We start from the raw sequence: 54,695 nt of genomic DNA, 5'->3' as shown, positions 1-54,695 counted from the left end.
TTTTTTTTGTGCGCGCCCCATCCACGCATGGCGTGGATCTACGACGGACCCCGCTTCTGGTAGCTGCCAACCTTGGTTGGCGCCCGGTAGCGCCGGGCCATGCCCGCCGGCATTCATCACCGCGCCCGCGGCGGCGCGCTGGTGTTGTCCATGTCCGAGAAGATCAACCACGGCCCATCGCCCACGCGCTTCAACGTGAGCGTGAACTTGCCGGTATCGACCACGTTGTTGCCGTAGCTGTAGGCACCAATGATGTAGCCCGTGTTGCCCTCCATCGAATACGCAAGGGCACGCAACCGCAACGGGCTGCTGCCCTGGCCGGCATACGCAGCCTCGATCGCACTGCGGCCGCGCACCGGCGGCTGGTTGCTCTGCAGCACAAAGCCATCCTCGGCGAACAGCGCAGCCAGTGCCTTGGCATCACCGTTGCGCCACGCCTGCTCATAGTCGCGCAGTACACGGTCCAGCGGCGCGGGCAGGGCGGCATCGGGCAGGCGCGCAGGCGTCGTGCCTTCAGCTCCGAATGCCATTGCCGGCGATGCCAGCAGCAGGGCACTGCAGAAGATCATGGCGAGTGGTGTACGGCGCATGCGTCCGGCTCCAGGCGATGACGGGAAGCTGTCAACGCATCCTAGCGCGGTGCTGGTTAGAATCACGCGGCCGTCGACGCGGACGATGCAGCGCAGATCAGACAAGGACACGCGATGAAGATGCGAATCACAGGGATGGCGATGATGGTCGCGCTGCTGGCGGCCTGCGGGCAGGCACCGGCGCCGGATGCAGCACCGGCCGCCGCAGCAACAGTGGTCGAAAAGGAACCGTCCATCGAAGACGGTGTGGATCCCGCGGTATGGGACAACGAAGGCGAACCGGAAGACCCGAGCGCCGGCGGCGAACTGACCTGCGCGGACAATCCGCTGGCGACGCATTTCTTCACCCTGGTGGGTGGCAACGCCGTGGACGACTGCGGTCGCAAGGATCCGAAGGTTCTTGCCGCGTTCAACGCCCTGATGAAGAACACGGCGGCGGCCGAATCCGCCGACAAGGAGATTCCCTCGCTGCGCGAACGCCTGTTGAGCGGACCCAGCGGGCCTGGCGAACTGGTAGTGCTGCAGGGCGAGCCGTGGTGGTTCTACACCGCTTGCCAGGCCCACGACTGTCCCGGCACCGCGTTGGCAATGCTGTACTCGCCCGATCAGTCGAAGATGGTCGGCCGTCTTACCGCGCGCTGCCGTGTGTGGTGGCTGGGTGAGCCGACGGCGGAACAACGTGCGCAGATCGAACAGCGCCAGCCACTGCAGGATGCCGCGTTGAAGGAAGACGGCGCGCCCTGCGAGTGATGTGGCGCGCGCCGCAGCGCCGGGCCGTGCCCGGCGTTGCAGTGAGCGTTGTTCCCCGTGTCACCCTTCCGGGCGCATGCGTGCGCTGACCTGTGCGGTCAGCGACAGACTGGCCATCATCAGGCCCTCCATCACGCGGTCGCCCACGTACTCCTCGTCGGGACCGTTCTGGCGCACGCGCTCGGCAGCCAGCAGCATTTCCAGCGCCACGCGCAGGCCGGTCAATGCGCAATCCGCGTCGGCCAGCGCCATGCGGCGGCCCGGCATCTGATGACGTTCGGGCCAGGGCTGGCCGTCGGCGGCGGCGCCCTTGCCGATGCGGTCGAGCGTGGCGATGAAACCGAGAGGATCGTGCGCGTGCGCCGCTTCCGAAGGCACGTCCGCGTTGGCGGGTACGTACTGCGTGCGTAGTCGGGAGGATTCGGGTGTGCTCATGGCAAAGGCTCCGTGCAGGACAGACGGCAGCCGCCACGCAAAGGTGGCGGGCGGAGACGTGGCTCGAAAACCGGGCGCTTGTTGAAACCGGCAGGCACAAGGCCTCCACGCTCCGCCCGCCATGACCGGCAGACGGATTGCCCGCCGGCGCCACGAGGGGTGACGCCGGCGGGCAAGCGTTGTTAAACAAGCGCACGGGTTTTCGAAGCCCGGCCATCCTTTTTCGATGGCACGTCATCTGTACGCGTGCTGCTGCGCGGTGCCAATCAGAACAGTTGCATTCAACGCTTGATCAAAGACGCTTTTGGCATTCTTGCATGCTGTTAAGTAGCCGCAGACCGAGGCGCCGCAATGGCCGCAGCGGCTTGGGCAATATGCGACACGGATCGAAGTTGATGACGTGGCGTATGGGTACCCGACCAAGCCGATGACGACAGTGCGGAGCGAAGAACGTAAATCGAAATCGATGCACTCTGATCTGTCAGCGCTCTTCGCGTCTCTCGTACCAGTCTTGAGTACGGTTCACGATCCGCACCACAGACAGCATGACCGGCACCTCGATCAGCACGCCCACCACGGTGGCCAGCGCCGCTCCCGACTGCACACCGAACAGCCCCACCGCTGTTGCCACCGCCAGCTCAAAGAAGTTACTGGCGCCAATCAGCGCTGAAGGGCCGGCCACGCAGTGCGCCACGCCCAAACGACGATTGAGCAGGTAGGCCAGGCCTGAAGTGAAGTAGACCTGGATCAGGATCGGCACTGCAATCAATGCAATCACCAGCGGTTGCTTCACGATCTGCTGGCCCTGGAATCCGAACAGCACCACCAGCGTCAGCAGCAGTGCGGACAGGGACAGCGGCCCCAACCTTCGAAGCGCGAGTTGCAGCCCCGCCTCGCCGCTGCGCGAAAGGATCCAGTGCCGCAGCAGTGCAGCGACCAGTACTGGCGCCACAATGTAGAGACCCACCGACAACAGCAGCGTGTCCCACGGCACGGTGATCGCCGACAGGCCCAGCAACAGCGCAACCACCGGTGCGTATGCGACCACCATGATCGCGTCGTTCAACGCCACCTGGCTCAGAGTGAAGTTGGCATCACCGCGGCACAGGTTGCTCCACACGAACACCATGGCGGTGCAGGGCGCGGCCGCCAGCAGGATCAGTCCGGCGATGTAGCTGTCGATCTGTGCTACGGGCAGCCAGTCCGCGAAGGCATGGCGCAGGAACAGCCAGCCCAGCAGCGCCATCGAAAACGGCTTGACCGCCCAGTTGATGAACAGTGTCACCCCGATGCCCTTCCAGTGCTGCTGCAACTGGCGCATTGCGCTGAAGTCGACCTTCAGCAGCATCGGGATGATCATCAACCAGATCAGGGCGGCAACCGGCAGATTGACCTTGGCGATTTCGGCCGAGGCCAACTCCGCGAAAGCAGCGGGTAGGACGTGGCCCAGCAGCGTGCCGACCGCAATACAAAGCCCGACCCAGAGCGTCAGGTAGCGCTCGAACAGATTCATGGGGGCAGTCACGGCATGCGATCAGTTGGCGGCAGCTGTCCGATCCGATCCAGCGTGTGCTGCAGCGCCTCGCGGTCGGACCACAATGATTCGGGCAGGGCGAGCAATGCACGCAGGCGCGCTTTCACGATGGCATGCGCCAGCGCGAACGCCGTGGCTTTCTCGGCATCGCTGCCCGCCACGGCCGCTGGATCGGGCAGGCCCCAGTGGCTGCGGATGAAGTCACCGAACACCACCGGGCAGGCCTCCGCTGCGGCTGAGTCGCATACGGTGATGACCAGATTCATGGGCGCTGCATCCACGAACTCATCCCACGACTTGCTGCGCAGCCCTTCAATGGGCATTCCTTCGGCCTGCAACTGGGCCAGCGCGAATGGATTGACCTGACCGGTGGGCTGACTGCCCGCACTGAATGCCGTGAAGCGATCGCCGCCCCAGGCGCGCAGGGTGGCTTCAGCAAGCACGCTGCGGGCGCTGTTGCCGGTACAGAGGAACAGGATATTGCGGGTCATGGAGCAATTGCCTTGAGAGGAGAGGATCTGTGTGGGGTCAGCAGTTGCAGGCAGGCGCCGTGGGCACGCATTGCTCGGTTGGCGAGCCCGCGCAGCAGTTGTGCGTCAGGTACTCGATCAAGCCGTTCATCGCATCGAAGTTGGCGCGGTAGCAGACATGGCGGCCCCGGCTTTCGCTCTCCACCAGGCCGGCCTGCACCAGCTCCTTCAGGTGGAAGCTGAGCGTGGCTGGGGGCACCTGCAGGGCCGTGGCGATATCGCCTGCCATCCGACCTGCCGGGCCAGCCTCTACCAGCAGGCGGAAGGCAGCCAGGCGGGTGGCATGACCCAGCGCAGTCAGGGCGGCAATTGCATTCAACGTTTCCATATTTCTAGAATAGTCGAATGAACAAGCCCAACACAAGCTCCCACCTGCCCAATCTGGTGCACGCCTCGCTGCCCCAGCCCGATCACCACCAGCTCGCCGCGGCAGATCCGGGACCGCCACGCATCCTCCTGCTCTACGGTTCGCTTCGGCCGCAGTCGTTCAGCCGCAAGCTGGCGCTGGACGCCGAGCGATTGCTGCGTCACCTGGGGTGCGAGACCCGCGTGTTCGATCCGCATGCGCTGCCCATGCTGGACAGCGTGGACACAAGCCACCCCGAAGTGCAGCGGTTGCGTGCGTGGTCGCAGTGGTCGGAAGGCCAGGTCTGGGTCAGTCCGGAGCGGCACGGCACGGTCACCGGCGTGTTCAAGAACCAGATCGACTGGTTGCCATTGGAGGATGGCAGCTTGCGGCCCACGCAAGGCCGCACGTTGGCAGTGATGCAGGTGAGCGGCGGTTCGCAGTCGTTCAACACGGTCAACACGTTGCGCGTGCTGGGCCGGTGGATGCGCATGCTGACCATCCCCAACCAGTCGTCGGTGGCCAAAGCCTGGCAGGAATTCGATGACGAAGGGCGAATGAAGCCCTCGCCGTACTACGACCGGGTGGTGGACGTGATGGAGGAGCTGGTGAAGTTCACGCTGTTGACGCGTGGCAGGACGGGCTACCTGGTGGACCGTTACAGCGAGCGGAAGGGCGATGCGCATGCCGCTGCATTGGCACGGGCCGCGGGCGCCGCAGCTTCCTGACTTCCAGTACGCAAACGCGCTCCACTACCCACTTCTACTTGCTTGCGCGCCGCGCGCCTTTCTCGTCTTCGTCCTTTGCATCCCCGCGGCTCTGCGCGAACTCCGGGAACGTCTTCGCGATCGAATCCTTGTCCGGCAGGATGTAGAACACACCGCCCTTCTCGAACGTGGACTGCACGATCTGGTCGTAGAACGCGGGCGAGACGTTGATGCAGCCGTGGGTGACGCGGTTGTCGTCCGGCGTCGGCGTTGCCAGCCGTTGGGCGCGCTTCTCTTTCGGGGTGCCTGGCGGCAGCGGGTGCATCGAGACGGCGGAATCGTAGTCCACCCACAGCACGCGCCCGGCATCGTCGGAGGGGCCGTAGCCACCAATGAAGCGGCCCGCCGGGGTGGTGCGGTCATGGCCTGGAATCGCACTCAGTGCGAGCTTGGCAACGCCCGGGGCCGAGTGATCGCCGATGGCCGAACCGAACAGTGCCGGTGCTGCACCGCGCAGCTTGCCGTCGCCACCGAAGACCAGTACCTGTGCCGCCGCCTTGTCCATGATCGCGAACGGATAGCCCTGGTTGTCCTTGCTGGCGACGACCCAGCCAGCCAGTTCAATCACTGTCTCAGACACGTTCTGGTCGGTCGGAAGCTCATCAACGGCGGCCACAGGTGTTGCAGACGCGTCCTTGTCCTTGTCCTTGTCCTTGTCCCTGGCATTGGCTACGCCGCTGCACGCGACGACCAGTGCCATGGCCAGTGCGGCATGGAGGGCGCGGCGTGCAGGGGAGGAGGAAGTGCGAATGGGACGACTCCTTGCAATGCAATCTCGGTGGAAGGATGCCAGTGGCCGGCGAAGGCCACTGGGTCCCGATACACCCGATACAGAGGTGGATCAATTCAAACGGTGAGGGAGCGATTACCCGCGCGGCTTGCGGCCGGCAGGTGCCCTTTCAAGCTGCTGCACGCGGCCTTCGATCTGGTCCAGGCGCTGGTTGGCCTGCTGTGCGGACTGGTTGGCGGACTCCGCGCTCTGCGCGGCACCCTGCACCTTTACGTCGAGCTGATCGAGACGCGAGTTGATGGTTGCAAACTCGTTCTTGTAAGAGGCGCAGGCGCCAAGGCTGACGGTGGCGATGAGCGCTACAGCAAGTGCGCGGGCCGTCTTCATGTGTTGCGGGTTCAGGTTCATTGCACTCCCTCCTTCGTCTGGGGAAGCTGGAATATAGCGGCGTTTGTTCCCGGCGCTACCAAGCGCTTTCAGCTGGAATTTGAATACGTGGATGCACTGTGAAGTCCATTTCTGACTCAGCATTAACAAGCGGGATCAGGCGAGCTGATGTACGCCGGCCGATCGCCTTGTGCCTGTTCAGAACAGCCAATTCATCTGTATGAAGCCGATGTCACATCGATTGAACTTCTGTGCCGTTGTTGGCAGCACCCGCCATCAGGCATCGGCTCGCCTCACGCGCGATTGCGGGGCGCGCGCAGCACGGAATCGCTCAGTCCGCGAACGTCACGCTCTCCATGATTCCGTAATTCTCACTGTCCCCCACCTCCTCTGAGTACGAGTAGGCAGCCCAATCCGGCAGCGAGACGACCACGCTCGTATGGACGAGATTGATCACGACTTCCAGGTTCAACACTTCGAAGCGATGGTGGCCGCGGATGATAGGGACGGTGCCAGTGAGCCGCTATTGGAAAAGTTGCAATTCGCCCTGATGCGAAGGCAATTCGAAGTAGGCGTGCTCCACGCACTCCTGCGCAGCAAGTGCGGGGGAGATCGCACCTTGAAATTAGACGGGCAAGCATAGGTTTGACCGCCTCGGCAACCAAAGGTCATACCGTCTAGCCCCGTCTACTCGCTCAACTATGGTTGCTTGGCAAGCATACGTTCGCCCCCTCTCAGGGCAGAACATAGGTCCAGCAAAGACTTTGCGTCAGATGACGATCCTCGAGCAGAATCATGGTTGCCCCTACTCAGTTTAATCGGACGAAGCCTAGAGCCGCATTCATAAATCTCAATAAGGCTTGCAATCCCACAGCTCTTCACCTGCTCGGCTCGTCGCCTTAGCTGCAGTTTTGACCGCAGCATCCAAGCGCTGTTTAACTTGGACAGCGAGGATGTCTTTGGTTCGCTTCGCCAAGACGCTTTGCGCGTTCAGCTTCAGGAGCGAGCTTCGATCTGATCAGAGATTAGAACCAGAGCACGCTGTCTAGCCTCGCCATCCGGTCTCGCTCTGGATCGCAAACCATCCATCGCCCCTTATCGGCCAATCTTCCCAGCCCGCAAATGATCACCTACTACGACCCTAGCCTTACATACATGTCTACCAGGCTGCACCCTTACGATGCGGGAGCTCCAGGCCAAAGCGGCTACGTTGATTTCAAAAGTCATCCCGAGAAGATCGAAACGTTACTTGAGGACTTCGTGCCGCATGCTGAGCAGACCGGAGTTCGAGCGTTCTACAACCTTCTCAGGTACGTGAATTCTCCCCAATCCCATTTTGAAAGCTGCGATTGCGGAATGCTTTACCCCAGTCCAAACACTGATAGCAACTCCACCCACAGCATCCGCATCAATGGTCGACTCTTCCTCATGTATAGGGATGAGAGGCTGAACTGCTCGAGAGAGCATTATGAGTGGCTCTGCGGAAGGCTGATGGCCGTGCTCAACGATATAGATTCCGAGCTTGTGGCAAATGAAGCCGTGCTTGGCTTCACGCTTAACCCAGTCCTCCACCCCAGTCTATCGACAACCGGGCAGTGGCTTTCCGATGGAAGTTTTGAGTGCGATGACGAGGACCCGGCCTATGGCAAGCACACCATGATCACGTTCTGGTCATACGGCGAAAGCGCAGCGGATGCGTTCGAGAATCTAGCGCGAACCTTCTCCAACCTCCAGCAGGCTTGTGAAATGCTGGACACTGAAATCAACGCTGCTATTGCCGGCGTCTGAATGCATCCAAGCGGTGAAAGGTTGTCTCTGCTAATCGCTAAATGCAGACCGTTAGCCTTGGCGCGAGGTCGGGATCTTCCGTTGTTTTGCGCAATGCGCCTTCGTTACCTGTCTTGCTCGGCGGTTGCGATGAGCATGCTCACCCGCGAACTATCGGTGCAACCAAAGCCATAACTATCGCTCTATTCTGCTCAAAATAGTGTTCGGCAAACACCTCGAAAAGCTGGCGTGTAATGTGCTCACGTGACTGTGTAGCCTTGATAGCCCTGATATGTTCAACCACCCTTGAAACCGCTGCCTTGCAGGCTTCCCGCTGTGGACCACCTGGTTGCAAGGGAAGCGCACCAACCAGATCTTGCGATATGTGAATCCGATGGTCGCCGAACTTCTCTCGAATGGATTGCTGCGCTACAGCGGTTGAGTTTTTCAGGTACTCAGCGACTCCAACTTCAGGCGTCCAAGGGAGATAGTTAATTTCAGGCTCCACCTCCTGCAAAATTGCCAACATGTCGTGCCTTCCGCTTGCGCGCCACCCTACAACACTCTCATCCTTCACATCTCGATCCAAGAGCATTGTCACGCGGGTTGTATTCGGCAGCATTGAAGAGCCTCGACGTACCATCTTGATAACGCTCATGAACGGCCCGACGGGGACCACCTGCACAGTTGGGTAGAGGCGCTGTTCGTCTGCATATAAAGCGCTGATTGTCATCTGGACCAGCGCTTCGCTGATGTACATAGCCGCGTCGTCTTCAACGTAGACTAAGACATCAGGTGCAGCCTCCTCTGTGGACGCAATCCCTCCGAGGGCATAGGTAGGGAAGCATCCCACAACCGTCGTTACCTCCGACCCCGATGCTTCGAGGAACATGATCTGCCTGCGTTTCACCGCCTTCAGCAGGCTAACGGAATGAGTTGAGAAAATTACTGTCAGACCCCGCTCTCCGGCGATTGCTTCGAGATGTCGAAGCAGGGCGATCTGCACGCGAGGATGCAGCGCTAGCTCCAGCTCGTCGACCAAGAGAAGCGAACCGTGAGGAATCGCCTGAAGATCTCGAAGCATCTTCAACACACATAGTTCTCCAAGACTGAAGTTCCTCTCGGAGTAGTACTGTGCACGAAAGGGAGCGGCTGCGGTCTGAATCAGGAACGCCTTGCTTCCTGATCCCGGTCGAAGGTTGATGTTACGAAGGTGATCGAACTTCGATGTACCGAATATCCTGTTGGCCGCTTCGCGAATTTCTGGTGCCGCTGGGCGAACGCGACGAGGCGCGAAGTCCTCCGGATTAGGCGTGATTCGATCGGCAGTCGCACCGAAGTAGTAGCCAGCCGGGTAGCCCAGGTTTCGCAGGATTGAGCTGTTGCCACGGGGTGTCGGGACCCAGCGCTCGCCAGCATAGGCGTACGTCACGCCAACATTCCCGCTGTGATAGCTAATACGTGCTGAATCCACACGGTCAAGCTGATCACTTGCGCGGGACGTCGCGAAGTGGCGGCGGAAGGAGTTGCTGTCAAATATTCGCCTCAGGCATGCGAGCAATGTGGTTTTGCCAGCACCGTTTGATCCCGCCAGAACGTGGACCCCGGGACCGGGTATCTCGAACTTCAGCGACTCGATGTGTTTGAGCCCAGCAATCTCAATCCATGCCATTCCCTACCCCTTCGCTAGTGACCAGCTGGAGAAGTACTTCCGAATTGTCCTTGACGTCCAATACTGCTTGCCAGTGCCCCGGTCAGGCAGCCGAACACGCTCCTTTTACGGATGACGGGAGCTTCTACTGAGCACCAAGACGGTCAGATATCACCCCTCTTGGGCCGGTGTCAACGATGCCCAGATTCGTAGCCTCCGAAAGCGATGCGGTGCGCCCCGCGCAGTCCCGATCTAGTCGCGAAGACTCCGGCAACTTTGCCTATCACCCAAGGAGCCAGTCACAAGCCCAGCAAGCACGAAGGAGCTTCCCCCGCTTTCCGGTTGAGTGGTGGCTCTCATCCTATGAAAGTTCAGCAAGAGATCGGCTACTCCGCCAACCAGCTCGATCACTAGATCTTCCCATTGCATCATCCAGCAGCAGAAAGATGGAGGAATTCAGTGTGGTACACAGATGACTTAAAGATTGAGGGGTTCCGCCCGTTCGTTGAGTATGGCCGTCCGGTGTGGAAAGGGTCCGGGCGACTGCCGAGGACACCAGCCTGGCAGCGACTGCGCACTCATTTCCTCCTCAGGGAAAGTCTCGTCTTCTTCCCGCGGCACTCGGCAGGGTCACCAGCAGCTGAGAACGCTTGGGACAGTACAGCTTTCCTTATGACCATCGCCGTCCGGGCGCATTCTCTAGCTGTTTCAGCCGTAATAGCGAATCTCTCCAGAAGTTCACGCGCCACGCCCCTTTCGCGTACGCCGTTCCCCAGCAGGGTCATAGACAGATCCATGATTCTCCTGGCCGCGCGCCGACCCGCCAGAAGATCCTGGCCAGGTTGCATCTGAAGATCTATGTAGGCGCTGAATGATGGCGCACGGTGGATAGAACTTTTTCGCTTAGCGACCAACAGTAGGCTGAGGAACTGCTGACTAGGGAACACACGCGTATTGGCCCTGCAGAGCGCGTGGAGTACGACTTCGAATTTCCTCGCCTGTGCTCCCCAGTCTTCAAGATCAAAGGCGATCTCACCGTCCACCTCATGGCTTGGAAACAACGACGTCGATGAGGCCGGAACTGGTTCGGTCAAAATTCCAATGATGTCAACAGATTTGATGGCGGATAGGTTGAGTAGCGTTCTGAAAGTGGTGGTAGTTCGCCTAAAGCGATTTGCGTCCCTCCAGAATCTGTTGTGAACGATCTTCAGCCTATCCAATGTCCCATCTTGACGGAGCCCATCAAAGAAACGCTGATAGTTCTCTGCAGGAATAACCACGTCAGGATTGGTTGCGGTCCAGCGTACGACGTCCTCGATCGAAGCGTTGGCCCAAGATTGAAGTGCACTCGGTCTCTCGTGCGTGGCTGCGCGTGCCAGGCTGCAACCGCAATAAGCGCACAAGGCCGCCTTGCTCCTTCGCAACTGTTGACTGTTGCCGCAATCTTGGCAGCGATCAATGATTCTGACTGAGTGCAAGGAGCAATGCGAGTAGTGAAGGAAGTTCCAGATCAGCCTCTCACTCAGACCATCACTCTCGCCTGCGTCCAGTAGGCACTCAGGACACCAGCGGCGATTGATGCCAGCAAGGCCACCATCCCGCATCTGCAGAACATTAATGAAAGGCGAGAGCGTACAGCCGACCAGCCGTTGATTAGTCAACTGCTCTAGCGCCCGCGCCCGGTTGAGGCTCACCTGCCCTGGTCCAACGAAGCTGTTTCGCTCACGCAGTCCATTTATCGGCTGGCCGGCGACCGTGTCAAGCACTCCAGCGAGATGTGTCTTGGTAAACCCGGTTGTGTCGCACATCCTCTGGAAGTACCCTCCAAGCGATTCAGTCTGGGCAGTGCCGCCATCGATCGGCGCAATTGGCGGAAGTGCTGTCCAACGATACCCCGCGTGTGCCGTAGTCATCATCTCTCCACTCCCCCCGTACCGACTCGCTTCAGGAAGTCAGCAATTCTCTTCTCGCCATTCAAGGGCTTCTGATCCGCAAGCTTGTTGAAGGCCAACACGCTGCTCCACACTGTTCCAAGCTCCTTCTCGCTTGAGGAGCTGGCGTGCAAGTGCGCTTCAGTGATGCTGCTTGCCCCCTCATTCCTTCGCCGAAGCTCAGCTCGATGCACGACATCGATTGTGGGGCCAAATACGCCTGCACCATTGGCATACATCAGATCTGCATTCTTAACGAGGATCCTAGGATCCTGCAGGTTGAAGTTCTTCCCGATGCCCTTGAGAACCGCAACGAAATCGCGCTCGTCTTGCGGGTTCGTCAGGTTGTACGGCCGGATGTAGACGAACCGGGATCTATTCCATACGTCGGGGTGTCCCGCCCACAAGCTCTCTGCAGTATGGGTAGCAAGCATCACTATGACGCAGCCGATCTCTTCGATCAGTCGAACTAGGTTCGACATGTAGCCATAGCTGGTCTGATGAAGATGCACCATCGTCAAGGTGCCCGCCTCTTCCAAGAAGATGTACTTCAGCTGGCGCTGCTTCGCCACTGATTCGAAGCTGTGCTGCAGTCTCGGCTGCGATTGCGTTGCCCTCACTTTCTTCCACAGCTCATTATTCACCTCCGCCTCCGCATGGAGATGGTGCGCATCGGTGCTGATCGTTCGATCCTGGGCTTCAAGCCAGCTGAAGTCAGGTTCCACGACGGCGTGATGGAGACGCAGCGTGAGATCCTTGGAGTTGAATTTTCCGCGGTCATTGGCCATTGCGCGCACCGATATCAAAGGCAGTGTCCCGGCGGGCCAGTAGATTTGCTTCCCGGCGAGCGCAGGAAGAATTGCTTGTCTGATCTCGCTCTTACCCGAGCCAGAAGGTGCAATCGCCCAAACGAATGTGCCCCCGCGAGCACTCTGAATGGCGTTCAGGAGCTCGGAATAGGCAGTCTTCATGCGGCTATGATTCACAAAAGGAATTCCAGAGTTGCTGGTCACTGCTGCCTCCTGTGGGTTTGAATGATGGGCTCTGTCCTGCTTCAAACGGGCCCGATCACAGTGTTTCAATGGAGTCAAAGTCGTCCACGGCTCGTTTCTTGATCCCGCGAAGGTCGAGTTCAACAAGAGTGTCATCTGGTGGCGAAGGAGCGCTACTCGAGTCAGCCTCACTCGGTACGGGATGAGCCGGGGTGATGGGCTTCGCATTCGCGGCTGCCGTGCGCATCGCCTGAGCGTGCCTCGCGATCTGCTTTGCTTCGAGAAGCGATGGCGCGTAGAGCCGGTCATACATGCCCTTGAACGACCGCTCAAGTAGGGAGGTATGAGCTGTAGGACCAATCAAGTTGCAGAAGGCCTTGAATGTTCCAAGATTGGTCCTAACCCAGATGAAGCTCGGGTCTTCTGGGTCAACGCGAAGCTCTTCAACATCGAATGATGCGTCGAGTTCCCCTAGTTCGTTGGAGTTGAAGTAGCGACCGTACACCTCAAATCCGCGTCCAGGAACATACTTGTTGCTGCTGTGTGGGATCGCCGTTCTGAAGAGGAACTCCTCGTCAACCGATGCGTACAGGCCGGCACTCGGAAAGAGAAGATCTGCGTGGGCTCCACGTTCGGCCGGGCTCGCGAAGCCTTGTAAAGGCACAGTCGGGAAATGCTCATAGAGCGTCTCCTCGGCCACCCTTTGAACGGTTTCAAAGCGGTGCCTCGCAGTTTTGTAGCTCTTGAACTTCCCATCCACGCCCCGGCCCGCCTTGTCGGGATCGGTGCTGCCGTCAAGCTCGTGACTCACCTGCGAATTGAACCTAGAGAAGTATCGTTCAACGTTCGAGTTGAAGCTCGAACCCGCTGTTGGGCTGACAAAGACTGAGAACTGATATCGCATGGCCAGAGCTCTGAGAAAGTGGGACTCATTCTCGGTGGCGCGATCGACAAAGACGCTGTTGAACAGTCTTCCATTTCTGCGGACATAGTTGCGGATCAGGATGGCCAGGCCATCGCGCCGTGCTGGCCCGAAGACAAATGAATGCGCCATCGGCAAATCAGTCGCCTCATCCGTTCCTAGGTAAAGCAGGGCGGACTCTGCGCTGTCATCTATTCCATCGTCGCACACGACCCTGACGTCTGCTTTGGTGCTGTCCACGTGCAAGGTTCCATGTTTGGCTAAGGCTGCACCTGATCGGTCGCGGGCATCCGAGCGGGGCCGGTTCTTCTGATAGCCGCGCATTCCTTGCGTTGCAAGGATTTTCCGCAGTTCTATACCCCGGTCATCGAGCTTCCGCTGGAAGGCCTGGCGGCTCTGTGGCGACTCGCCGTCAGACTTACAGGCGTCCTTGAGTGCAGCGTACGCGTCCTTCTTCTGCCTGTATTTGCCTGCAGCGTATGCGCGAATTACCTCAGCCGTCCTCTTCTCCTGAACGGGGGTCAGCCGGCTGATTCGGTTGCCGCTTGCATGAAACCTGGTAAGGCACTGCTCGAGTTCGTTTTCACCTCTGCTTCGTGCCTCGACCACATTCCGTGCTATCTCACGCAGGTGCCTAGGGACGGCTGTGCCTTTGGCATGCGCAGATTGAATCAGTGCGAGCCGCTTCTCGGCGTTGGTGGCATCGACCAGCGTCGCCGTTGCAAACGCTGAGCTCAGTTGATTGCGAGATTGCCTGGCAACCGCGTAGAAGTTGCCACCTATCTCGATGGCCTGAGCCTGACTCATGGTCAGAAAGAAATTGCTCGTATCCGTGAGCGGAACATGCTCAACTGGGCCGAAGGCGCAACGGGTTCCAAGCAGAATTGCTGCTTGGCTCACACTGAATCCCTCGATAGTCTCGATCATCCAATCGAGGCTTCTGGGGCCGTCGGCGAGATGTGCTTGGATTCGCCTGCCCAAGGCTTTAGCCCCGTTGGCAGGTACGACGCGCATCTCGTTATAGATGACCTGCAGGTTCCGGAGCAGAGTGTCGACTGGGGAGGGACTCAACCACAGGACGTGCTCCATGCCGCGCTCCCTTGCCCAAGGACCATAGGCAAGGTTCTGAAGATCTCCATCGACATCGATCCATTCACCGGACTTTGCCGAAAGCAACCTGTCACGCGCGGAGCCGGCCTTGCATTCGACTAGCTCAACGCGACGAGTGCGGACGACAAGAAAATCCAGCGTCCCGCTCCTCACATGATTGCCAAATCTCACCCCCTTACAGGCGACCTGCGGAAAGTAGCCAAGCACATCCGGATCCAGCTCCAGAGTCAGCGCGAACAGATGTTCAACAGTATGACTCTCCAGCGTAATCAACTGGCCACATTTCACTGAATTGAAGTAAGTCACAACGTTGTGCAGCGCACCCTTTCCTGACTTCCGCGCTGGACTTGAGCTAGCCACCTCAAGGATGTGCCATCGCTGGTCGACAGTGAGGCCCTCCTGCTCCCGCAGACGCTGGGCCAGTTCTTCTTGATTCATGGATCCCTGCCTATCTACTGGGAGGCGGGCAGCCACCTCCCTCCCGGAATGCCTAGGGGTTGATTCCTATCGGGGTAAGGGGGTAGATTCGGCATAGCGGTAGTCATCGCTGCGCCTCAAACAGACCCCGGCCTGCCAGCCGGGGTTTGTCTTTTCTGCCCCAGAGAGTGTTCTTAGCTCACCTGGAGGTCCTCCGTGGGAAGAATGGGATCATTGAGCAGTCTGCCGATTGCTGACGGTTTCCGCGCCGCGTGCTGCGGTGAAAAGCCATTGCGCGAGATCTCTGGATCGGATCATGCGCCCCTTCCTGCCGGGAATGGTCGAGGTTGCTACTCCCAGGCGGTTGTCATACGCCGCGCGCCTGGCCGCGCTGATGCTGTTGTAGCCAAGCAGCATCCACACTTCTGAGAGTCGGACATAGAGCCCGTACTCTTCCGCCACCTGCTCGGCGAGTTGGTCAGGGGTTGTTGCACGAAGTGCGAGCGTTTGTATCGACAAGGGCACCATGTAGGCGAGCATCACTCACTCTCTTTCATATTGCAAACAGTGAGCACATCCTCACATTTGTGGTGCACGGATTATCTGATCACGTATCCGATCAACTGATATGCATACTGCTACAGCAGTTGCCATGTCAGGCGATTTAGCGCGGGATTGTAGTTCGTGGATTGCGATAGGATGGGCACGCTGCCGGCTGTTGAATGAGATGACGACGCACTTGTGGGCGCGGGGTTCTCGCACGCCACGACGTGCCTCTAAGGGAGGTCGATTGGAAGATCAGCACATGATGAGCATCCCTACAGATCAGTTCAGTCGCGAGGAGCTTTCAGGCTCGGCATTAAGAGCCTTCTTCAAACTCGCTGCGAGGTGGGATCTGTCGGGACTCCAGCAGAGAACGTTGCTTGGAGGTCCCCCTGATGCTTCTTACGAGGCATGGGTGCGAGGCGCATACGAGCATATCGATGACGACGTATTGATACGGATTAGCTATCTACTTGGCATCTACAAAGCTCTTCATATCCTTCTGCCGGACTCCATTCAGGCGGATAGTTGGTTAAGACGGCCGAACATGGCACCCATGTTTGCTGGGAACACCGTACTGGAGTTTCTTTGCCGCGGAGGCTTGAGCGAACTTAGAGATGTGCGATCTTACTTGGACGGGCAGGACGCCATCACCTAGATAAGGCGGTGCCATTCACCTCGGGCCGCGTAACAAGTCGATGAGGTTGACCGGGTTTATGCAGACCTGGACCCATCAGTCTCCGTCGTATGAGATCACGGGGAATGAATAAGAGTCGCTGTTCTTGCAATGGACCATGATTCAATTAAGGGGAAGCTTCGACATTCACCCTACGGTTGTCCTCGATGTACGCGTCGCAGAGACTTGGCTGAGCCTCTGTCTCGGCGGTTGGCGGCTGCTGCATCGTCACCAGGTGAGCATAGCCATGGATTGCTGGAGGCCTGCAGGCCGCCAGACTGCAGGCTTCCGCCTATTCGCTCTCAACTAGTTCCGCACTGCCAGACTCAGTTTCAATTGAAGGATGTCGGGTAAACACTAGCGTTGAGTCATCTGGGTAAGGCCCCTCTCAGACATCCTCTTCGAACTCGCACTGCACTGCATGCAACACGCGGGCTGGGTCTACACTCAGCATCGCGGCCGGTACCGCGCCCCAAAGCAACACGTGCGGCGACAAGAACCACTCCGCCTCGCCCCAACCGGTACTGCGACGCAGACCATATGGCTCACGCTGGAAAGGACCAAAGTCCCGCAACACTGCTAGGATCTTGGCTAATCGCTCAACGGGCTGGCCATCTGGGCGGAACTGCCAGGTCGGGTAGCGGTAGCTGCCGATGGGGTGCGTGACATACACGCCCAGCAGCTTCCCGTGACGTCGCAACTCACTTGCACTGTGGCAGCCTCTGCCGAACTTCAAGTTCAGCCCGGCATTGACCTGTGCTGCACTGAGCCACTGTGAGGCGAGACTTTCGCGCCGTGCTTCAGCTGCATCCAGGATCTCTCGTGGGGACGCGATGCGAGTCATGCGAGCCTGAGCTGAACCGAAGATCGATTGCGCATGGCTACGCGTCTCCGTTCCGGGCTAGGGGCGCAAGTCAGCGTCCGCATTACGGATGCGATCAAGCAAACGATGGAGTACCAGGTTGAGCCCATCATCGTCTGACGAATAGGGAGAACCGAACAACGGGGCTTGGACCCAAAGTTGCTCCTGCCCGGGATGGACATAGGGGCCGTGATCATCAAGTAGTAGTGCCTCACCCAGATTTGGCGAGGCGAGACGTAGGTCTTTCGTCTTTCCCGACCACCTGATGTAGGGCAGCTCCACGAACCAGGCCGGGGCACTGCCTTCGCGAGCCAACAGCGTGGCGATGCTGCGAAAGCGATCTTCGGGAACAGTTGTAAACATCGTCAGCTGATCAAACAGCGTCTGGATTTCCTCAAGAAACCAGTAGAGCCCGGGCCTGGGAATCTGGCTGATTGCGTTTGAGATGAGCGTTCCCTCAAGGTCAAGTGCCAAGATCGTCGGCTTCATATGCTGCCCTTATCGTTGGTGCGAACGCCCAACCTTGCTCTCCTGGCTCATCGCTGTCTATCGTGTGAGCCTACTGGTACGCACGGGAGTGCGTCTCCCGGCGCGAGCGTGGCGCGCACAGCCAACAGGTGTACCGCAGGAGCCACAAGTTTGCGGGCATCGTTGTTACTCTCATCCAGTCGTCGAGATTGCTAAGTTCCGCCCGCGACCGTGGCACAGTTCCGAGCGGTTCGCGCAACGTAGCTGCAGCCGACTGACGACGATCAGTTGCTCCAGAACGGCAACGCCGAACATCTTCGTTGGTCCGACCGCGGCAATGATATTTACCAGCAATTGAGCGTAGTCTGGTGCCAGTTGTGCGCATGACACCTGCAGGTATGTAGGATCTGTCTATCCAGGCTTCTATTCTGCGGGAGATTTCGCGTCATTACGATGAGTTATGGAAGTGCCAGAGTTGCGCGCTTTTCCGCGCACAACGGGAGAAGACACCACTAATGAGCACATTTGCGCGCAAATGAGTCACATGCCAATCCAGTCCCCTGAGGAAATTGCCGAGGCCCTAGGAAAGCGGATCAGGGCGCGCCGCCTCCTAGCCAACGTGTCGCAAGCAGCGTTGGCCGACAAAGCAGGGATCTCTCGCAGGGCATTGGTGCAACTGGAGAGCGGGCAAGGATCAACTGTCCACACGCTGATCTCAACCCTTAAAGCATTGGGCTTGGAGCAACAGCTGACTTTTCTCGTCCCTGTGCCGACCGTTAGCCCAATGGCCATGCTGAAGGCTAAACGGTTACGCAGCCGAGCGTCCTAGAGCCAGGAGAGGCGCCTAGTAGCCCCCCACGACGCAACCGTAGCCATCTCTTGCCGATTTCTAATCCGGCAGAGGCGCAACCTTCTCGCGAAGTGGTTTTGGGCTTTAGTGCATAGCTACTCGGCAACCTACCGTCGTTGGCGGTAGGGAACCACGTCGACCATTGCGACTTCCCGGTGACAAGAGTTTCCGTCCTGCGTGCGCAGCGGTGGTTTGCGTAGATTCCCTACCTCTCTTGGCATGAATCAGCCAAGACGCGTAATTTGTAAATTTTAGCATCGGGGAGGCGCTTCTATTTGACAACTACGCTCCTGGCGTGCACTCCAGCGCTTCTTGGCGACGGTCACCAAGAGTCTGCTGAACGAGCGAATCCTGGTCGACTAACTACGTAACGGCTGCGGTGCTACGGCGGTGGCGTCCTATTCGCTTCGCGGGAGGCGCTGAAGTCCAAATCGTATCGAGGTGATTCCTGGCGCTCCTGGGATCATCGGTGACGATCTCCATGCGGAAAGACTGAGCGCTGCCTTGTCAGGTTCGGCGTAGCTCATCTGAGCGTGAAGCGTACCAACGGATGCACTGCTCGGCAGCAATTCGTGCGCATGAGACCAAGCCCGAAAGCTGCTCAGGTGGGCACTCCTTCCCAGTGGTACGATAGTTGGCCTTGGCGTGAGCGAGCTGATTCCTAGACGCAGAGAGCACAGCAGCCAGGTCCACGAGCGCCTGTCTGCGCTGCTCCGCAGAACTGCCTGGTTCGATCTTGGAGAAGCTCCGAAGAATCCGTGGTGCATGTGGCTTCATAGGAAGCGGATCACAGCAGCGCTCAATCGACAAACGCAGCGCCTCTGCGTCGCGGGTGAAGATTCGATTCTCCTCGAAGAGAACGAGTAGCCCATCCATGAACTCTGCATTGGGGCTGAGCGCATCTCTGGACAATAGACGCTTACGAAGGTCCTCGTACTGCTTCTCCCTGACTACCGTGGCAGACACGTACTCAATGCACTTTGCGTAGACGAGTAGCGCGGCGTCGTCGACATGCAGGCCGTTTGCGCTATTGAACTCGGAAAGTACTTCTAAGAGGCCTGGCCCGGTAAGTAGTGGCCTCATGCTGGCTGCCCTTTGGACCAAGTCCCCGATCTCCTCGTCTTCGGGGTACTCGATGTCAAAATCGACTGGGCGGGGAGCCTCCGAGAATTCCAAGCCTAGGGTGACGTGCAGCTCAAAAAGATAGGCTTGTACTAGAGCATTGGCATCTTCTTTCGTTGCCCCTTGCGGATGGTGTACTTCGACAAAAACCTCATCCCAGCCCAGCGGTGGATTGTATTTGTCGTAGTAGTGATCCATTACCACAACCGCTGCACCGAAGTGTGTCGACAGCGACAACAGAGCAATTGATGCGGGACGCCCGGCTACCTCGGCGATGGTCCTGCCGGCACTGGATTCCAATGAGCTGATCTTTTCAACGAATCCCTCAGATCGAAGGTCCTGTGACTTCACTCTGACTACTGTTCGAAGACTCGAGTGATAGATGAGACCGTCGCAGGTTGTCGCCTGATCCGTAACCTCAAGCGCAAGGGCCACCAACTCTTTTACCGGCAAGTTAGCTGACTCTTCTGAACTGGGGAAATCCAGCCTGACCATTGTGTCTAAAGAAAGAACAGCGTCCTCGCGTAGATCCAGATCAAGGCTGGGATCCAGTTCACTTCCTTCCCAATCGATTCCGAAGGCGCTACCTAATCGAGTGATCGCGTCACGCAAACTCGCTTCAAGCGCTGGGGGATCAAAGGTAATCATTGCGATGCGGTCGCCTGGGCTGGGGGAGATTCGTGGACAGCGCAGCAACACTGGGCGGATCAAGTGGCCGATCGCAAGTTGCTTGTCTGGCCAGCAAGCGCTGTGCTGAGGTCCCTTGGAAGAGTCAGTTTGGAGAAAATTGGAACTGCAATATGCTTAATGGTTTTGGGGCGGCATGCGGCATATGGCACCCTATCTAACTACCCTGTGGACCATCGCTTCGCAACTTTGCAGACTCAGGCTATGAAGAGCACATATGTCAGTCTTGAATGCGCGCTCTTGTAACTCAGTGATAGGCTTCGGCGGCATCTCAGGCCTTTATCTACCTATCTATTCTACCATTCTGATGGCCAGGAAGAGCTTAAAGAAAACGTACCCAACAAAGGTCATCGCTACGAAATAGTGAGAGAAGATGAGTATGGTGACGACCCGAGCCTTGAGCCACCGCACTACATAGGTTAGCCATTCAGACCCGGTGCTCGGCTTCTCCGTCAGCTGCGTGAGCAAGTAGTCAATAGGCTTGTGGTTCCCGTACTTCTCCAAGATATCGTAGTACTCCTCGGTAAGTGCGATGTAGTACTGATCCTTGACAGAGCCGCTGATGCCCGCGAGCTTTCGAGCAAACCGCCCTAGCTCTACCCCATTTCTATGCATTGCCTCTGATCGCGAAATGAAGTTTTCTTGACCAAGAAGCAGGGAGTAGACCAGAACGAGTACTGCAAGCACGGCTTGTGTTGCATTAAGATAAATTGCATCTACGCCAAGCTGGATATTAAATGCTTGCATCATGGGCACAAATACTAGCGCTGCAGAAATCAGCGAGACGGTCCACTGCGAGAACTTGTGGTGTCGCTCAAGTCGTTCGCTTGCTCGATACCTCGACCTGGTGGTGATCCTTGTTCGCCGGATCAGTTCCTCGATGCGATTCTCAACGCCTTCCATGTTCCCCTCCCTGAGTCGCCGTGCGGCGCGTATGCGTATGGGTAGCATACTGGTGCGACGAGGCTTGAGGACTAGACCGCGTCACTTAGCCTAAGGTGCGCAGGTGCCGAGCTAGGTCGTGCTTCGGACCAGCTCCTCGATTGCGCCGATAAGTTTGGCAACCCCGGCCTCGCTGCCCGGAACTCCTGCTATCAACGCATCAACCCTCGCGCCAAGCTCAGTCTTGGGTGACGGCCCCGGAAAAGCAGGCAATCTTAGAAAGTTGCAAATTTTTTGAACATTTTTGGAGAGCGTGACCATTTTCCCGCGCTCCATTTTGGAGATCTGCCCAGGATCGACGCCGGTCTGCTCTGACACATAAAAAAGCGTCATCCCAGCCCTATGCCGGGCTTCGCGCATGCGCCCTCCTAGTTGCAGGGCATCCTCTCGTGTATGGAATCGCTCGGCCATATGTGCTAAAGTTTTGCATATTATTTGCACATTTGCGAGCCCATATGGCCGTCTACGTAGATTCAGAGGGCATTCGCTGGCGGGGCAAGGAATGGTGCCACCTAGTGGCCGACTCCATCGAAGAACTTCACGACTTTGCGGCACGACTCGGGCTACAGCGCCGGTGGTTTCAGAATAAGGGGCGCTATCCCCACTACGATGTGACGATGACGGTCCGCAGTCGCGCCTTGCTTATGGGTGCGGTTGATGCTGACCGAGCCACACTTATCGCCTGCTGTAGGCGCGTGCGAGCCGATATACTTCTGGGGAGAACGCAAGCGTTACTATCCTGATGACCCCTTTCAGCGAAGGACTGCTAGATGACACGCGCGCTACCCCAGCCTCCACCACTCTCGTTGCCAGAGTATGCTCTTAAGGCTCGAAGAACTAATCGCTTCGAGAACACGCCCGACGAGTTCGACAACCTGCGGTTCGGGTACTTTGGGGAGACGGGAGGACTGCTCGCCTCGGTAAAGAAGTCTGTACGCGATCAGTTGACAGATCCGGAGAGCGCGCTAGCCGCCGAAGAGCTTGGCGACGCACTCTGGTACCTGTTCAGCACGGCGGCCTTTCTTGGCATCTCGCCTAATGAGCTTGGCGAACACTGCATCCGTCGACTGCGCAAACGGTTCGGAGACAACGATCGCCCCGTGTCTGAACCCGTAAGCTTTAGGCAGATTGACGGACTTCTTGATACCCACAAAGAAGGATGGGATCTGGACAGAGTCAGGCAGCTCGGCAAACTTGCTAGTAGCGCCGGGAGCTTGGCCGACACGTCGTTGACTCAACTTCAAGCGCTGAGCCCCCCAGCCCAGCGGGAACACTTTGGCACCCTGTTTGCAGAATGGGTCCTCACCTGTGGATGCTTCGACCTGCGCGTCGAGAGCGTTGCGCGCGACAACCTCTCCAAGATTTCTAGCCGATGGCCGGGTGACGAGAGGATCTATCCAGCCTACTTCGACCCAGACACCAAGTTCGGTGCCCATGAGCAGTTCCCCAGGGTGTTTGAGATCGAGTTTGTCGAACGTGATGGATATGTGGTCCAGATGCTCAACGGCGTATTTATCGGGGATCGCCTCACCGATAACAGCAACGAGGCGGACGATTACCGCTTTCATGATGTTTTTCATCTCGCCTACATTGCCTATCTTGGATGGTCGCCCGTTGTGAGGGGGCTGCTTAAGCGCAAGCGAAAGTCGGACAGGAAGATTGATGAGAACGAAGACGGCGCGCGCGCCATGATCATCGAGGAAGGCATTGCCACCTGGATCTTCAATCACGCCAAACAGTTTGAGCTCTACAATGGCGTGAAGGCCGGCAAACTCGATTACGGGCTTCTGAAGCAGATCCAGAGCATGGTCGATGGCTACGAGGTGGCCCGATGCAAGCTGTGGCAGTGGGAGCTAGCAATCCTGAAGGGATTTGAGGTGTTTCGCCTACTTACAATGCACCGTGGCGGAGTGGTCAAAGTTGACATGGCTAACCACGAACTTTCGTTTCGACCTATTGATCCCCAAGCAACGCAATGACCCCAAACGCCTTCGTTAAAGCACTCTCCGCCCTTAGCCTAGACAACGTTTTCAATCCGTATGCGGATGTTTGCCCTGTGCACGATCGTATGGATGCGGCTGAGTGCAGGAGAAGGAATCTACGCACCTACCTAGCAGCGGTGTCAGAGATTGGCGTGGACACGATCTGGATGGGTAGGGACTTGGGTTATCGAGGCGGTCGTCGAACCGGCCTCGCCCTCACCGATGAGTTCCATCTTCCGGAGCTGGCCAGGCGCTATCCCGGCTCGCATTCGCACCAGGCTACGAAAGGCCCCGCCCTTGCAGAACGTACAGCAGCAGAGATTTGGTCCGCAATCAGAGCAATCGAAACGCCCCCGCTCTTGTGGAACGTATTCCCGCTTCACCCACACGAGCCGGACATCCCCTTCACCAACCGTCGATTCACAGCCCGCGAGCTCTCCCAAGTTGAAGAGTTGAATAGCGTTCTGATCTCTTGGTTGAACATTCGGCACATCGTTGCGATCGGGCAGGACGCTGCGTCGTATGCGCAGCGTTTTGGCGTCAAGGTGATCACCATACGCCATCCTAGCTATGGAGGAGTCCGGGAATTTCGAGAAGGCATGCGTCGCTTCTATGGACTGCCAGCCAACGCCTTGGACCGGGCCTATCAAGCGACTCTGCTGTGACCCCCAGGGCTCTAAGGCAACCGTTTTATCAGCGCGGCTGCAGCATCGGCACCTCCGAACGAGCTCACATCCAAGTGAGCCAGCGTACTCACACAGGTCAAGACCCCGGGGTCGTAGCCGGACTCTTTGCTGACAAAGTGCAATAGCTGACTCAGTCCGACCAAGTTGCCAAGGGCTCTTTTCGCGTAGTGGTGCGATCGATAGACTGCGGTCAGATCGACCGCGCCCTTCGAAGGGGCGAGCTTAAAGCTCAAGTGGCTGAGACAGGGGATGTTGGTCGCGCGCCCTCCGTCTATCGCCGGCTCGTAGATGGGAAGCTCGCAACCTACTTCGCCGTCAAGTAGGTCGTTCACATCGTGAACGCCGAGCTCGTAGGCGGACAGAATTTTGCGGTCGTCCTTGGTTGTCCGGAGCTTGCTAACGATCGTTTCCAGAGGATTACTGGTCTTTCCGGATTTGGGGTGGGCGCGATCCATCATGCGCATCGCGTACGTCCCCCATGTCCCCTGCTTCTTCCCTGACTTCATGGGCTCAAGGTAACGTTTGTAGAAGTCGGGACGGCCAAAACGCAGATATGGTCCTTGCGGAAAGATGGTCCCGGCAACTGTGAAAACGCCACCGCCATCGCCCCGGGCTCTAAGCACACCGTCAACTTCGTTGATGACGTCCAAGTCGCCGCCTCCGAGGATCGTCGAGGAGGCAATCTCCAGGACATAGTTTCGATCCGTCCTCTGAGGGGCTTCGTTCAGGCTACGCACTGCGGAGACCCAGACAGGAACTAGCCTTTCACCTGTAAATACCTTAGCCACTCTCACCCTCCAAACGCACAGATAACGTGCTCGCGAATGTAAATTTCGGGAAGCCATGCCTGCCCGTGTGCTCCCCACTTGTCGCCCCAGCTGTTGCGAATTCGGAAATAGGGGGCGCCGTCATCGGCCCTGCCAAGCCCAACAACTGCTACTGCATGTAGTGCGTTGGACAGGGGCAACTGCTCAAACGTGACCACTCCGCTCGCCGGAATGAAGAAGCTTTGAGTCAACCTCATGCCGATGCCCACGGGAAGATTCCTTCGAATCGCGTCGGCAATTGAATCAGGATCGTGCGGAAGCAGATCCAGCGCTCTTCCATAGAGGCGCAAACCAACTGGCGGCAACGAAACAGGCGGTGATGGCTCCGTTGCCTGATACGGGAAGTCCTGCTCGGTAGGTTGCCCGAACGATGCCACTTGGAGCGCGAGTCCTAAGGAGACACCATCACCCGAGGCCCAATTGGACGTTAGTGTGGCGGCACCTTGATAGACATACTCGGGACTCAGCACCTCACTCTGCGGAGCGAATCGGAGATTTAGCTCCGATAGGGCGAACGCAATACAGGTCGGGCGCTGCCCTTGGTCGCGTGCAGCATTGTTTGCCTGCGGCAGGGCTATTTCTTCCTTGATGATCAAGCTATCGACGCCTCGCTCAACAAGTTCCGCTTAGCGACTCGCGTCAGACCAGGCTCGATTTGCTCAAATTTAGCCCTCGTTTCGAACGTCGCGATAGCTTCGCCCCCCTTCAACCAAGGTCGCTGCTCTTGCATAGAAAAGGCACGCGTTTCGCCGTCTGGAAGACTCGCAGGGTCGTCGTAGGTCAGTAGAAATTCCGCGGTGGCTGCGCCGAAAACGATCTGCCTCGGATCGACCACCTCTTCGGTTCGACACGATATCGGGCGAATCTGGAAACCTTCCGATGCTAGCTCAGTCAACGACCAGAGGTAGCCCGATGAGGCATTGCTTCTCAAACGAACCAAGACCTGGTCATCCGCACGCGGCTCCAGCACGCTCGCCCGATCACTTTCGTCGAGGAGCCATACCTCCCTACGAGATTCAAAATTCTGTCCTTTGAGCAGCGCCTGTTTGATGTCGATCGGCTGGATCTTCAGGAGTTCCTTGACCTCACCAGTATGCAAGAGTTTTTGTCGTGCGAGAGACCAAGCCGTCGCCGTATAGCTAATTCCGAGCCTCAGAGACAGCTGGTAAAGTGTAACCGGGTGCTTGAGTGACTGAATGCTCCAGCCCTTTCGGCGCATGATATTTGCGAGCAGACTGCGAGAGGTCAACAGTTGGTAAGCGAACCAATCCGCCTCCTGTTCCTGACGTTCCACTTTGGGCCCAAATTCCATCGAATCGTCGGCTGTAGTGCCGTGACCCATGAAGTAATGTCCGAGCTCGTGGGCACACGTCAGGTGGATCAGTCCCGCCGACCGCTCGGAATTGACGAGGATGCCGGACACCTCGTCTCGGATGAACGCCCCGAGAAGCTTGTCCATGGGTCGCAGAAGTACAGGAACGCCTTCCCTCCCTGCGATTAAAAAGGGATCGACACGCGTATAGCCATCGTGCTCCACACGGGCCTTGGCACCGGAGTCTTGATAGATCTCAGCGGCTCGCCTAGCGGCGTTCTTGATGTGAGGGAGCATTCCTTACTCCTTTCGACTGACCTTGGTTGATTGCTTCAAAAATTCGGCGAAACGCGCCACCTCATCGAGGTCACGGCCTGAGAGACCCTTGATTGCCCGCGCCAGGAAAGCCAACTGCTCTGGTGCTTGCGGCGGTGGCTCCCTCCCGGTGAGCAAGTATTCAAGCGTCCTTCGGTACAAGCGCGCCATGATGTTTAGTTCAGTCGCCTCCACTTTTCGACTGCCAGATTCGATATGAGTTACCGCTGGACGCGAGATCCCAAGGGCGATGGCAACTTCCTCCTGAGATAGACCTACATACTCCCGAGACTGCCGCAGCCGCTCCGCCATCCCTGCCCGCTGAGCATCCTTTTCGAGACTAGTCATCGGGATGCTCCGCCACGTACTTTAGAACCTCCGCGGTCAATTGTTCGACGAATTGCTCCCGCGATTCATATCCACCTTTGCGGATCACGATGTCCGCTGGAATCTTTCGATTGAGCAACTTGTCGATTTCCAGCATCACCTCCATCACGGTCAATGAATCCAAGGGCGCACCGATCAGGGAGCCAGTGTCTTGAGGATCCTCACCGACATCAATCGCCATATCGTCCCAGAACTTCTCAAGACACGCTTCGATTTCCTGCTTTTTGTCGTTCATAATCCACCAGGATCGCATCATGAATGTACGAAAACCGTACCACCGTTCAACTTCTGTAAAAAGAGCCATAGCCTAGGTTTCCGACAAACGGCAGGGGAGAGGTAATCTCCCGAGAACGCTCATCCGCGTCGATAGGGTGCCGCTCCCTGGGTGTCGCTTGTCCTGACCGAATTCTGCCCAGCATCTGCTGCTGGGCCCAACTGCATACCCGGCAGAGCAACGCCGCGCCGAGGGCCTGCATGTGGTGGCGGGTGTCTGCTCCCGGTATCGTTGTTAGCAACGTCACATCCGCAAGGAACGGGCTATGTCGCGTCAGCCAACCATTTCGTACAACACTGGCCTCGGGGTTGATGGGAGGCCAAAGGCAATTACAGCTGATTACTACCTGGCCACGACTAAGGATGTGATGCAGTTCTATTGCTTCGATGAACCGGCAGAACAGGGCAGCGAGGGCAGGTGGGAGCTCATCGATCATTTGGATCGAACGCGTCTACTCGGCGCCGGTGACATGGCGACGGCCAAGACTTGGGCTAAGCGCCTGGGCCTCAAGTCTTGGACCTATGTCCGCGTCTGACCTCTTAGGCGGGCCACCTGAGTAGGGGTATGGGCCGGACTAACTGGCGAAGCCCTTTGCGGTCCTGACGGGGCGAAAGCCTTGCAAGTCGAGCGACAGCCGTCCGCTCTGTCCTAGCCACCCAGTGCTTGCCCGCCTGTACCTCGCCGATAAAGGATGGACTGCGCCATGCGTTTTAGTCGGGGCATTTCTAAAGTCTGCTCGTTGTCGGAAATAGACATCAGGCAGGGACGGGATTACAAAGATCTATAGAGGATAGGGCGGATGCCCGTTTCTGGCCGGTAGCGGTAGTCGTCTCGCGATGGCAGCGTCCGCCCCATTGTGGACGTTCGAAACCCCACTCTGGGTGCGTTCCGTCCCTGATCGCTCGATCCGGCTATGCGTCGGCGTGCTAGCCGGACCCTGCAGCCATAAGATAGAGCGGCATCAACGGAATAGTCCGCCATACGGCGTGCTATGAAGATGACGAATAACCGGATCCCGAGGTCCGTCTATTGGGTGGCTAGGGGATCTGATGCAGTGTTTCGCGACTACAAAGGGCCAAAAACGTTGCCGCTTGATTCAGGCGTTAGGCGGCTTCGCCCGCCTGGGGCTTAACAAAACATTGACACTTTAGCCATTCGGGAGTATGATTGGGGCTGAGAAGTCTTCGGAGGTGAGGACGGTTCGAATCCGTCGCTGCTGAGAAAGTCTGCCTGTTTGTTGTTTGCTAGTGTTGTCCTAGGAGTCATGGCAAGTTCGCCATCGACAATTACCAATGCCATCATCAACCTTGCAGGAGGTATCAATATGGAAACAATCCTTTCTTTTAAAGCAGTCTTTTTTGCTACAACCCAGTCAGCCACAGTAATTGCATCATCAGTAATGGCAGGCTTGGCAGTGAATGGCGTAACTCCCCACCTACACTAAAGCGTCCTTCGGGACGCTTTTTTTTTGCGTAAGTTCGGGGCGCCGCCTAACATCTCGTTCGAGGCGGACGGCTTCGCCGCCGCTCAGCTCCAGCGCTTCGAACGTTCGCTCCTGGCCGGAAGCAGCCATCAGCGGCAAGAGGGATATTTTGCGTGGGGCGACAGCGTCCGATCCATAGCGGACGTTACCATGGAGACGTCAGCCTCTCTTTCTCCGGATTCGGCACCACTGAACCGAATGCTTTGTCCGACCTTCACTGCCTCCGGCCCTCCAAAAGCCGCGTGAGGGTCTCCCCCAATTGTTGGGCGTCTTCCTGCCTGGCCATTGTCGAGGCCCAATGAGCGGTGGACGCCAGACCCCTTGGGTTCCTGCAACCAAAGGTTTTCAGCCCTTGCGCAACCATAGGTTCAGCAAAAACGCAAACCTATGGTTGCCCGTCTAAAATGCGGCCATGCAGAGTTCCCTGAACGGGAACCATATTTATACACCAGTCAGTTCAATATTCAGGGTCGATTAGACCCCCTAACGGATAATTCACACCTGTCGACCGCCTCCTCTCTCTCCCCCTCCCGGGAGGCGGCCGACGAAACCAAAATAATTAAAGGTGTGTCCCGATGAACAAGAATTCGCTGCTCGCCCTGGGTCTTCTGGCTGCTCTGCCGTTCGCTGCATCGGCAACCGATGGCCTGTCGTACAACTACGTTGAAGGCGGCTACGTGAACACCGATGCCAAGGGCGGCGACGCCGATGGCTGGAAGGTGAAGGGTTCCGTGGCGGTGCACCCGAACTTCCACATCTTCGGCGACTACAGCGCCCAGGAAACCGACAAGTTCAAGAATGACGTCGACCAGTGGCGCCTGGGTGTCGGCTACAACTATGGCATCGCACCGAACACCGACCTGGTGGCCCGTGTTGCGTACCAGAAGTACGACGAGAAGCGCGGCCTGGACTTCAACGGCTACTCCACCGAAGTGGGCGTGCGCACCGCGTTCAACCCGTACGTGGAAGGCTACGTGATGGCCGGCTACGAAGATTTCAGCAAGAAGCACGGTTACAACCCGGACGGCGAGTTCTACGGCCGTGTCGGCGCCACCGCCAAGTTCAACCAGAACTGGGGCCTGAGCGGCGAAGTGAAGCTGGCCAAGGCCGGCGACCGCGAGTGGTTCGTGGGTCCGCGCTTCACCTGGTAACAAACGCCTGTCGTTAGTGCGTGTTGTGCTGGCGTGTGACTCTCTCTCTCTCCCACACGCCAACCGAAGCCCGGCCTCGCGCCGGGCTTCACTTTTATGGGCGCTGTGGCGCCACAATGCGGTATGGGCGACCTTTCCTCCCTCGCAGGCACCGGCACGGCCTACCAGGAGCATCTGGCGCCTGCGCCGCTGCGTGGCCACTTTGGCCAGCTTTGGCAGAGCCAGCTTCCTGCCGATGCCGATGGGCACATCACCGTATTGCCCGATGGCTGCGTGGATATCCTCTGGCGCGACGGTGCGTTGTTCGTGGTCGGCCCGGACCGCGTGGCCGCGCACCCGGCGCTGGCACCCGGTGCACAGGTGCTGGGCGCACGCTTCCGTCCCGGCCAGGCATTGGCCGCGCTGGGCCTGCCTTTGGCCGGGATCATCGGCCAGGCCGTGCCACTGGCCGATCTGAAGGGCACGTGGGCGAACAAGGCTGCGGCCTCCATCGGCGACACCGCGCCTGCACTGCGCCTGCAGCGGATGGCGCACTGCCTGCAGCAGCATATGGGTGCGTCCGCGCTCGATACGTCGGCGCAGCGTGCACATGTCCTGTTCCGGGCGCTCGCCGCGGGTGACGCCACGCTGGATACGCTGGCGGCGCACTTGAGCCTGAGCCCGCGCAGCCTGCGACGTTTCAGCCAGTTGCAGTTCGGCTACGGCGCCAAGACGCTGGAGCGGATCCTGCGCCTGCAACGCTTCCTGCGCCACAGCCGTGCGCTGCCGCAGCACTCGCTGGCGATGCTGGCCGCAGAGGCCGGCTATGCCGACCAGGCCCATCTCAGCCGCGAGGCGCGCGAGCTTGCCAGCATGACCGCACGCGAACTGCGCCTCGAATGGGGCCAATGATGGCCGTTTCGTTCAAGACCGCGATGCCGCGCTGATTGAAGCTGGGCTCCCACCCGGGAGCCACGCCATGAGCCATACCGCGCCCCACGATGCCGAACGCCGCATCGACAACATCGAATTCAACGTCGCCGACATTGCCCGCAGCAAACGCTTCTACGGCGAGGTGTTCGGCTGGCATTTCACCGACTACGGCGCGGCCTACACCGAGTTCGACGACGGCCGTCTGAAAGGTGGCTTCGTGGCCGACGCGCCGGTGCGTGCCCACGGGGGGCCGCTGGTGATCCTCTACTGCGCGGACCTGGCCGATGCACAGCAGCGTGTAATCGCTGCCGGTGGCGAAGTCGTACAGGCGGTGTTCGCGTTCCCCGGTGGCCGCCGCTTCCACTTCCGTGATCTGGACGGCTACGAACTGGCGGTCTGGAGTGATGCGACCTGAACCTGCTGATACCCGCCGCGGAGCATGCATACTGGGCCGAGCCAGGCAGAGTCCAGCGCATGCTGATCCCCATTTCCGCGTATGTGCAGCAGGCCGACGGCAATACCGTGCAGGTGGTGGTGCTGGACGCAGACGCGCGTGCGGCGTTGCAGGCACTCGGCATGGCGGGGCAGGCGGCGACGTTGTGCGCCGAAGTGGGCGACGACATCGGCAAAGCCCGCTTGTTCGCTGCCCTGCGTGACCGGGGCGTAGCGTTCTTGGCCGGTCGCGAATGGAGCCCGGCCGAGGTGTTTGCCTGGCTTCGCGACCGCGGTCTGCTCGAAGGTCCGTATCTGCGCATCGCCTGGACCGACCCACGGCAGTACGTTGTCTGCATCGACCCGTGATGCGTCCAGGCTGATACGGCCCTAGCGGACCGGCTTGCGATACGCCTCCGACAGCGTGGCCTTGTACTGCGCCAGCGGTTGCAGCCCCATGGCCTGGCGCCGTGCGTCCAGTCCGTCCATGTCTTCGGTGGGCCGCAGCTCCATCGTGCCGTCGCCGGTGGTGGTGAACTGGCTGCCGTAACGCTGCGGCTTGCCCTGCGCGAGCAGTACGCGATCGGTCAGCAACGCCAGATCGGGAAGATCGGCCTCGCCGGCCTTCGCCGCATGTTCGATCAGCGGCAGTACCTGTGCCTGGAACGCGGGATCGTGATCGGCGTGCTGGACGATCAGCCAGGCCGCCTTGGCCCCGTCATGGCCGACCCGCGAATAGGTCGGCCAGCCCTTGTCGGCAATCATGGTCTTCAACCAATCGGCATTGGCCTGGGCCACCGGTGCTACGCCCTTGAACGCATTGCCACCCCCCGCGTCGATGGCCACATGCTGGGCGGCCTGGTCACGTGCGGCGCGCTCCAGCAGCTCTTTGCGCAACGGCGCGTCCAGCTGCGCGAGGCGTTGCTGCTCGGCGGCTTCCACGCGCCGCTGCATGTCCGGCCACGCCTGATCGGCGCGCAGGGCGTTCAGGCCCGGTCGATCCTTGTGCAGCAGATCATCGAATGACAGGCGCCCGCGGGGCAGCAGTTGGTTCACGTAGTCCATTGCCTGGCTGCGGTCGCCGGCAGCGGCCGTGCATTCCACCAGCAGCAGCTCGCCGCCGTCGGGGAAGCGGCCACCACGCTGCAACAGCTCGCCGAGCAGTCGCGCGCATCCGCTGAAGTCATCGGCGCCGTAGCGATCGAGGGCGGCGAAGAAGGGATCCTCGGCAGCGGCGTGCGCGTCAAGCGGTGTGCCCAGCGCCAGAGCGAGGGCCACGGTTGTGGCGGATGCGCGCAGCCACTGCATCGATGTATGGGACATCAGCGTCTTCCTCCGTGAAGTGCAGGGATGGCCACGTGCTGCCGGCCTCATGGCGCAGGCTAGCAGTGTCATGGCGCTGTCTCAAACGCACGCGGTATCCGCCGCGACCTGAGAACCGCTCCGTCGCCGATCAGGAGCTTCGGCTATGATCGCCCGCACATCGCCACGCGCGATGCGCCCGCCTCAAGCCAGCAGGAACCGCCGTGAACTCCCAGCCCGCACCGATCACCGCTCTCAATCACACGCTCGACAACGAGCCGCAGCAGATCACCGCGCCACTGACCCATTCGGCGGCGTTCCTGGTGCTGAAGGTGAAGGACGACGAGGCGTCGATCGCGAAGGCACGCGAGGTACTGGCCAGCACCGATGACCTGATCAAGAACACCGCCATCCGCGAGATCGAGCGCACCTTCACCTGCAACGTGGCCATTGGCTACCGCGTGTGGCAGCCGCTGGTGGGCACCACGCCGCCGCGTGAGCTGCAACCGTTCCGCGAGATCAAGGGCGCGACCCACACCGCCGTGTCCACGCCCGGCGACCTGCTGTATCACATCCGCGCACGCACCATGGATCTGATCGTGGCATTCGAGCGCAACCTGCTGATGGCCTTCGGCGATGCGGTGGAGACGGTCGATGACGTGGCCGGCTTCCGTTATTTCGATGGCCGCGATCTGCTCGATTTCGTCGATGGCACCGCCAACCCGGAAGGGCTGGCGCTGCCGGAAGCCACGATCGTGGGTGAGGAAGACCCGGAGCATGCCGGCGGCAGCTACGTGGTGGTGCAGAAGTACCTGCACAACCTCGACGCCTGGCGCGCGCAGAAGACCGAGGCGCAGGAAGCGATCATCGGCCGCACCAAGCACGACAACATCGAGCTGGATGATGCGCCGGCCGATGCGCAGAAGTCGCACAAGACGCTGTGCACCATCGAGGATGCCGACGGCGAGCACGAGATCCTGCGCGACAACATGCCGTTCGCCAACCCGGGTCGCGGCGAGTACGGCACCTACTTCATCGGCTACACGCGCCGCCTGTGGGTGATCGAGAAGATGCTCGAGCGCATGTTCATCGGCAATCCCGCGCCACTGCACGACCGCATCCTCGATTTCTCCACCGCCACCACCGGCGTGACCTTTTTCGCGCCCTCGCGCAAGGTGCTGGCCGATCTCGGCGAGTAACCGGAGGATCCGCATGCACCTGGAGCACGTATGTCTGTCTTGAGAGGCTTCTTCGCAGCTGCATTGTTCGCGGCCATCGCTGGCTGCTCAACCGCGCCTGGCCTGCTTGAGCAAGCGCCGGAGTTGTTCAATTCTTCGAAATCGGTGCAACAGGTCACCGTGTGCCTGTCGCAGACGTGGACCCAGCGCAACAAGGTCGTGCGTGTACTGCCGACCGAATCCGGGCAGCGCATTGTCATCGACAATCCGGTGAACCATGGGGTGATCGCCATTGTCGAGCTTGCCTCTGCCCCGGCTGGTACGTCTGCACGCTATTGGAAGGGAGCGGGCCTCACCGGCTGGGCGCGGGACGATCTAAAGGCCTGCCTAGACTGATCGAAGGCGATCCATCGCAGTCCGGTACGCTCCTCACCCGCCATCTGCCTGTCATCTACCGCGCCGACCATGTCGTGCTGGATGGGAGTGCAGGAGGCGGGCGATGGCCATGACCGGAAACAGGAGCGGCGCACGCCGCGGGTGGAAGCGGCTGGCCGCGTTGTTCGGTGCGCTGGCACTGGGGAGCGCCGCGGTGTCCGCGCAGGAAGCCCCTGCGCACTGGATGGCCTACGCCGCCGCCGTGGGGGGGCAGCTGCAGCAGCGCCTGCAGCAGGAGCAGGACCCGCAGGCGCAGCGCGTGCTGGAATGGCTGCAGGCACATCCGGATACACCGACGCCGCTGCCGGTGAGCGTGTGGATCGCGGCGGATGGCCGCATCTCGAAGCTGGAATTCGACAGCCTGGGTGATGCCCAGGTCGACGCCGACCTGCGCGCGACGCTGCAGGCCGGCCCGTTGCAGGCGGCCCCACCGGCCGACATGCGCCAGCCGCTGCGGCTGGGTTTGGCCCTGACCCCGTAGATCCACGCCATGCGTGGATGGCGCGCCGATTGCCCGTAACAGCCACGCATGGCGTGGCTCTACCGGGTTGCCACCTGCGGTCCACGCGCGGCGGCGCTCCATGCGCGCAGGCCGAATACAGCCAGGCCGAGGAAGAACACGTACAGCGCGGCGGTCACGTGCAGCGACTTGAACAGGTACGCACCCACATAGACCACGTCCACCGCGATCCACACCCACCAGCAGGCCACGTGGCGGCGCGCCTGCCACCACTGGCCGACCAGGCTCAGCGCGGTCAGCATCGCGTCCAGCCAGGGCAGTGCGGCATCAGTGAAGGTGTGCATGGCCGCACCCAGCGCCACGCCACCGCACAGGCCGATGGCCAGGTCGCGCAGCAGCTTGCCGCGCGCCAGCGGCACGATGCGGATGCTGCCTTCATCGGCGGCGTGCTGCCGCCAGTTGAGCCAGCCATAGACCAGGAAGCCGCCGAAGGCGACCTGCAGCAGGGTGTCCGAGTACAGCTTGGCCTCGGTGAACACCAGACCGTACAGCGTCACCGACAGCAGGCCCACCGGCCACGCTGCCAGCCGGCGCCGGGCCATCAGCCAGACGCCGAGGATGCTGCACAGCGCGGCGGTCCACTCCAGCATCACGCCGCTCACAGCGCGAACGTCACCGACAGGCGGGCCTGTCGCGGTGCACCGGGGAACAGGTAGTAGTCACCACCGCTGCTGCCGGTATCGCGCCAGTAGAAGCGGTTGAACACGTTGTCCACCGACAGGTTCCAGGTCACTGCGCGCTCATGCAGGCGATGCTGGAAACGCAGGCCGGCATCGAACACCGAGTAGTCCGGTGCGCGCACCCCACCGTCGGCGCGGGCGACATTGGCACCGGCATAGCGCCAGCCACCGGTCACATCCAGGCCCTGCACGAACGGCAGCGCGTAGGCCACGTGCACGCTGGCACGCACCTTCGGCACGTTCACCAGCTGATGGCTTTCATAGGCCGGCGTGCCGGTGTCGCGCGCGCGCGCCTGCAGTACGCTGGCGCTGGCAACGATCTGCAGCGCATCGGTCAGCTGGCCGTTGGCGGTCAGCTCCAGGCCGGTGTGGGTCTGCGTGCCTTCTTCGACGAAGGTGTAGCCGACGTCGCTGTTGTCCGGCTTGGCGTACTGGTACGGCTGCGAAATGCGGAACAGCGCCGCGCCCAGCGTCAGCGCCTCGACCGGCACGTACTTCACGCCCACTTCCAGCTGCCGCGACTGCACCGACGGCAGGAAGGTGTCGGCATTGCTGGTCCAGAACGGCGCTTCCTGGCCCAGCGAAATGCCGCGCACGTAGCTGGCATAGGCATTGAGCTGGTCCGTGGCCTTCCACACCACCGCGGTCTGCGGCAGGAAGCGCGAAAGGCGGCTGTGCCGCTGCGGGGTGCCACGCTTGTCGTAGGCGCGCTCGTCCAGGCGCACGAAGCGGCCACCCGCCAGCCACTGCCAGTCATCGCCGAAGCTCATCCGGTCCAGCGCGAAGAACGCGGTCTGGCGGCTGTCCAGGCGACGTGCGGACGGGCCCGGCATCTTCGGCGACGGCGCGAACACCGGCACCGGTGCGTCTTGGATGTTGGTGGTGCCAACGTACTCGTTGACGCTCGGGCGCCTGTCCACGGTGCGGCGGAAGTAGTCGGCGCCGAGGGTCAGCTCATGGCCGACGCTGCCGGTCTCGAAACGGCCACGCAGTTCGGCACGGGCCTGCTGGTTGCGGCGGGTATCGTCCGGGCTGCGGTAGTCGTAGACGTCGTAGTCGCCGTTGGGCGCGAAGTAGTTGCCCGGCACGCTGCCATCGGCGCACTGCACGGCGTAGTAGCAGCCATAGGCGAAGGCGACGTTGTCATCGATCACCGAGCGGCTGTGGCCGACCGAGACGCGCGACTGCCAGGCCTCGTTGAAGTCGTAGGTGTGCAGGGCGGTGATGTTGGTGCTGGCGATATCCACCGGCCGCTGCCACGGCTGGTAGCCGAGCAGGTGCTCGCGGTCGACGCCGCGCGGCAGGTCGCGTGCGCCCAGCAGCTGGTAACCGGACACCGAACGCTGCGAGCTGGTCTGGTAGTTGGCATCCACCTCCAGCTTGCCGCGCTCGCCGATCAGCCAGTCGGCCGCGAGCGAGTAGAAATTGCGGCGGCCATCGGCGTGCTCGACATAGGAATTGCTGGAATCCCACGCGGCATTCAGGCGCAGGCCGAAACGCGGGGTGATCCAGTGGCCGACATCGACGGCGACGTAGCGCGAGCCTTCCGAGTCGGTACCGAGCGTGGCGGTGCGCACTTCGGCCGGGCGCTTGCCGATGTAGTTGATGATGCCGCCCGGCGCCATCACGCCTGCGGCCAGGCCGGCTTCACCCTTGAGGATCTCAACCGACTGCACGTTCTCCAGCGCCAGGCGCTGTTCGCCGGCGATGGACAGGCCGTTGAAGCGATAGCCGGTGGCGGCGTCAAGGGCGAAGCCACGGATGGCGATGTTCTGGTAGTAACCCACCGGTGCATACGCATCACCCAGCGAGGCATCGTTGCTGGCCAGCTCGGACAGCGAACGCACCTGACGACGGTCGAGGTAATCGCGCTCGAGCACGTTCACCGAGGCCGGCGTGTCCTTCCAGCTGCCGCCACCGAAGGCGTTTACGCGCGAGGTATCGGCCTTCGGTTTGCCGGCCTGCACGCGCACCGCCGCCAGCTCGGTGGGCGAGCGCTCGGCGCCGGTGGCAGCCGCATCAGGGGATGCCTCGGCCTCGCGGGCATGCAGCGGCAGCGCGGCGCAGAGGGCGAGGAAGAGCAGGGTGGGGCGCAGGCAGCGGTTCATTCGGTTCGTCTTCGGACAACAAGGGAGACGAAGCGACGGCGCGCAGGTGCACCGGCCCATGACGGGGGTGTGGCTGCGGCTCAAAGCTCCCTACGCCGGTGCAAACCGGATCAGGTTCCAAGGGACTCTCTCAGCCTGGCAGATCCAGGCACCCCCGCTTCAGGTGACCATTTCACTACAAATGGTACGGATTTGCGAGTCGGAGCCCTTCAGGCTGCCGCGTGCAGCGCCTGCAGCAGTGCCTGCCCCGGCGCGCTGTGGAACCATGCCGGATGCCCCAGCATGAAGGGCTGCCAGGCCACATCCGCGTTCGCGGTCGAACCGGTGATGCCTTCGAAGTACTCCACTTCGGACAGTGCGAAGTCGAAATGGACCATCGGCAGCAGGTCGGCCAGCAGGTGCACGCGTGCCGCCGACAACGGCAGCGCCTGGCGATAGCCGTCGAGCAACGCCAGCGCGATATCGATGCGCACCGCCTGCATGCCGCGCTCCAGTTCCAGCCACGCCACCGCATTGCGCTCGATCGCGGTGGCGAGGTCGAACAGTGCGCTGGTGGGCGAGGCCAGGCCGAAATCCAGCACGGTACCGACCTGCCCATCGCGCCACAGCAGGTTGGAAACGTGCCAGTCGTTGTGCGCCCACAGCCGTGGCTCGTCGCGCAGGCGCTGGGCCAGGCCGGCATGCCATGGCAGCACGTCACGCTGCAGCTGCACTTCCCACGGAATGCGCGCCAGATAGCGGGCCAGCCCGGGGCGCTCATGCAGCCCTGCCTTGATGGCCGCGATCGGATCGTCGGCGCGGATCAGATCGTCGCGCGCGACCAGCACATGGGTGCTGCGCTGGGGCGCGTGATAGCTGGCCGAGGCACGGTGCAGCTGTGCGAGTGCGCGCCCGGCTTCGCGGGCCTGCGCAACATCGGTCAGCAGCGACCACGACACCGCGTCGCGGTACAGGTCGTCGCCCACGCCGACATCGTGCAGTTCAAACGTCCATTCGCCTTGTTCGACCGCGGTGTGGCCATCAACCGCCGGCAGCACCTGCACCACCGGCGCGCCGGCGGCGGCGAGATGGGCGATGAAGCGGTGTTCTTCTTCCAGGCAGGCCGCGCTGCGCACGCTGTGGTGGTGGCGCTTGATGAACACCGCACCGTCCACGCCGTCGACGATGGCGGCGGCCGACAGCGGCCGTGGGCTGTGCCAGCGCGGTTGGCTGTGCCCGCCCAGCTGCGGGTAACGCGTACTCAGCCACGCGATGTCCGCCGCGCTGATCGGTGGCCAGTCGGCAGGGACCTCGTCGTTGTTGAGGCCCTGCACGCGATGGGAGGAAGACGTCATGCCGCAGCCCCGGTGGGGAAAGTCACATCCAAGGCTGCGCATTCAACGCCATGCACGCGGCCAACGCAAACGGGCGGGTCATCGACCCGCCCGTCCGTGCATCGGCATGGAGGATGCCGTCCTGCTTACCAGCCGCGATGGCGACCGCGGTCGTGGTAGTAGCGGTTGTCGTAGTAACGCTCGCGCTGCCAGCGGCGGTCGTCGCCACGGTCATAGTAGCCGCTGCGGTAATAGCCACGATCGTACCGGCGGTCGTAACGGTCGTTGTAGTAGCGGTTGTCGTAATAGCGACGGTCGCGACGATCGGAGGTGGTCAGGTTGCCGATCGCACCGCCGGCCACGGCACCGCCGACAGTGGCGGCGGGATCACCGTTGGAGAGCAGGTTGCCGGCCACGCCACCGACCACGGCGCCGACCAGGGTGCGCTTGTCCTTCCTCGACATCGCGCTGGCATCGCTGACCACGGCCACACCGGCCACCAGAGCCAGAGCCATCGCCAGACCACGGAAGCTGAGTGCGGAAGTACTGAGCATGTTCGTTCTCCTGTGAGGTGCATGCCACGCTGGGCAGGGAGGGCGTGGGGCGCCCCGGCTGCCGTGGTGTCCACGCTGGCGTTCCAACATTGCCGGAACATTGCTTGGTCCACCGTGCGGCTTGCGCATTCATCTAGCGGCAGGCGGCATGAAGCAAGGCTGAAAGCGGCCTCGGCCGCTCAGCTGGCAGAAAGGGAAAAGGCCACGCGGACGTGGCCCTCCCTTCTCTCCCAAGGCGCTGCGGGCTTAGACGCCCATCGCCTTCTGTGCCTGCCGGGCCTGCTCCTGCTGGGCATCCTGCTGCGGGTGCAGCACGTTCGGCGCGCCCTGCACGGCACCGCTGCTGAGCGCCAGGCTCTGCTCGCTGGCGGCACGGGTATCCACCGCCACGCGGCTGGCGGCGGGGTCACCGATCGTGCCCTGCACGGCAAACAGACGCTCGCCGTTCGGGCTGGGAACCACCGAGTCGATACGCTGCAGGCCGGCAGCATGCGCCTCCTTGGTCAGGGCTGCGGCGGCGCTTTCCAGCGCGTGGCGATCCTTGAAGGTGCCTGCCGGCATCAGCTCCAGACCCTTGCTGGCCTGGATGAACAACGGATTGCGCGGGTGCCGTTCGTCGTTGAGCAACGGCCGTTCGCGTGCGTCCTTGATCGCTTCCAGGGTCTTCGTCCCGACAATGCCGTCGGCCACCAGCCCGTTGTCCTTCTGCAGCTGGCGCACCGCCGCGTCGGTGTTGCGGCCGAAGCGGCCATCCTCGACCAGCGGCTTGCCGTCGGCACCGACGTAGCCGAGGTGGCCCAGTTGCTCCTGCACCTTGCGCACGCCCTCGCTGTGCGCACCCTGCTTGTACAGTTCGGCGTGCGGGGTGGCAGCGGCCTTGTGCTCGGCCGCAGGCTTGCCCTGGGTCTGCTCATGCGACTGGGTGCGGTTTTCCAGCAGGTCGCGCGCCTTGGACAGCGGATCGGAGGCGTACAGCTTCCAGTTCGGGTGCTCCTTCACCTGCTTGAGGTAGTCCTCGACCGGCATGGTGTGCACGCCCTTGCTGCCGGTGGACTGGCTGATCAGCAGCTTGTCGGTGTTGGGGTCGCGCACCACCATCACGATGTGGTCGATGCCGTTCCAGTGCTCATGGCGGGTCTTGGCCGTATCCAGTCCGATGATCATGCCTTCCTTCAGCGCATCGGGCTTCAGGATCGCGTCGCGGTCCAGCAGCACGCCGGACTGGTCGAACGCCTTGCGCACGATGCCGCCGGATCCCAGGTTGCCCAGGTCGATGCGGTCAGCCTTGCTGAACACCGCATGCCCGGCCTTCTGGTTGATCTCGTCCATGGTCCGGTTCTGCAGCGTGCCGACCCAACCGGAACAGTCGATGTAACCCTGCTCCACGTTCTTGCCGGTCTTGCCCGGTACGTACAGCGCGTGGCCCGGAATGTTGATGGCGTACCTGACATCGTCGTACTTCACGCCGGCCTCGTAGGCGGCCTGCAGTTCAATGCCCGGCTTCGGCGCGGCGGCCGCCGTTGCGGTTGCCGCCAGCGCGGCTGCGCCCGCCGCCACAGCTGCGCTGGCCTGTGCAGGCGCTGCCGGGGACTGGCCCTGGCCCTGCGCCACCGTCTGCGGGGCAATGTTCTTTTCCGGGATGCTGATCGCCGCGTACTTGTGGATGTAGTAGCTGGAGAACGTCCGCGCCAGGTCGCCGTCGTTCATGCCGCGCATCTCGGCCAGCGTGTGGCCGGTCAGCGCCTTGGCATCGGAACCGATCTGGTTGAGCACGTTGCGGCGCATGTTGATCTCTTCGCCATGGCCGTTGCGCACCACGCCGAAGGTGCCGGTGGCGATGGCCGTCTGCACCGAGCCATAGCCGGCGCTGCCCTGCTGGTGGGCCAGGTACAGATCCAGGCCGGTTGGCGTCGCTCCGCCGGACAGGTACGGCTGGCCCGTGCGTTCGTTGCGGCGCGCCATCGAGTCCAGGTTGTCCTGGTACATCTGCGCGGCCGCTTCGGTGTTGCGGGTGGGGTCGAACTCGTGGCCGGTCAGGTGGTACTGGCGCGCGGAACCGGGCACGAACTGGAACAGGCCCTTGGCACCGGACGAGGTGTTGTGGGCGCGCTCGTTGAAGCTGCCGCCGGTCTCGATGTGCGCGAAGCGCATGAAGTCATCGACTGGGATGCCCTTGTGCCGGGCAACCTGCTCGACGATGTCCAGGACTTCCTTTCTGCTGTAGTCATGCTGTGCCATGACGTTTTCCTCGGGGTTGATGGAGCGGCGCATGCCGCGAATCGCCAACCGGACTCATCCGTGAGTCAAGAACATGTCGGTCAACAGGTAACCCGCGCGTGGCGGGTGCTATCAGGGCGCGACGTACTGCTGGGTCGCGCTGTCGAAGGTGTAGTGCACGGCGTCGCCGGCACCCAGAGCGCGGGTCTTGCCGGGGGCTTCGATGGTGGTGCCCTTGAAGGTCACGGTCAGTCGCGGCAGGCCGTTGCCGTCGGCAACGAAGGCCAGTTCGCCATCGCTGTTGGTGCAGGGCATCACGTTGCCTTCGTCGCAGGCCGCGCTGTTGTCCTCACCGGTGCGCACCGAGCCGACATAGCGCCAGACCTTGCTGTCCACGTCGTCTTCGCTGCGCTTGGGGTTGAACAGCAGCAGCGCATAGCCGGTGCTGCTGATGCCACGGTCGAAGCTGCTGGTCGGCACCGCCAGCAGCAGGCGGCCGTCGGTGGTGCGATGTTCAAGCGGCTTGCGCCGGGTATCGACATCGTCGGCCTTGTCGTACGCGCCCAGTGCGCCGATGGTCCATTCCTGGCCACGGAACTTCCATGGCTTCCTGGCGTCGGTGCCGGCCAGTACGAAGGTGGCCTCGGCGAGGTTGGCGCGGTCATCCGGACCGGCCGGCGTCTGCTCGCCCGGCTTGCCGTAGTGCTCGCGGGTATCCCAGGAGAAACCCGTGTAGTACGTGGTGCCATCAAGAGTGAAGGTGTGGCCGAACCAGAAGGTCGCCACGCTGCCGTTCTGGACCTCGTAGGAGGTCGCGCCATCGCCGTCCACCTGGTAGGTGAAATACATCACGGTCGGCGCGTCGGGCGGGATGACGGCGGCATCGGGGGTGGGGGTCTGCATCGGGGCAACATCCTGTCGGGGCGCATTGGCAGCCTGCGCAGGGGCGCCAGGCTGGGAGGACGAGGGGGCCGGATCGGCGGCGCTGCAGGCGGCAGCGGAAAGAGAGACGAGCAGGCACGCCGCGAATGCGCGCAGGGGCCGCAACGGCAGGGTCCAACGTAGCTCAGGGGGGTGATGCATGCGCCTCTCCATGGTCAGCGTTGCCGGGCCAGACGGCCGGCAGGAAACCGCACCCCATCCACCAGGGACGGGAGCGAGGACATGAGTCGGTCGATTCCTTCGACCTCGCATTGAGAACTCATGCCAGGCCATCTTGGCACAGATCCGCAGCACATCAAAGAGGGCGGTGGCTGGCCCCCGGCGTGTAAGCCGGCTCTCAGATCCTGCCGTCACGCAGGTAGTCGAACAGTTCGGCGTCGCCTTTCAGGCCCAGCTTGAGCATGGCGTCACCCTTCTGCCGGCTGATGGTGCTGACGCTCTTGTGCAGCTGCAGCGAGATTTCCTTCACCGTCATGCCGGTGCCAAGCAGCCGCAGCACCTCCACCTCGCGCGGCGACAGCGGCTTGCCGTCGCCCTCGCGCATGCGCCAGCTGCCGGCGGTCTCGACCCGCTCGCGCAGGCTGCGGCTGATATAGGGCTGGCCACGATAGACCGCCTGGATGGCCTGCGGCAGTTCGTCCATCGACGAGCTCTTGTCGACCAGGCCGAGCACGCCGCTGTCGAGCACCATGCGCAGGATGGCCAGGTTGTTGGAGACGCTGAGCATCAATACCGGCAGGTCGGGATGGCGGCGGCGGATCATGCCGATCATGGCGAAGCCATCGGCCTGGGGGCTGCCGGGCATGGAGTAGTCGGTGACTAGCAGGTCGCAGGGCTGGCTGCCCAGCAGGGCCATCAGCGCCTGTGCACTGTCGGCTTCGCCGACCACGCGGCCTACCCCGCTCGATTCGATGACGGCGCGGGTACCGATACGGACCACCGGGTGGTCGTCTGCGATGATGATGCGCAAGCTCATGCTCTAGTATGGCCACCGGGCTGGCTGGGCCGCGACCATCGCGGTCCCTGGCAGGATTCTAGGAGATCGTCGCCGATGCGTAGCTGGGCTGTTCGCGGACTGGTCCTGCTGCTGGCCCTGCTGGCGCTGCCGGCAGCGTTGGCGCAGGCCGTTCCTGGCCTCCTGCCGCTCAATCCCCTGCAGCGCGAGTACCTGGCCACCCATCCGAGCATCGTCGTGGGGCAGTATGACAGCGGCTGGCCACCATTCGAGTCACTCCGTGATGGTCAGCAGGTGGGTCTGGGCCCGGATTATCTGTCGCTTCTTGCCCGTCAGTTGGGTGTGAAGGTCGAGGCCCGTCGTTTTCCGGATTGGACCTCCGTGCTGGATGCGGCATGTCGTGGCGAGATCGATGTGGTGATGAATGTCGGTCTGAGTGCCGACCGCACCCGCTGCATGGTCTATACCGCCGCCTATGGCGAGGCACCGCTGGCTCTGGTGGGCCGCCCCGACGACCTGCGTGCCTCGGACAATCCCGATCTGGATGGACTGCGGGTGGTGATCGAGCAGGACTTCCTGACCGGTCCGCAGGTGCGCGCGCGTTTTCCGCAGGCCCGTCAGCTTGTCGCAAACAACTCGTTGGCGGCACTCGAGATGGTCAGAGACGACAAAGCTGATGTCTATATCGGCAATGCCTATGTCGCCACCGAACTGATCGCCACCCAGCGCCTGCAGGGCGTGGTGTTGCTGCGGCCGAGCGATCTGCCTCCCGAACGCCTGCACTTCGGTGTACCCAACAGCAAGCAGCCATTGGCCGAAGCGCTGGACCTCGCGCTGGCGGCAACCAGCCAGTCGCAACGGGACGCGCTGGCACAACGCTGGCTGCCGCCGCCGCAATGGTCGGCATCAGCGCAGCTGGCGCTGAGCCGGGCAGAGAAGCGGGTGCTGGAACAGCCGTTGAAGATCGGTTTCGCACCGAACGCGGCGCCGCTGTCGTTCACCGACGAGCAGGGCAAGCCCAGCGGCCTGGCCAGTGAGTACCTGCGCCGTCTGATGCAGGCTGGCGCCAACCTGCAGCCGGAGAGCAGCCACGACTGGTATGAGGTGCGTGAGAAGGCCCGCCGTGGCGAGCTGCAGGCGGTGATGGGAATCCCGGCCGATTCGCGCTACCTGGGGCCGGACTGGGTGTTCAGCCAGCCCTTCATCAGTGTGCCGAACGTGATCGTCAGCCGCGTCGACAGCCCAGCCCTGCTGGGCATGTCGGACCTGCAGGGCAAGCGCGTGCTGCTGTCCGATCCCGAGCGTGTGCGGGGCTACGTGCTGCAGCAGGCACCGCAGGCCCGGATCATGGCGGCACGCAGTGCGGAACAGGCGATGCAGCGACTGCTTGATGGCGAGGCCGATGCCTACGTGGGCAATCTGGCGCTGGTCGACTACCTGCTGCGCAGTCGTTTCCCCGGCCGCCTGCAGGTCGCTGCACCGGCAGGCTTCAATGATCAGCTGGTGCTGGCGGTGGAGCGGCGGCATGCCGCACTGGCGACCACCTTCGACCGCCTGCTGCTGCAGATGACGCCGCGCAAGCATGAGGCGCTGCGTGGCGACTGGCTGGCGGTGGAGTATCGCACTGGCGTTGACTGGAAAAGCGCATTGCACTGGGGCCTGCCACTGGCGCTGGTACTGCTGACCGCGTTGTTGGTGCATGGCATCGGCTACTGGCGCCTGCGCCGCGAAGTGACCGGCCGGCGTCATCTGGAACAGCGACTGGCCGAGGTCACCGACAACCTGCCTGCGGTGGTCTACCAGGCACGCCGCAGCGCTGATGGCGTGCTCAGCTTTCCGTTCATCGCCGGTGATCTGCAGGCGTTGTTCGGGATCAGCCGGCAGCAGGCCGAGCAGGATGCCAGCATGCTGCTGGAACGCATTGAAGAAGACGATCGCGCGCACATCCTGCAGGCCGTCGAACAGGCCGCGCGCCAGTTCGCGCCACTGATCCTCGAGTTCCGCCTGCGCGCCGGGGGCGAAGGCGCGCGCTGGGTGCGCAGCCAGGCCCATCCGTATGCCGCCGAAGCCGGTGCGGTGACCTGGAGTGGCTACTGGGTGGATGTAAGCGAAGCGCGTGCACAGGCCGACGCCCTGGTCACGGCCAAGGCCGAGGCCGAGCAGGCGGCGGAAGCGAAGTCGCGCTTCCTGGCGACCATGAGCCATGAAATCCGTACGCCGATGAGTGGCGTGCTGGGCATGCTGGAAGTGCTGGCGCATTCGCCGCTGGACACCGAACAGCAGCGCATCCTTGGGGTGATCGAGGACTCGGCGCAGATGCTGCGGCAGATCCTGGACGACATCCTCGACTACTCACGGCTGGAGGCTGGCGCACTGCGCCTGGAGCCGGTGCCGCAGCCACTGCGGCCGTTGCTGGAGAGCGTGTGCCGCCTGCTCTCCGCACAGGCCAGTGCACGTGGGTTGGCGTTGCACGTGCAGATCGACCCGCAGCTGGCGCCGGCCCACGAAGTGGATGGCGTACGCCTGCGCCAGATCGTGTTCAACCTGCTCAGCAACGCCATCAAGTTCACCGCGCAGGGCGAGGTTCGCCTGCAGCTGGAGGTGCTGGGGCCGACCAGCGAGGAGGGGGCTCAGCCGCTGTGCCTGAGTGTCACCGATACCGGCATCGGCATTGCACCGGAACAGCTGCAGCACCTGTTCGCGCCGTTCACCCAGGCCGGCGCCTACATCCAGCGAGACCACGGCGGCACCGGGCTGGGCTTGAGCATCTGCCAGCGTCTGGTGCAGATGATGGACGGCGAGCTGGCGTTGCACAGTACGCTGGGCGAGGGCACCCGCGCCGAGGTGCGGCTGTCGCTGGTGGAGGCCGGCAGTGGCGATGTCGAAGCCCTGGTGGCCGAGCAGGATCAGATGGCGCTGCTGCCTGCGCCGCTGCGCGAGGCACGGGTGCTGGTGATCGAGGACCACCCGACCAACCAGGCGATGATGGCCTGGCGCCTGCAGCAGCTGGGCGTGCCGCACGTGATGGTCGGTGACGGCCAGCAGGGACTGGATCGGCTGTCGTCGGAGAGCTTCGATCTGGTGATCACTGACTGCCGGATGCCGGTGCTGGATGGCTTTGGCTTCACCCGGCTGCTGCGCGAACGCGAAGGCCGCAATGGCCAGCCGCGGCTGACCGTGCTGGCGCTGACCGCCAGCGTGCTGGATGACGATGCACGTCGCTGCCGTGAGGCGGGCATGGATGAGGTGCTGGCCAAGCCGCTGTCACTGGCAACGTTGCGCGCCGCGCTGCTGCGCTGGTTGCCACAGGCGCAGGGCCAGTCGTTCGAGGTGCCGGTGGTCGAGGTGGCGGCCGACGATGGCGATACGCTGCCTGATCTGGCGGCCCTGCAGCAGCGCTTCGGCTCGCGCGCGGTGGCCGAGCAGCTGCGTGACAGCCTGCTGCAGGCCAGCGAAGGCGATCTGGCGGCCGTACAGCGCGCCGTGCAGGCCGGTGACCGCGAGACTGCCGCGCTGCACCTGCATCGGCAGGCCGGCGGACTGGGCGCGGTGGGGGCGACGGTGCTGGCCGGGCAGGCCAATGCACTGGTCGAGCGCCTGCAGGATGCGATGGAAACCGATGTGGCGTCGCTGTTCGCGGCAGTGGCGACCTTCGTGGCGCGGCTGCAGCAACAGCTGCAGCGCCTGGCTCACTGAGCCGACTGCTGCTGCAGGTAGGCGATCACCAGCGCGCGGCGTTCGGCGCTGGGGAAGGCGTTGTACATGCGCGTGCCGGGCACCATGTGGGTGGGCGACTGCAGGAACGCATCCAGCGTCTGCGCGGTCCAGGTGATGTCGGCGCGGCGCATGCCATCGGAGTAGCCGTAGTCGGGCAGGCTGCCGGCGCGACGACCGATCACGCCGTGCAGGTTCGGCCCGAAGCGGTGGATGCCCCCGGGTTGCACGGTGTGGCAGCCGGCACACAGTTCAAACGCGCGCTGCATCGCCTGCTGGTGCGCCTGTTCCGGCGTGGCCGGTGCTGCAGGCGGACGCTGGCAGGCCGTGGCCGCCAGGGCCACGGCAACGGCGATGAGCAGGCGGAGAGCACGCATGGGCGGGCAGGATAGCGGCGCGGTGGAGCGGACGGGCTGCGACACGCGGTCGCAGCCCGCGGCGATCACATGCCGGAGTAGTTCGGGCCGCCGCCGCCCTGTGGGGTCACCCAGACGATGTTCTGGGTCGGGTCCTTGATGTCGCAGGTCTTGCAGTGCACGCAGTTCTGCGCGTTGATCTGCAGCCGTGCGTTGTCGGCTTCACCGACGAACTCGTACACACCGGCCGGGCAGTAGCGGGCTTCGGGACCGGCGTACTCGGCCAGGTTCACCTTCACCGGAATGCTGGGGTCCTTCAGCGTCAGGTGGCTGGGCTGGTTCTCGTCGTGGTTGGTGCTGCTGAGGAACACCGAGCTGAGACGGTCGAAGGTCAGCACGCCATCCGGCTTCGGGTAGGCGATGCGGGTGTGCTTGGCTGCCGGTTCCAGGCAGACATGATCCGGCTGCGTGCGGTGCAGGGTCCACGGCGGATTGCGCACGCCCAGCTTTGGCAGCAGCCACTGTTCCACACCGGTCATCAGCGTGGCCACGGTCTGGCCCTTCTTGAACCACTGCTTGAAGTTCTTGGCCTGCTGCAGTTCGGTGAACAGCCAGCTGGCTTCGAAGGCCTTCGGGTAGGCGCTCAGTTCATCGTGCTGGCGATCAGCAGCCAGCGCGTCGAACGCGGCGTCGGCGCACAGCATGCCGGTCTTGATCGCGGCGTGGCTGCCCTTGATGCGGCTGGCGTTGAGGTAGCCGGCCTCGCAGCCGACCAGGGCGCCACCGGGGAACACCGTCTTCGGCAACGACAGCAGGCCACCGGCGGTGATCGCACGCGCGCCGTAACCGATGCGGGTGCCACCCTCCAGATGCTTGCGGATGGAGGGATGGGTCTTGAAGCGCTGGAATTCCTCGAACGGGCTCAGCCAGGGATTCCTGTAGTCCAGGCCGACCACGTAGCCGATGGCGACCTTGCCGCCGTCGGCGTGGTACAGGAACGCGCCGCCGTAGGTGTCGCTGTCCAGCGGCCAGCCGGCGGCATGCACCACCAGGCCCGGCTCATGCTTGGCCGGGTCGATCTGCCACAGTTCCTTGATGCCGATGCCGTAGGCCTGCGGGTCCTTGCCTTCGTCCAGCGTGTAGCGGGCGATCAGCTGGCGGCCGAGGTGGCCGCGCGCGCCTTCGGCGAAGATCGTGTACCTGGCCTGCAGCGCCATGCCGCGCTCGAAGGCCGGGCCGATGCTGCCGTCCTTCTCGATGCCCATGTCGCCGGTGGCCACGCCGATCACTTCACCGTTGTCGCCGAACAGCACTTCGGCGGCGGCGAAGCCGGGGAAGATCGCCACCTCCAGCGCCTCGGCCTGCTGCGCCAGCCAGCGGGTCACTTCACCCAGGCTGATGATGTAGTTGCCTTCGTTGTGGAAGCACTCCGGCAGCAGCGCGTTGGGCGTGCTGCGTGCGCCGGTTTCGCTGAGGAACAGGAATTCGTCGCGGGTGACCTTCTGCTTCAGCGGTGCGCCGCGCTCGGCCCAGTCCGGGAACAGTTCGGTCAGTGCGCGCGGGTCCATCACCGCGCCGGACAGGACGTGCGCACCCGGCTCGGAGCCCTTTTCCAGTACGCAGACCGACAGTTCACGGCCGGCTTCGATCGCGCGCTGGCGCAGGCGGATCGCGGTGGCCAGGCCGGCGGGGCCGGCACCGACGATGACCACGTCGAATTCCATGACTTCACGCGGGGGCAGGGCGTTGGCTTCAGCACTCATCGATTGCATGACTCGTGGGTAGTGCCGGCATCGGGGCCACCGGCGGTGCCTGGGAATCGCGCGTGCGGCCACGGGCGAAACGGTTGTTTGAATGTGTCAGGGTACCGGGCCGCGCGTGATCGAGCTAGATCGCCGATGTTCACACCCGGATTGCTGCGATGCAGCGTAGGGCCGCAGCTCTGGTGGGTGCCGACCTTGGTCGGCACGCTCTGTCCGGATGACCGACAATGCTCAGGTCCTGACTGCGCGTGAGTGCCATGGCTTTGCATCCGTACGATCTGTTCGATGTCCGTTCCCTGCTCAACGAGGAAGAGCGCGCGGTGCAGGAGAGCGTCGCGCGCTTCACCAACGAGCGCGTGCTGCCGATCATCGGCGATGCCTTCGACCAGGCCCGCTTCCCCGATGAACTGGTGCCAGAGATCGCGTCACTGGGCCTGCTCGGTGCGACCCTGCCGACCGAGTACGGCGGCGGTGGCCTCGGCGCAGTCAGCTACGGCCTGATCTGCCAGGAGCTGGAGCGCGGCGATTCGGGCCTGCGCAGTTTCGTCTCGGTGCAGAGCTCGCTGTGCATGTACCCGATCTACGCCTATGGCAGCGAGGAACAGCGCCAGCAGTGGTTGCCGGCGATGGCGCGCGGCGAGCTGATCGGCTGCTTCGGCCTGACCGAGGCGCATGGTGGTTCCGACCCGGCCAGCATGAAGACCCGCGCGGTGCGCGATGGCAGCGACTGGCGCATCACCGGCAGCAAGATGTGGATCACCAGCGGCCCGGTGGCCGACCTGGCCATCGTCTGGGCGCAGACCGAGGACGGCATCCAGGGCTTCGTGCTGGAAAAGGGCATGGCCGGTTTCACCACCCAGGAAATCAAGCACAAGATGAGCCTGCGCGCGTCGCTGACCGGTGCGCTGTTCTTCGATGACGTGCGCGTGCCCGACAGTCATCGCCTGCCGAACGTAAAGGGCCTGAAGGGCCCGCTGGGCTGCCTGACCCAGGCCCGCTATGGCATCAGCTGGGGGCCGATCGGTGCGGCCATCGCCTGCCTGGATGAAGCGCTGGGCTATGCCAAGGAGCGCGTGCTGTTCGGCCGCCCGCTGGCGGCCACGCAGAGCGCGCAGATCAAGCTGGCCGAAATGGCCCGCCGCATCACCACCGCGCAGCTGCTGGCGCTGCAGCTGGGGCGCTTGAAGGAAGCCGGGCAGCTGCAGCCGCAGCAGGTCAGCCTGGCCAAGTGGAACAACTGCCGCATGGCCATCGACATCGCCCGCGAGTGTCGCGATCTGCTGGGTGGCGCCGGCATCACCACCGAGCACGTGGCGATCCGTCATGCGCTGAACCTTGAATCGGTGATCACCTATGAAGGCACCGAGACCGTGCACCAGCTGGTGATCGGCCGCGAACTGACCGGCATCAACGCGTTCTGAAACCTGGTTCCGGTGGGTGCCAACCTTGGTTGGCACTTCGGGCGCACGCGAAAGGCATCCACGCATGGCGTGGATCTACCGGGTGGGTGCTCCGACCTGCCTGTGGTAGGTGCCAACCTTGGTTGGCACATTTCTTCAGCGCGCGACCGGGCATCGGTGCGGACCAAGGTCCGCACCCACCAGAAGCGGTTTACGCCCCGCCGGCAAACCCGTGCTGGCGCCACGCCTCGTACATCACCACCGCAACGGTGTTGGAAAGATTGAGGCTGCGGTTGTCCGGCCGCATCGGCAGGCGCAGGCGGCGGCCATCGGGCAGCGCATCGAGCACGTCCTGCGGCAGGCCACGGCTTTCGGGGCCGAACAGGAAGGCATCACCGTCTTCGAACGCCACGCTGTCATAGCGGACGCTGGCACGCGTACTCAGGGCGAACAATCGCTTCGGTGCGATCCGCGCCAGCGCGGTGTCCAGGTCGGGGTGCACCTGCAGGCGCGAGTACTCGTGGTAGTCCAGGCCGGCGCGCTTGAGCTGCTTGTCTTCCAGTGCGAAGCCGAGCGGCTCGACCAGGTGCAGCTGCGCGCCGGTGTTGGCGCAGAGCCGGATCACATTGCCCGTGTTGGGCGGGATTTCCGGTTGGAACAGGATCACGTGGAACTGGGGCGCGGCATTCATCGGCGCAGTGTACCTGCGACGGCCGCCGCCTTTACGGCGCACGCCCTGCGCTGGGCAGGGCGGCACCGCTTACGGGCGCAGCAGGACCTGGGCGGTTTCGGTGGCCAGGGCCTGCAGGTCTGCAGCGCTCGGACGCACCTGCAGGGCCGGCAGGTTGGTGATGACCTGGTTTGCGACGCTGGTGGCGGCTGCGGCCAGGGTGGCGGCGTAGCGCTGGGCTTCCAGCTCGGCGGCCAGGGCGACGCGCTGTTCCAGGCTCGGGCGCACTTCCACCGAGGCCAGGGTGGTGATCGGCAGTGCGGCGGCGACCGGGGCGGCGACGTAGCCGCTGCGCTCGGCCAGCTGGTCGGCGCTCGGGCGCACTTCCACGGTGGCCAGGGTCGGGATGCCGCTGGCCTGTTCCCAGGCCTGCTGGGCCAGCTGGTCGGCGGCCGGGCGAACCTGCACGGTGGACAGGGTCTTGATGGATTCGGAGGCCTGCACCGACGAAACAACCGCGGTGCCGGCGATCAGGGCGATGGCGATGGCAATGGTCTTGGCGTTCATGACGGGGCCTGTTTAGTGTTGGTGAGCGGTGGTGTGGTAGTAAGGTAGTACACCAATTCTGGGCTTGCAAGGGAAATTTTCGATTTCCTGCATTTGTTCAGTCTTCAGTCAGCTTTCGTCTGAAGCCCTTCTTGGCGCAGGAAGTACCAAGCAATCCCCGTGCCAACTTTTAGTTGTTGATTTACAAGGCTTTTATTTCGATTCGAAAGTGTCCGGTGGGCGGACACCTGTCCATTCCTCGCGCTGCGGACACTGTCCGGACGCCTTCAGCCGACGCATGTGACGGTTCAGGAGCCCCGTTGGAGCCCGGCCGGATGGGCCTCGGGGCAAAACACCCCCAGTGACTGCTGGCCGATTCCTGCCGTTGCGCGCGCAGGCTAGGATCGGGGTTCACCTATGTGACCAAGGATCCGGAAATGTCTCTCGCCCTTCGCCCGCGCGCTGCACTGCTGGCTGTCGCCCTCAGCACCGCCCTGGGCACGCTCGCGCCCACCTCTGCACTGGCCGCCAGGCAGGCGGCACCGGCCAAGGTCGATATCCCGTTCGAGCAGTTCACCCTGCCCAATGGCCTGCGCGTGATCGTGCATACCGATCGCAAGGCGCCGATCGTTGCGGTCAATGTCTGGTACCACGTAGGCAGCAAGGATGAGCCGGCTGGCCGCACCGGCTTCGCGCACCTGTTCGAGCACTTGATGTTCCAGAGCAGCGAAAACCACGACGGCGAGTACTTCGAGCCGTTCAAGCAGGTCGGTGCCACCGGCCAGAACGGCACCACCAACACCGACCGCACCAACTACTTCGAGAACGTGCCGACCACCGCGCTGGACATGGCGCTGTGGATGGAGTCGGACCGCATGGGCCATCTGGTGGGTGCGATCGACCAGGCCGCGCTGGACGAGCAGCGCGGCGTGGTGCAGAACGAGAAGCGCCAGGGCGAGAACCAGCCCTACGGCCAGGCCTGGGACCAGATCAACAAGGCGCTGTATCCGGTTGGCCACCCGTACCACCACGGCGTGATCGGCTCGATGAACGATCTCAACGCGGCCTCGCTGGACGACGTGAAGACCTGGTTCCGCACCTGGTACGGCCCGAACAACGCGGTGCTGGTGCTGGCCGGTGACATCGACCTTGCGACCGCCAAGGAGAAGGTCGCCCGCTACTTCGGCAGCATCCCCGCTGGCCCGACCATGGCGCAGCCGGCGGTGAACGTGGCCAAGCGCAGTGCCGATACCCGCGAGACGATGACCGACAAGGTGCCGCAGGCACGCATCTACCGCGCCTGGAACGTGCCGCAGGTCGGCACCACTGACATCGACCAGCTGCAGCTGTTCGCCGAAGTGCTGGGCGGCGCCAAATCCTCGCGCCTGAGCCAGCGCCTGCAGCACCAGGACAAGCTGGTGGACAGCATCGGCTCGGGCCTGTCGACCTCGCAGCTGGGCTCCAACTTCGTGATCGTGGCGACCGTGAAGCAGGGCCAGGACCCGGCCAAGGTCGAGAAGATCATCGACGAGGAACTGGATCGCCTGATCAAGCAGGGCCCGACCGCGGCCGAGCTGGAACGCGCCAAGACCGGCGCCCGCGCCGGCTTCATCCGTGGCATCGAGCGCATCGGAGGCTTTGGCGGCAAGGCCGATGCGCTGGCCGAGTGCGCGGTGTTCACTGGCGACCCGGGCTGCTTCCGCACCTCGCTGGCCAATATCGAGAAGGCCAGTGCCGCCGACCTGAGCCGCCTGGGCGCACAGTGGCTGGACAAGGGCAGCCACACCCTGGTGATCGCACCGGGTGAGCGCGTGGCGCTGAAGGAAGACCCGAGCCAGTCGCCGAAGCCCTTCACCGTGCCGGCAGTGGACCCCAAGTACAGCACCCTGCCGGAGCAGGTCGACCGCAAGGCGGGCGTGCCGCAGACCCGCGAGTTCCCGCAGCTGAAGTTCCCGGCGTTGCAGCGCGCCACGCTGAAGAACGGCACCCAGGTGATCCTGGCCGAACGCCATGAAATTCCGGTGGTGCAGTTCAGCTACCAGTTCCCGGGCGGCTTCAGCGCCGACCAGGGCCGCAAGCCGGGCACCGCCAACTTCACCATGAGCCTGATGACCGAAGGCGCCGGCAAGCTCGGCTCGCTGGCCTTCGCCGATGCCGCCGACGCACTGGGTGCCAGCCTGGATGCTTCGGCCGGCCTGGATTCGATGAGCGTGGACCTGTCGGCACTGAAGGAAAACCTGGCACCGTCGCTGGCGCTGTACCGCGACCTGCTGCGCGAGCCGCGCTTCGAACAGGGCGAGATCGACCGGGTCAAGGCGACCTGGATCGCCGGCATCCAGCAGGAAAAGGTCAACCCGGGTGCGGTGGCGATGCGCGTGCTGCCGCCGCTGCTGTACGGCAAGGGCCACCCGTATGCCATCCCGTTCACCGGCAGCGGTGACGAAGCAGCGATCAACGGCCTGACCCGCGAGGACCTGGTCGACTTCCACCACGATTGGCTGCGCCCGCAGAACGGCACCCTGATCGTGGTCGGTGACACCACCCTGGCCGAGATCGTGCCGTTGCTGGACAAGCAGCTGGGCGACTGGAAGGCTGCCGGCGATGCCCCGCAGGTGAAGGCGGCCACCGACGTCGCATTGCCGAAGGGCCCGCGCGTGTTCCTGATCGACCAGCCGGGCGCGGTGCAGGCCAACCTGTTCGCCGGCCAGGTGGTGGCGCCGTCCAGCGCTACCAGCTCGACCCGCTTCGATATCGCCAACGGCGTGATCGGCGGCGACTTCACCTCGCGCCTGAACATGAACCTGCGTGAGGACAAGCACTGGTCGTACGGTGCGCGCAGCAGCGCGGTCAATTCGGTGGGTCAGCGCCCGTGGATGGCCAGCGCGCCGGTGCAGATCGACATGACCGGCCCGGCGCTGGCGGAAATGCGCAAGGAAATCGCCGCGTTCGCCGACGGCAGCAAGCCGGCCACCGCCGCCGAGGTCAACCGCATCCGCAACATCCAGACCCTGAGCCTGCCCGGTGCCTACGAGACCGCCAGCGCGGTGGCATCGACCATCGGCTCGATCGTGCAGTTCAAGCGGCCTGACGACTACGTGCTGCGTCGCAAGGCCGAGATCGAGGCGATGACCCCGGCGCAGGTGCAGCAGGCCGCCGCCGAGATCAAGCCGCAGGCGCTGACCTGGGTGGTGGTGGGTGACCTCAAGCAGACCGAAGCGGCCGTGCGTGCGCTGAACCTGGGCGAGGTGACGGTGATCGACGCCGAAGGCAAC

Annotated in this window: 52 protein-coding genes and 1 riboswitch; of the genes, 18 read left to right on the top strand and 34 right to left on the bottom strand. The window is 62.3% G+C overall.

All coding sequences use genetic code 11. The annotated features are described in order from the left end of the window. Positions 1-116: 116 nt before the first annotated feature. The gene (locus N5J73_RS13450) at positions 117-590 is read right to left on the bottom strand and encodes a nuclear transport factor 2 family protein (RefSeq protein WP_239508864.1); all 474 of its coding nucleotides are present in this window, start codon (positions 588-590) and stop codon (positions 117-119) included. A 114-nt stretch (positions 591-704) separates the two neighbouring features. Here N5J73_RS13450 and N5J73_RS13445 point away from each other — a divergent pair, with 114 nt between their 5' ends. Beyond that, positions 705-1,340, top strand: coding sequence for an Ivy family c-type lysozyme inhibitor (locus N5J73_RS13445; protein ID WP_049446122.1), 636 nt, complete (start codon positions 705-707; stop codon positions 1,338-1,340). A gap of 60 nt (positions 1,341-1,400) precedes the next feature. Here N5J73_RS13445 and N5J73_RS13440 read toward each other — a convergent pair whose 3' ends face one another. The 4 genes from N5J73_RS13440 to N5J73_RS13425 all read right to left on the bottom strand — a co-directional run bounded on the left by N5J73_RS13440 (position 1,401) and on the right by N5J73_RS13425 (position 4,167). Beyond that, complete coding sequence (locus tag N5J73_RS13440; RefSeq protein ID WP_049446124.1) at positions 1,401-1,775, bottom strand: hypothetical protein; 375 nt, start codon at positions 1,773-1,775, stop codon at positions 1,401-1,403. Between the two features lie 481 nt (positions 1,776-2,256). Beyond that, on the bottom strand, positions 2,257-3,288 hold the full coding sequence (arsB, locus tag N5J73_RS13435; protein WP_049446125.1) for an ACR3 family arsenite efflux transporter: 1,032 nt from the start codon (positions 3,286-3,288) through the stop codon (positions 2,257-2,259). A gap of 8 nt (positions 3,289-3,296) precedes the next feature. Beyond that, positions 3,297-3,800, bottom strand: coding sequence for an arsenate reductase ArsC (locus N5J73_RS13430; protein ID WP_049446126.1), 504 nt, complete (start codon positions 3,798-3,800; stop codon positions 3,297-3,299). Positions 3,801-3,837: 37 nt separating this feature from the next. Continuing rightward, positions 3,838-4,167, bottom strand: a complete 330-nt coding sequence (locus N5J73_RS13425) for a metalloregulator ArsR/SmtB family transcription factor (protein WP_049446128.1) — start codon at positions 4,165-4,167, stop codon at positions 3,838-3,840. Between the two features lie 17 nt (positions 4,168-4,184). Between N5J73_RS13425 and arsH the strand changes: the two genes are divergently transcribed. After that, a complete protein-coding gene (gene arsH, locus N5J73_RS13420; RefSeq protein ID WP_049446130.1) occupies positions 4,185-4,913 on the top strand; it encodes an arsenical resistance protein ArsH in 729 nt (242 codons plus the stop codon). Positions 4,914-4,947: 34 nt separating this feature from the next. Here arsH and N5J73_RS13415 read toward each other — a convergent pair whose 3' ends face one another. Together N5J73_RS13415 and N5J73_RS13410 are read right to left on the bottom strand one after the other, a co-directional pair. Next, on the bottom strand, positions 4,948-5,652 hold the full coding sequence (locus tag N5J73_RS13415; RefSeq protein ID WP_049446132.1) for a L,D-transpeptidase: 705 nt from the start codon (positions 5,650-5,652) through the stop codon (positions 4,948-4,950). A 165-nt stretch (positions 5,653-5,817) separates the two neighbouring features. Continuing rightward, positions 5,818-6,090 carry a hypothetical protein gene (locus N5J73_RS13410; protein ID WP_010487149.1) on the bottom strand — a complete coding sequence of 91 codons (273 nt, stop codon included), beginning with the start codon at positions 6,088-6,090 and terminating at the stop codon, positions 5,818-5,820. Positions 6,091-7,191: 1,101 nt separating this feature from the next. On the opposite strand from N5J73_RS13410, the gene N5J73_RS13405 reads away from it, so the two are divergent. Next, a complete protein-coding gene (locus N5J73_RS13405) occupies positions 7,192-7,857 on the top strand; it encodes a hypothetical protein (protein WP_279941070.1) in 666 nt (221 codons plus the stop codon). Between the two features lie 139 nt (positions 7,858-7,996). Here the strand turns inward: N5J73_RS13405 and N5J73_RS13400 are convergent, their stop codons facing one another. The 7 genes from N5J73_RS13400 to N5J73_RS13370 form a co-directional block, all read right to left on the bottom strand. After that, positions 7,997-9,508 carry an AAA family ATPase gene (locus tag N5J73_RS13400; RefSeq protein WP_279941069.1) on the bottom strand — a complete coding sequence of 504 codons (1,512 nt, stop codon included), beginning with the start codon at positions 9,506-9,508 and terminating at the stop codon, positions 7,997-7,999. A 557-nt stretch (positions 9,509-10,065) separates the two neighbouring features. Continuing rightward, positions 10,066-10,707: a hypothetical protein gene (locus tag N5J73_RS13395; protein ID WP_279941068.1), complete on the bottom strand. Its 642-nt coding sequence runs from the start codon at positions 10,705-10,707 to the stop codon at positions 10,066-10,068. Positions 10,708-11,399: 692 nt separating this feature from the next. Further along, a complete protein-coding gene (locus N5J73_RS13390; RefSeq protein WP_279941066.1) occupies positions 11,400-12,431 on the bottom strand; it encodes a transposition helper protein in 1,032 nt (343 codons plus the stop codon). 55 nt (positions 12,432-12,486) lie between these two features. Further along, on the bottom strand, positions 12,487-14,880 hold the full coding sequence (locus N5J73_RS13385) for a transposase (protein ID WP_279941065.1): 2,394 nt from the start codon (positions 14,878-14,880) through the stop codon (positions 12,487-12,489). Positions 14,881-15,090: 210 nt separating this feature from the next. Next, entirely contained in the window at positions 15,091-15,399 is a 309-nt protein-coding gene (locus N5J73_RS13380) for a hypothetical protein (protein ID WP_279941063.1), read from the bottom strand. 1,067 nt (positions 15,400-16,466) lie between these two features. After that, positions 16,467-16,922, bottom strand: coding sequence for a hypothetical protein (locus tag N5J73_RS13375; RefSeq protein WP_279941062.1), 456 nt, complete (start codon positions 16,920-16,922; stop codon positions 16,467-16,469). 57 nt (positions 16,923-16,979) lie between these two features. Next, positions 16,980-17,429 carry an NIF family HAD-type phosphatase gene (locus N5J73_RS13370; RefSeq protein WP_279941061.1) on the bottom strand — a complete coding sequence of 150 codons (450 nt, stop codon included), beginning with the start codon at positions 17,427-17,429 and terminating at the stop codon, positions 16,980-16,982. 439 nt (positions 17,430-17,868) lie between these two features. Between N5J73_RS13370 and N5J73_RS13365 the strand changes: the two genes are divergently transcribed. Continuing rightward, positions 17,869-18,237 (top strand): helix-turn-helix transcriptional regulator, encoded by a 369-nt coding sequence (locus tag N5J73_RS13365; protein WP_343204246.1) that lies wholly within the window; start codon positions 17,869-17,871, stop codon positions 18,235-18,237. A gap of 528 nt (positions 18,238-18,765) precedes the next feature. Here N5J73_RS13365 and N5J73_RS13360 read toward each other — a convergent pair. The 3 genes from N5J73_RS13360 to N5J73_RS13350 all read right to left on the bottom strand — a co-directional run bounded on the left by N5J73_RS13360 (position 18,766) and on the right by N5J73_RS13350 (position 21,420). After that, positions 18,766-20,028, bottom strand: coding sequence for a hypothetical protein (locus N5J73_RS13360; RefSeq protein ID WP_279941060.1), 1,263 nt, complete (start codon positions 20,026-20,028; stop codon positions 18,766-18,768). Between the two features lie 330 nt (positions 20,029-20,358). After that, a complete protein-coding gene (locus N5J73_RS13355; protein ID WP_171956728.1) occupies positions 20,359-20,970 on the bottom strand; it encodes an SLATT domain-containing protein in 612 nt (203 codons plus the stop codon). Positions 20,971-21,081: 111 nt separating this feature from the next. After that, complete coding sequence (locus N5J73_RS13350; RefSeq protein WP_279941059.1) at positions 21,082-21,420, bottom strand: helix-turn-helix transcriptional regulator; 339 nt, start codon at positions 21,418-21,420, stop codon at positions 21,082-21,084. A 44-nt stretch (positions 21,421-21,464) separates the two neighbouring features. Between N5J73_RS13350 and N5J73_RS13345 the strand changes: the two genes are divergently transcribed. Genes N5J73_RS13345 through N5J73_RS13335 form a run of 3 tightly spaced genes read left to right on the top strand, consistent with a single transcriptional unit; the run spans position 21,465 to position 23,656 of the window. Further along, positions 21,465-21,752: a DUF4031 domain-containing protein gene (locus N5J73_RS13345; RefSeq protein WP_228355002.1), complete on the top strand. Its 288-nt coding sequence runs from the start codon at positions 21,465-21,467 to the stop codon at positions 21,750-21,752. Between the two features lie 27 nt (positions 21,753-21,779). Continuing rightward, positions 21,780-22,988, top strand: a complete 1,209-nt coding sequence (locus N5J73_RS13340; RefSeq protein WP_171956725.1) for a nucleoside triphosphate pyrophosphohydrolase family protein — start codon at positions 21,780-21,782, stop codon at positions 22,986-22,988. Beyond that, positions 22,985-23,656: a uracil-DNA glycosylase gene (locus N5J73_RS13335; RefSeq protein ID WP_279941058.1), complete on the top strand. Its 672-nt coding sequence runs from the start codon at positions 22,985-22,987 to the stop codon at positions 23,654-23,656. The genes N5J73_RS13340 and N5J73_RS13335 overlap by 4 nt, the downstream gene beginning before the upstream one ends. An 11-nt stretch (positions 23,657-23,667) precedes the next feature. Here the strand turns inward: N5J73_RS13335 and N5J73_RS13330 are convergent, their stop codons facing one another. The 5 genes from N5J73_RS13330 to N5J73_RS13310 all read right to left on the bottom strand — a co-directional run bounded on the left by N5J73_RS13330 (position 23,668) and on the right by N5J73_RS13310 (position 26,753). Then, the gene (locus N5J73_RS13330) at positions 23,668-24,327 is read right to left on the bottom strand and encodes a hypothetical protein (protein ID WP_279941057.1); all 660 of its coding nucleotides are present in this window, start codon (positions 24,325-24,327) and stop codon (positions 23,668-23,670) included. A 140-nt stretch (positions 24,328-24,467) separates the two neighbouring features. Then, positions 24,468-25,100, bottom strand: coding sequence for a C1 family peptidase (locus N5J73_RS13325; protein ID WP_279941056.1), 633 nt, complete (start codon positions 25,098-25,100; stop codon positions 24,468-24,470). Further along, on the bottom strand, positions 25,097-26,113 hold the full coding sequence (locus N5J73_RS13320; protein WP_171956721.1) for an ImmA/IrrE family metallo-endopeptidase: 1,017 nt from the start codon (positions 26,111-26,113) through the stop codon (positions 25,097-25,099). The genes N5J73_RS13325 and N5J73_RS13320 overlap by 4 nt, the downstream gene beginning before the upstream one ends. A 3-nt stretch (positions 26,114-26,116) precedes the next feature. Beyond that, positions 26,117-26,479 carry a helix-turn-helix transcriptional regulator gene (locus N5J73_RS13315; RefSeq protein ID WP_171956720.1) on the bottom strand — a complete coding sequence of 121 codons (363 nt, stop codon included), beginning with the start codon at positions 26,477-26,479 and terminating at the stop codon, positions 26,117-26,119. Next, entirely contained in the window at positions 26,472-26,753 is a 282-nt protein-coding gene (locus N5J73_RS13310) for a hypothetical protein (protein WP_279941054.1), read from the bottom strand. The genes N5J73_RS13315 and N5J73_RS13310 overlap by 8 nt, the downstream gene beginning before the upstream one ends. A gap of 304 nt (positions 26,754-27,057) precedes the next feature. Here N5J73_RS13310 and N5J73_RS13305 point away from each other — a divergent pair, with 304 nt between their 5' ends. From N5J73_RS13305 to N5J73_RS13285, 5 genes are all read left to right on the top strand, one after another. Beyond that, on the top strand, positions 27,058-27,327 hold the full coding sequence (locus N5J73_RS13305) for a hypothetical protein (protein ID WP_279941052.1): 270 nt from the start codon (positions 27,058-27,060) through the stop codon (positions 27,325-27,327). A 1,523-nt stretch (positions 27,328-28,850) separates the two neighbouring features. Then, a complete protein-coding gene (locus N5J73_RS13300; protein ID WP_004153562.1) occupies positions 28,851-29,426 on the top strand; it encodes an Ax21 family protein in 576 nt (191 codons plus the stop codon). Between the two features lie 123 nt (positions 29,427-29,549). Further along, the gene (locus N5J73_RS13295) at positions 29,550-30,317 is read left to right on the top strand and encodes a DUF6597 domain-containing transcriptional factor (protein WP_049446136.1); all 768 of its coding nucleotides are present in this window, start codon (positions 29,550-29,552) and stop codon (positions 30,315-30,317) included. A gap of 67 nt (positions 30,318-30,384) precedes the next feature. Then, positions 30,385-30,753: a VOC family protein gene (locus N5J73_RS13290; protein WP_049446138.1), complete on the top strand. Its 369-nt coding sequence runs from the start codon at positions 30,385-30,387 to the stop codon at positions 30,751-30,753. A 59-nt stretch (positions 30,754-30,812) separates the two neighbouring features. Then, positions 30,813-31,139, top strand: coding sequence for a hypothetical protein (locus N5J73_RS13285; protein WP_049446139.1), 327 nt, complete (start codon positions 30,813-30,815; stop codon positions 31,137-31,139). A gap of 21 nt (positions 31,140-31,160) precedes the next feature. Here the strand turns inward: N5J73_RS13285 and N5J73_RS13280 are convergent, their stop codons facing one another. Further along, positions 31,161-32,093 carry a DUF6624 domain-containing protein gene (locus N5J73_RS13280; protein ID WP_049446141.1) on the bottom strand — a complete coding sequence of 311 codons (933 nt, stop codon included), beginning with the start codon at positions 32,091-32,093 and terminating at the stop codon, positions 31,161-31,163. A 203-nt stretch (positions 32,094-32,296) separates the two neighbouring features. Between N5J73_RS13280 and N5J73_RS13275 the strand changes: the two genes are divergently transcribed. The 3 genes from N5J73_RS13275 to N5J73_RS13265 all read left to right on the top strand — a co-directional run bounded on the left by N5J73_RS13275 (position 32,297) and on the right by N5J73_RS13265 (position 34,166). Continuing rightward, on the top strand, positions 32,297-33,271 hold the full coding sequence (locus N5J73_RS13275; protein ID WP_049446142.1) for a Dyp-type peroxidase: 975 nt from the start codon (positions 32,297-32,299) through the stop codon (positions 33,269-33,271). A 39-nt stretch (positions 33,272-33,310) separates the two neighbouring features. Next, positions 33,311-33,646, top strand: a complete 336-nt coding sequence (locus tag N5J73_RS13270) for a hypothetical protein (protein WP_152907007.1) — start codon at positions 33,311-33,313, stop codon at positions 33,644-33,646. A gap of 103 nt (positions 33,647-33,749) precedes the next feature. Continuing rightward, positions 33,750-34,166: a hypothetical protein gene (locus N5J73_RS13265; protein ID WP_279941049.1), complete on the top strand. Its 417-nt coding sequence runs from the start codon at positions 33,750-33,752 to the stop codon at positions 34,164-34,166. Positions 34,167-34,225: 59 nt separating this feature from the next. On the opposite strand, the gene pnuC is transcribed toward N5J73_RS13265, so the two are convergent. The 7 genes from pnuC to N5J73_RS13230 form a co-directional block, all read right to left on the bottom strand. Then, positions 34,226-34,795 (bottom strand): nicotinamide riboside transporter PnuC, encoded by a 570-nt coding sequence (gene pnuC / locus N5J73_RS13260; RefSeq protein WP_049446174.1) that lies wholly within the window; start codon positions 34,793-34,795, stop codon positions 34,226-34,228. Positions 34,796-34,803: 8 nt separating this feature from the next. Then, on the bottom strand, positions 34,804-36,993 hold the full coding sequence (locus N5J73_RS13255; RefSeq protein ID WP_164078593.1) for a TonB-dependent siderophore receptor: 2,190 nt from the start codon (positions 36,991-36,993) through the stop codon (positions 34,804-34,806). Positions 36,994-37,063: 70 nt separating this feature from the next. Beyond that, a riboswitch (TPP riboswitch) is annotated at positions 37,064-37,159 on the bottom strand. Between the two features lie 43 nt (positions 37,160-37,202). Then, complete coding sequence (locus N5J73_RS13250; protein ID WP_164078592.1) at positions 37,203-38,327, bottom strand: phosphotransferase; 1,125 nt, start codon at positions 38,325-38,327, stop codon at positions 37,203-37,205. Between the two features lie 125 nt (positions 38,328-38,452). Continuing rightward, positions 38,453-38,860, bottom strand: a complete 408-nt coding sequence (locus N5J73_RS13245) for a glycine zipper 2TM domain-containing protein (RefSeq protein ID WP_049446151.1) — start codon at positions 38,858-38,860, stop codon at positions 38,453-38,455. 246 nt (positions 38,861-39,106) lie between these two features. Then, positions 39,107-41,098, bottom strand: coding sequence for a peptidoglycan-binding protein (locus tag N5J73_RS13240; protein WP_164078596.1), 1,992 nt, complete (start codon positions 41,096-41,098; stop codon positions 39,107-39,109). A gap of 111 nt (positions 41,099-41,209) precedes the next feature. Continuing rightward, complete coding sequence (locus tag N5J73_RS13235; protein WP_099589374.1) at positions 41,210-41,980, bottom strand: hypothetical protein; 771 nt, start codon at positions 41,978-41,980, stop codon at positions 41,210-41,212. A gap of 376 nt (positions 41,981-42,356) precedes the next feature. Continuing rightward, the gene (locus N5J73_RS13230; protein WP_049446154.1) at positions 42,357-42,995 is read right to left on the bottom strand and encodes a response regulator transcription factor; all 639 of its coding nucleotides are present in this window, start codon (positions 42,993-42,995) and stop codon (positions 42,357-42,359) included. A gap of 75 nt (positions 42,996-43,070) precedes the next feature. Here N5J73_RS13230 and N5J73_RS13225 point away from each other — a divergent pair, with 75 nt between their 5' ends. Next, entirely contained in the window at positions 43,071-46,670 is a 3,600-nt protein-coding gene (locus N5J73_RS13225) for a transporter substrate-binding domain-containing protein (RefSeq protein WP_164078591.1), read from the top strand. Here N5J73_RS13225 and N5J73_RS13220 read toward each other — a convergent pair. Together N5J73_RS13220 and N5J73_RS13215 are read right to left on the bottom strand one after the other, a co-directional pair. Then, positions 46,664-47,065, bottom strand: a complete 402-nt coding sequence (locus tag N5J73_RS13220) for a c-type cytochrome (RefSeq protein WP_049446178.1) — start codon at positions 47,063-47,065, stop codon at positions 46,664-46,666. The genes N5J73_RS13225 and N5J73_RS13220 overlap by 7 nt on opposite strands. Before the next feature lie 65 nt (positions 47,066-47,130). Further along, positions 47,131-48,807: an electron transfer flavoprotein-ubiquinone oxidoreductase gene (locus tag N5J73_RS13215; protein WP_049446158.1), complete on the bottom strand. Its 1,677-nt coding sequence runs from the start codon at positions 48,805-48,807 to the stop codon at positions 47,131-47,133. Between the two features lie 257 nt (positions 48,808-49,064). Here N5J73_RS13215 and N5J73_RS13210 point away from each other — a divergent pair, with 257 nt between their 5' ends. Next, complete coding sequence (locus N5J73_RS13210; protein WP_049446160.1) at positions 49,065-50,228, top strand: acyl-CoA dehydrogenase family protein; 1,164 nt, start codon at positions 49,065-49,067, stop codon at positions 50,226-50,228. Between the two features lie 190 nt (positions 50,229-50,418). Here N5J73_RS13210 and N5J73_RS13205 read toward each other — a convergent pair whose 3' ends face one another. Together N5J73_RS13205 and N5J73_RS13200 are read right to left on the bottom strand one after the other, a co-directional pair. Further along, positions 50,419-50,898 carry a tRNA (cytidine(34)-2'-O)-methyltransferase gene (locus N5J73_RS13205; RefSeq protein ID WP_005407625.1) on the bottom strand — a complete coding sequence of 160 codons (480 nt, stop codon included), beginning with the start codon at positions 50,896-50,898 and terminating at the stop codon, positions 50,419-50,421. A gap of 69 nt (positions 50,899-50,967) precedes the next feature. Next, positions 50,968-51,444, bottom strand: a complete 477-nt coding sequence (locus N5J73_RS13200; protein ID WP_049446162.1) for a hypothetical protein — start codon at positions 51,442-51,444, stop codon at positions 50,968-50,970. A 416-nt stretch (positions 51,445-51,860) separates the two neighbouring features. Here N5J73_RS13200 and N5J73_RS13195 point away from each other — a divergent pair. After that, a partial coding sequence (locus N5J73_RS13195) for a pitrilysin family protein (RefSeq protein WP_279941045.1) occupies positions 51,861-54,695 on the top strand: 2,835 nt, incomplete at its 3' end.

The organism is Stenotrophomonas sp. GD03654 (assembly GCF_029845105.1).
Taxonomy (GTDB): domain Bacteria; phylum Pseudomonadota; class Gammaproteobacteria; order Xanthomonadales; family Xanthomonadaceae; genus Stenotrophomonas; species Stenotrophomonas africana.
Note: the sequence above shows the minus strand (reverse complement) of the source record. Positions and strands in the feature narration are given on the sequence as shown.

Coding starts and splice junctions, on each gene's coding strand:
- N5J73_RS13450 (WP_239508864.1), bottom strand. CDS start 590: ATGCGCCGTACACCACTCGCCATGATCTTCTGCAGTGCCCTGCTGCTG.
- N5J73_RS13445 (WP_049446122.1), top strand. CDS start 705: ATGAAGATGCGAATCACAGGGATGGCGATGATGGTCGCGCTGCTGGCG.
- N5J73_RS13440 (WP_049446124.1), bottom strand. CDS start 1,775: ATGAGCACACCCGAATCCTCCCGACTACGCACGCAGTACGTACCCGCC.
- arsB (WP_049446125.1), bottom strand. CDS start 3,288: ATGAATCTGTTCGAGCGCTACCTGACGCTCTGGGTCGGGCTTTGTATT.
- N5J73_RS13430 (WP_049446126.1), bottom strand. CDS start 3,800: ATGACCCGCAATATCCTGTTCCTCTGTACCGGCAACAGCGCCCGCAGC.
- N5J73_RS13425 (WP_049446128.1), bottom strand. CDS start 4,167: ATGGAAACGTTGAATGCAATTGCCGCCCTGACTGCGCTGGGTCATGCC.
- arsH (WP_049446130.1), top strand. CDS start 4,185: ATGAACAAGCCCAACACAAGCTCCCACCTGCCCAATCTGGTGCACGCC.
- N5J73_RS13415 (WP_049446132.1), bottom strand. CDS start 5,652: ATGGCACTGGTCGTCGCGTGCAGCGGCGTAGCCAATGCCAGGGACAAG.
- N5J73_RS13410 (WP_010487149.1), bottom strand. CDS start 6,090: ATGAACCTGAACCCGCAACACATGAAGACGGCCCGCGCACTTGCTGTA.
- N5J73_RS13405 (WP_279941070.1), top strand. CDS start 7,192: ATGATCACCTACTACGACCCTAGCCTTACATACATGTCTACCAGGCTG.
- N5J73_RS13400 (WP_279941069.1), bottom strand. CDS start 9,508: ATGGCATGGATTGAGATTGCTGGGCTCAAACACATCGAGTCGCTGAAG.
- N5J73_RS13385 (WP_279941065.1), bottom strand. CDS start 14,880: ATGAATCAAGAAGAACTGGCCCAGCGTCTGCGGGAGCAGGAGGGCCTC.
- N5J73_RS13380 (WP_279941063.1), bottom strand. CDS start 15,399: ATGCTCGCCTACATGGTGCCCTTGTCGATACAAACGCTCGCACTTCGT.
- N5J73_RS13375 (WP_279941062.1), bottom strand. CDS start 16,922: ATGACTCGCATCGCGTCCCCACGAGAGATCCTGGATGCAGCTGAAGCA.
- N5J73_RS13370 (WP_279941061.1), bottom strand. CDS start 17,429: ATGAAGCCGACGATCTTGGCACTTGACCTTGAGGGAACGCTCATCTCA.
- N5J73_RS13365 (WP_343204246.1), top strand. CDS start 17,869: ATGGAAGTGCCAGAGTTGCGCGCTTTTCCGCGCACAACGGGAGAAGAC.
- N5J73_RS13360 (WP_279941060.1), bottom strand. CDS start 20,028: ATGATTACCTTTGATCCCCCAGCGCTTGAAGCGAGTTTGCGTGACGCG.
- N5J73_RS13355 (WP_171956728.1), bottom strand. CDS start 20,970: ATGGAAGGCGTTGAGAATCGCATCGAGGAACTGATCCGGCGAACAAGG.
- N5J73_RS13350 (WP_279941059.1), bottom strand. CDS start 21,420: ATGGCCGAGCGATTCCATACACGAGAGGATGCCCTGCAACTAGGAGGG.
- N5J73_RS13345 (WP_228355002.1), top strand. CDS start 21,465: ATGGCCGTCTACGTAGATTCAGAGGGCATTCGCTGGCGGGGCAAGGAA.
- N5J73_RS13340 (WP_171956725.1), top strand. CDS start 21,780: ATGACACGCGCGCTACCCCAGCCTCCACCACTCTCGTTGCCAGAGTAT.
- N5J73_RS13335 (WP_279941058.1), top strand. CDS start 22,985: ATGACCCCAAACGCCTTCGTTAAAGCACTCTCCGCCCTTAGCCTAGAC.
- N5J73_RS13320 (WP_171956721.1), bottom strand. CDS start 26,113: ATGCTCCCTCACATCAAGAACGCCGCTAGGCGAGCCGCTGAGATCTAT.
- N5J73_RS13315 (WP_171956720.1), bottom strand. CDS start 26,479: ATGACTAGTCTCGAAAAGGATGCTCAGCGGGCAGGGATGGCGGAGCGG.
- N5J73_RS13310 (WP_279941054.1), bottom strand. CDS start 26,753: ATGAACGACAAAAAGCAGGAAATCGAAGCGTGTCTTGAGAAGTTCTGG.
- N5J73_RS13305 (WP_279941052.1), top strand. CDS start 27,058: ATGTCGCGTCAGCCAACCATTTCGTACAACACTGGCCTCGGGGTTGAT.
- N5J73_RS13300 (WP_004153562.1), top strand. CDS start 28,851: ATGAACAAGAATTCGCTGCTCGCCCTGGGTCTTCTGGCTGCTCTGCCG.
- N5J73_RS13295 (WP_049446136.1), top strand. CDS start 29,550: ATGGGCGACCTTTCCTCCCTCGCAGGCACCGGCACGGCCTACCAGGAG.
- N5J73_RS13290 (WP_049446138.1), top strand. CDS start 30,385: ATGAGCCATACCGCGCCCCACGATGCCGAACGCCGCATCGACAACATC.
- N5J73_RS13285 (WP_049446139.1), top strand. CDS start 30,813: ATGCTGATCCCCATTTCCGCGTATGTGCAGCAGGCCGACGGCAATACC.
- N5J73_RS13280 (WP_049446141.1), bottom strand. CDS start 32,093: ATGTCCCATACATCGATGCAGTGGCTGCGCGCATCCGCCACAACCGTG.
- N5J73_RS13265 (WP_279941049.1), top strand. CDS start 33,750: ATGGCCATGACCGGAAACAGGAGCGGCGCACGCCGCGGGTGGAAGCGG.
- pnuC (WP_049446174.1), bottom strand. CDS start 34,795: ATGCTGGAGTGGACCGCCGCGCTGTGCAGCATCCTCGGCGTCTGGCTG.
- N5J73_RS13255 (WP_164078593.1), bottom strand. CDS start 36,993: ATGAACCGCTGCCTGCGCCCCACCCTGCTCTTCCTCGCCCTCTGCGCC.
- N5J73_RS13250 (WP_164078592.1), bottom strand. CDS start 38,327: ATGACGTCTTCCTCCCATCGCGTGCAGGGCCTCAACAACGACGAGGTC.
- N5J73_RS13245 (WP_049446151.1), bottom strand. CDS start 38,860: ATGCTCAGTACTTCCGCACTCAGCTTCCGTGGTCTGGCGATGGCTCTG.
- N5J73_RS13240 (WP_164078596.1), bottom strand. CDS start 41,098: ATGGCACAGCATGACTACAGCAGAAAGGAAGTCCTGGACATCGTCGAG.
- N5J73_RS13235 (WP_099589374.1), bottom strand. CDS start 41,980: ATGCAGACCCCCACCCCCGATGCCGCCGTCATCCCGCCCGACGCGCCG.
- N5J73_RS13230 (WP_049446154.1), bottom strand. CDS start 42,995: ATGAGCTTGCGCATCATCATCGCAGACGACCACCCGGTGGTCCGTATC.
- N5J73_RS13225 (WP_164078591.1), top strand. CDS start 43,071: ATGCGTAGCTGGGCTGTTCGCGGACTGGTCCTGCTGCTGGCCCTGCTG.
- N5J73_RS13220 (WP_049446178.1), bottom strand. CDS start 47,065: ATGCGTGCTCTCCGCCTGCTCATCGCCGTTGCCGTGGCCCTGGCGGCC.
- N5J73_RS13215 (WP_049446158.1), bottom strand. CDS start 48,807: ATGAGTGCTGAAGCCAACGCCCTGCCCCCGCGTGAAGTCATGGAATTC.
- N5J73_RS13210 (WP_049446160.1), top strand. CDS start 49,065: ATGGCTTTGCATCCGTACGATCTGTTCGATGTCCGTTCCCTGCTCAAC.
- N5J73_RS13205 (WP_005407625.1), bottom strand. CDS start 50,898: ATGAATGCCGCGCCCCAGTTCCACGTGATCCTGTTCCAACCGGAAATC.
- N5J73_RS13200 (WP_049446162.1), bottom strand. CDS start 51,444: ATGAACGCCAAGACCATTGCCATCGCCATCGCCCTGATCGCCGGCACC.